Annotated in this window: 49 protein-coding genes and 1 other annotated feature (2 of these 50 cut by a window edge); of the genes, 46 read left to right on the top strand and 3 right to left on the bottom strand. The window is 45.3% G+C overall.

Annotated features, from left to right (window positions below; genetic code table 11):
• From ACIFSR_RS02945 to ACIFSR_RS02880, 14 genes are all read left to right on the top strand, one after another.
• Positions 1-535 carry the 3' end of a hypothetical protein gene (locus ACIFSR_RS02945; protein WP_430054843.1) on the top strand. The gene continues 1,829 nt to the left of window position 1, outside the view, so the window shows 535 of its 2,364 coding nt (coding positions 1,830-2,364); its start codon lies off the left edge, out of view; it ends in the stop codon at positions 533-535.
• A gap of 89 nt (positions 536-624) precedes the next feature.
• The gene (locus tag ACIFSR_RS02940) at positions 625-1,557 is read left to right on the top strand and encodes an ABC transporter ATP-binding protein (RefSeq protein ID WP_339209598.1); all 933 of its coding nucleotides are present in this window, start codon (positions 625-627) and stop codon (positions 1,555-1,557) included.
• Positions 1,554-2,459 carry an ABC transporter permease gene (locus ACIFSR_RS02935; protein ID WP_339209028.1) on the top strand — a complete coding sequence of 302 codons (906 nt, stop codon included), beginning with the start codon at positions 1,554-1,556 and terminating at the stop codon, positions 2,457-2,459. Before ACIFSR_RS02940 ends, ACIFSR_RS02935 begins: the two co-directional genes overlap by 4 nt.
• Before the next feature lie 230 nt (positions 2,460-2,689).
• Entirely contained in the window at positions 2,690-4,504 is a 1,815-nt protein-coding gene (locus tag ACIFSR_RS02930; protein ID WP_430054840.1) for a hypothetical protein, read from the top strand.
• Between the two features lie 15 nt (positions 4,505-4,519).
• Positions 4,520-5,509, top strand: a complete 990-nt coding sequence (locus ACIFSR_RS02925; RefSeq protein WP_430054838.1) for an AAA family ATPase — start codon at positions 4,520-4,522, stop codon at positions 5,507-5,509.
• Positions 5,506-6,516 (top strand): DUF58 domain-containing protein, encoded by a 1,011-nt coding sequence (locus ACIFSR_RS02920; RefSeq protein ID WP_430054837.1) that lies wholly within the window; start codon positions 5,506-5,508, stop codon positions 6,514-6,516. Before ACIFSR_RS02925 ends, ACIFSR_RS02920 begins: the two co-directional genes overlap by 4 nt.
• An 88-nt stretch (positions 6,517-6,604) precedes the next feature.
• Positions 6,605-8,593, top strand: coding sequence for a vWA domain-containing protein (locus ACIFSR_RS02915; RefSeq protein WP_430054835.1), 1,989 nt, complete (start codon positions 6,605-6,607; stop codon positions 8,591-8,593).
• Positions 8,577-11,540 carry a VWA domain-containing protein gene (locus tag ACIFSR_RS02910; RefSeq protein ID WP_430054834.1) on the top strand — a complete coding sequence of 988 codons (2,964 nt, stop codon included), beginning with the start codon at positions 8,577-8,579 and terminating at the stop codon, positions 11,538-11,540. Before ACIFSR_RS02915 ends, ACIFSR_RS02910 begins: the two co-directional genes overlap by 17 nt.
• 32 nt (positions 11,541-11,572) lie before the next feature.
• Positions 11,573-12,649, top strand: coding sequence for a CHAP domain-containing protein (locus ACIFSR_RS02905; RefSeq protein ID WP_430054832.1), 1,077 nt, complete (start codon positions 11,573-11,575; stop codon positions 12,647-12,649).
• A gap of 106 nt (positions 12,650-12,755) precedes the next feature.
• Positions 12,756-13,067 carry a rhodanese-like domain-containing protein gene (locus ACIFSR_RS02900; RefSeq protein WP_430054830.1) on the top strand — a complete coding sequence of 104 codons (312 nt, stop codon included), beginning with the start codon at positions 12,756-12,758 and terminating at the stop codon, positions 13,065-13,067.
• A gap of 164 nt (positions 13,068-13,231) precedes the next feature.
• Positions 13,232-14,167, top strand: a complete 936-nt coding sequence (locus ACIFSR_RS02895; protein ID WP_430054828.1) for an aminoglycoside phosphotransferase family protein — start codon at positions 13,232-13,234, stop codon at positions 14,165-14,167.
• A 188-nt stretch (positions 14,168-14,355) separates the two neighbouring features.
• The gene (map, locus tag ACIFSR_RS02890; RefSeq protein ID WP_430054827.1) at positions 14,356-15,102 is read left to right on the top strand and encodes a type I methionyl aminopeptidase; all 747 of its coding nucleotides are present in this window, start codon (positions 14,356-14,358) and stop codon (positions 15,100-15,102) included.
• A 452-nt stretch (positions 15,103-15,554) separates the two neighbouring features.
• Positions 15,555-15,959 carry a hypothetical protein gene (locus tag ACIFSR_RS02885; protein ID WP_339209045.1) on the top strand — a complete coding sequence of 135 codons (405 nt, stop codon included), beginning with the start codon at positions 15,555-15,557 and terminating at the stop codon, positions 15,957-15,959.
• Positions 15,960-16,261: 302 nt separating this feature from the next.
• Complete coding sequence (locus ACIFSR_RS02880) at positions 16,262-20,695, top strand: endo-1,4-beta-xylanase (RefSeq protein WP_430054824.1); 4,434 nt, start codon at positions 16,262-16,264, stop codon at positions 20,693-20,695.
• A gap of 119 nt (positions 20,696-20,814) precedes the next feature.
• Here the strand turns inward: ACIFSR_RS02880 and ACIFSR_RS02875 are convergent, their stop codons facing one another.
• On the bottom strand, positions 20,815-21,180 hold the full coding sequence (locus ACIFSR_RS02875) for a VOC family protein (protein ID WP_430054822.1): 366 nt from the start codon (positions 21,178-21,180) through the stop codon (positions 20,815-20,817).
• Between the two features lie 120 nt (positions 21,181-21,300).
• Here ACIFSR_RS02875 and ACIFSR_RS02870 point away from each other — a divergent pair, with 120 nt between their 5' ends.
• The 4 genes from ACIFSR_RS02870 (at position 21,301) to ACIFSR_RS02855 (ending at position 27,123) form a co-directional block, all read left to right on the top strand.
• Positions 21,301-21,837 (top strand): hypothetical protein, encoded by a 537-nt coding sequence (locus ACIFSR_RS02870; RefSeq protein ID WP_430054820.1) that lies wholly within the window; start codon positions 21,301-21,303, stop codon positions 21,835-21,837.
• A 76-nt stretch (positions 21,838-21,913) separates the two neighbouring features.
• Positions 21,914-22,150: a binding site (T-box leader), on the top strand.
• Positions 22,151-22,196: 46 nt separating this feature from the next.
• Complete coding sequence (locus ACIFSR_RS02865) at positions 22,197-24,068, top strand: arginine--tRNA ligase (RefSeq protein ID WP_430054817.1); 1,872 nt, start codon at positions 22,197-22,199, stop codon at positions 24,066-24,068.
• A 95-nt stretch (positions 24,069-24,163) separates the two neighbouring features.
• Complete coding sequence (locus tag ACIFSR_RS02860; RefSeq protein WP_430054814.1) at positions 24,164-26,440, top strand: heavy metal translocating P-type ATPase; 2,277 nt, start codon at positions 24,164-24,166, stop codon at positions 26,438-26,440.
• Positions 26,437-27,123 (top strand): sulfite exporter TauE/SafE family protein, encoded by a 687-nt coding sequence (locus tag ACIFSR_RS02855; protein ID WP_339209057.1) that lies wholly within the window; start codon positions 26,437-26,439, stop codon positions 27,121-27,123. The genes ACIFSR_RS02860 and ACIFSR_RS02855 overlap by 4 nt, the downstream gene beginning before the upstream one ends.
• A gap of 16 nt (positions 27,124-27,139) precedes the next feature.
• On the opposite strand, the gene ACIFSR_RS02850 is transcribed toward ACIFSR_RS02855, so the two are convergent.
• A complete protein-coding gene (locus tag ACIFSR_RS02850) occupies positions 27,140-27,583 on the bottom strand; it encodes a FixH family protein (RefSeq protein ID WP_430054811.1) in 444 nt (147 codons plus the stop codon).
• A 746-nt stretch (positions 27,584-28,329) separates the two neighbouring features.
• Between ACIFSR_RS02850 and ACIFSR_RS02845 the strand changes: the two genes are divergently transcribed.
• From ACIFSR_RS02845 to ACIFSR_RS02740, 22 genes are all read left to right on the top strand, one after another.
• Complete coding sequence (locus ACIFSR_RS02845; RefSeq protein ID WP_339209061.1) at positions 28,330-29,322, top strand: ABC transporter substrate-binding protein; 993 nt, start codon at positions 28,330-28,332, stop codon at positions 29,320-29,322.
• Positions 29,323-29,324: 2 nt separating this feature from the next.
• Positions 29,325-30,362, top strand: a complete 1,038-nt coding sequence (locus ACIFSR_RS02840; protein WP_430055118.1) for a FecCD family ABC transporter permease — start codon at positions 29,325-29,327, stop codon at positions 30,360-30,362.
• Positions 30,359-31,141 carry a heme ABC transporter ATP-binding protein gene (locus tag ACIFSR_RS02835; protein WP_430054808.1) on the top strand — a complete coding sequence of 261 codons (783 nt, stop codon included), beginning with the start codon at positions 30,359-30,361 and terminating at the stop codon, positions 31,139-31,141. The genes ACIFSR_RS02840 and ACIFSR_RS02835 overlap by 4 nt, the downstream gene beginning before the upstream one ends.
• Before the next feature lie 27 nt (positions 31,142-31,168).
• Positions 31,169-32,245 (top strand): nicotinate-nucleotide--dimethylbenzimidazole phosphoribosyltransferase, encoded by a 1,077-nt coding sequence (cobT, locus tag ACIFSR_RS02830; RefSeq protein ID WP_339209065.1) that lies wholly within the window; start codon positions 31,169-31,171, stop codon positions 32,243-32,245.
• A gap of 10 nt (positions 32,246-32,255) precedes the next feature.
• On the top strand, positions 32,256-32,846 hold the full coding sequence (gene cobU / locus ACIFSR_RS02825; protein WP_430054805.1) for a bifunctional adenosylcobinamide kinase/adenosylcobinamide-phosphate guanylyltransferase: 591 nt from the start codon (positions 32,256-32,258) through the stop codon (positions 32,844-32,846).
• Complete coding sequence (cbiB, locus tag ACIFSR_RS02820; RefSeq protein ID WP_430054802.1) at positions 32,843-33,823, top strand: adenosylcobinamide-phosphate synthase CbiB; 981 nt, start codon at positions 32,843-32,845, stop codon at positions 33,821-33,823. The genes cobU and cbiB overlap by 4 nt, the downstream gene beginning before the upstream one ends.
• On the top strand, positions 33,805-34,617 hold the full coding sequence (gene cobS / locus ACIFSR_RS02815) for an adenosylcobinamide-GDP ribazoletransferase (RefSeq protein ID WP_339209069.1): 813 nt from the start codon (positions 33,805-33,807) through the stop codon (positions 34,615-34,617). The genes cbiB and cobS overlap by 19 nt, the downstream gene beginning before the upstream one ends.
• Before the next feature lie 21 nt (positions 34,618-34,638).
• On the top strand, positions 34,639-35,739 hold the full coding sequence (gene cobD, locus ACIFSR_RS02810) for a threonine-phosphate decarboxylase CobD (protein WP_339209070.1): 1,101 nt from the start codon (positions 34,639-34,641) through the stop codon (positions 35,737-35,739).
• An 86-nt stretch (positions 35,740-35,825) separates the two neighbouring features.
• Positions 35,826-36,539 (top strand): adenosylcobinamide amidohydrolase, encoded by a 714-nt coding sequence (locus ACIFSR_RS02805; protein ID WP_339209071.1) that lies wholly within the window; start codon positions 35,826-35,828, stop codon positions 36,537-36,539.
• 44 nt (positions 36,540-36,583) lie between these two features.
• A complete protein-coding gene (locus tag ACIFSR_RS02800; protein WP_430054797.1) occupies positions 36,584-37,027 on the top strand; it encodes an N-acetyltransferase family protein in 444 nt (147 codons plus the stop codon).
• Between the two features lie 63 nt (positions 37,028-37,090).
• Positions 37,091-37,249 carry a hypothetical protein gene (locus ACIFSR_RS02795; RefSeq protein WP_430054793.1) on the top strand — a complete coding sequence of 53 codons (159 nt, stop codon included), beginning with the start codon at positions 37,091-37,093 and terminating at the stop codon, positions 37,247-37,249.
• 177 nt (positions 37,250-37,426) lie between these two features.
• Positions 37,427-38,377 (top strand): magnesium/cobalt transporter CorA, encoded by a 951-nt coding sequence (gene corA, locus ACIFSR_RS02790; RefSeq protein WP_430054790.1) that lies wholly within the window; start codon positions 37,427-37,429, stop codon positions 38,375-38,377.
• A gap of 22 nt (positions 38,378-38,399) precedes the next feature.
• Positions 38,400-39,224, top strand: a complete 825-nt coding sequence (locus ACIFSR_RS02785; protein ID WP_430054787.1) for a hypothetical protein — start codon at positions 38,400-38,402, stop codon at positions 39,222-39,224.
• A gap of 27 nt (positions 39,225-39,251) precedes the next feature.
• Entirely contained in the window at positions 39,252-41,792 is a 2,541-nt protein-coding gene (gene hrpB, locus ACIFSR_RS02780) for an ATP-dependent helicase HrpB (protein WP_430054784.1), read from the top strand.
• A 66-nt stretch (positions 41,793-41,858) separates the two neighbouring features.
• Entirely contained in the window at positions 41,859-42,149 is a 291-nt protein-coding gene (locus ACIFSR_RS02775) for a DUF1294 domain-containing protein (protein ID WP_339209079.1), read from the top strand.
• A gap of 79 nt (positions 42,150-42,228) precedes the next feature.
• Positions 42,229-44,310, top strand: coding sequence for a HelD family protein (locus tag ACIFSR_RS02770; protein WP_430054781.1), 2,082 nt, complete (start codon positions 42,229-42,231; stop codon positions 44,308-44,310).
• 50 nt (positions 44,311-44,360) lie between these two features.
• Positions 44,361-45,023, top strand: a complete 663-nt coding sequence (modB, locus tag ACIFSR_RS02765) for a molybdate ABC transporter permease subunit (RefSeq protein ID WP_339209082.1) — start codon at positions 44,361-44,363, stop codon at positions 45,021-45,023.
• Between the two features lie 64 nt (positions 45,024-45,087).
• Entirely contained in the window at positions 45,088-45,933 is an 846-nt protein-coding gene (locus tag ACIFSR_RS02760; RefSeq protein ID WP_430054778.1) for an EcsC family protein, read from the top strand.
• On the top strand, positions 45,933-47,027 hold the full coding sequence (locus tag ACIFSR_RS02755; protein WP_430054776.1) for a nitric oxide synthase oxygenase: 1,095 nt from the start codon (positions 45,933-45,935) through the stop codon (positions 47,025-47,027). The genes ACIFSR_RS02760 and ACIFSR_RS02755 overlap by 1 nt, the downstream gene beginning before the upstream one ends.
• 184 nt (positions 47,028-47,211) lie before the next feature.
• Positions 47,212-47,586, top strand: coding sequence for a VOC family protein (locus ACIFSR_RS02750; RefSeq protein WP_430054774.1), 375 nt, complete (start codon positions 47,212-47,214; stop codon positions 47,584-47,586).
• A 258-nt stretch (positions 47,587-47,844) separates the two neighbouring features.
• A complete protein-coding gene (locus tag ACIFSR_RS02745; protein ID WP_430054772.1) occupies positions 47,845-48,327 on the top strand; it encodes a hypothetical protein in 483 nt (160 codons plus the stop codon).
• Between the two features lie 129 nt (positions 48,328-48,456).
• Complete coding sequence (locus ACIFSR_RS02740; protein WP_430054769.1) at positions 48,457-48,951, top strand: shikimate kinase; 495 nt, start codon at positions 48,457-48,459, stop codon at positions 48,949-48,951.
• A gap of 129 nt (positions 48,952-49,080) precedes the next feature.
• Here ACIFSR_RS02740 and ACIFSR_RS02735 read toward each other — a convergent pair whose 3' ends face one another.
• Complete coding sequence (locus ACIFSR_RS02735) at positions 49,081-50,007, bottom strand: methyl-accepting chemotaxis protein (protein WP_430054766.1); 927 nt, start codon at positions 50,005-50,007, stop codon at positions 49,081-49,083.
• 250 nt (positions 50,008-50,257) lie between these two features.
• Between ACIFSR_RS02735 and ACIFSR_RS02730 the strand changes: the two genes are divergently transcribed.
• From ACIFSR_RS02730 to cysI, 6 genes are all read left to right on the top strand, one after another.
• Positions 50,258-51,406, top strand: a complete 1,149-nt coding sequence (locus ACIFSR_RS02730) for a DUF3900 domain-containing protein (RefSeq protein ID WP_430054763.1) — start codon at positions 50,258-50,260, stop codon at positions 51,404-51,406.
• 47 nt (positions 51,407-51,453) lie between these two features.
• Positions 51,454-51,813, top strand: coding sequence for a Lin0512 family protein (locus ACIFSR_RS02725; protein ID WP_076269289.1), 360 nt, complete (start codon positions 51,454-51,456; stop codon positions 51,811-51,813).
• A 30-nt stretch (positions 51,814-51,843) separates the two neighbouring features.
• The gene (locus ACIFSR_RS02720; protein ID WP_339209091.1) at positions 51,844-53,157 is read left to right on the top strand and encodes a hemolysin family protein; all 1,314 of its coding nucleotides are present in this window, start codon (positions 51,844-51,846) and stop codon (positions 53,155-53,157) included.
• A gap of 51 nt (positions 53,158-53,208) precedes the next feature.
• Positions 53,209-53,997, top strand: coding sequence for an undecaprenyl-diphosphate phosphatase (locus ACIFSR_RS02715; RefSeq protein WP_339209092.1), 789 nt, complete (start codon positions 53,209-53,211; stop codon positions 53,995-53,997).
• Between the two features lie 340 nt (positions 53,998-54,337).
• A complete protein-coding gene (locus tag ACIFSR_RS02710; protein ID WP_339209602.1) occupies positions 54,338-56,200 on the top strand; it encodes an assimilatory sulfite reductase (NADPH) flavoprotein subunit in 1,863 nt (620 codons plus the stop codon).
• Between the two features lie 52 nt (positions 56,201-56,252).
• Positions 56,253-57,671 carry the 5' portion of an assimilatory sulfite reductase (NADPH) hemoprotein subunit gene (gene cysI, locus ACIFSR_RS02705; RefSeq protein ID WP_430054760.1) on the top strand. It continues 306 nt past the right edge of the window, so 1,419 of the gene's 1,725 nt are visible here — the first part of the coding sequence; the start codon lies at positions 56,253-56,255; its stop codon lies beyond the right edge, outside the window.

The following is a 57,671-nucleotide window of genomic DNA, read 5'->3' as shown; positions in this document are numbered from 1 at the left end:
TGGGAATCGAAACAATGGCGGCATTGTCCCGCCGGAGCCTATAGTGGTTGGCTTTAGCACTGATCATGAGCAGAATTACAAGGTGAACGGCGAAACGATAAAGACAGATAACTTGAAGCTGTGGGTTCAAAAGGTCGATACATCTTTTATTGATGGGAATCGTGTCATCGTACCAGCAGGTCTTATTAATCCCATTATTACGGAAAATGCCACGAGTCAATTGCAGCACTATGGGAACGGTTCTTATTTTGTAGGCGATGGCGAGCTTATATTTGAATATATTTTGCCAAATGATCATGATGCTGTATACGATCATCTCGAAATCCTATACAACAACAGTACAACTGCTTCAAATCTCACATTAACTGTCTGGAACGAGAAAGAAGGAAATTGGACAGATCCAAGCAAAGCTGCAGCTGCGCCAAAAGAGTATTTGATTAACAATCAAATTGTTCGAATGAAGTTTTCTGCCATTGGTTCTGTGGACATGACTTTACCGCAGATTGCTTTAGAAGGAGAGATACAGAAAAAATGAGCAAAAATCACGAAATAGAGATCATTAATGTGGAAGTGCCTAAAACAGAACCTGCGGAACAACCATCAAATGATGCGCCTCTGGTTCCGATGATTGAAATCAAACAGCTTTCCAAAACATTCGGAACGTTTCAAGCGCTTAAATCGATAGATCTAACAATTCCGAAGGGAACGGTATTTGGTTTTGTTGGGCCCAATGGGGCAGGAAAATCAACGACGATGTCTATTCTTGCGACATTAATGATACCGACCTCAGGCATCGCAAAAGTAGACGGATTTGACGTGACCAAACATCCGCATGAGGTGCGTAAGCGAATTGGATATATGCCGGATTTTTTTGGTGTGTATGACCAATTCAAAACGTTAGAATATTTGCATTTCTATGGCGCCAGCTATGGTATACCGAAGGCGGAGCGGGAGCAGCTGATTCCGCAATTGCTGGAGCTGGTCAATTTGAGTGATAAAAAAGATGCTTACGTTGACTCGCTGTCTCGGGGGATGAAGCAGCGGCTTTGCTTGGCACGCTGCCTCGTTCATGATCCAGAGCTGCTTATTTTGGATGAGCCTGCTTCCGGTCTTGATCCTCGAGCACGGATTGAGATGAGAGAGATATTGCGAGAGCTGAAGTCAATGGGGAAAACGATCATCATTTCTTCACATATATTGCCTGAGCTCGCCGAAATGGTAGATGAAATCGGCGTCATTGAGCATGGTGAAATGATTGCGATCGGAAATGTCGCAGATATTCAAAATAGATTGCGTGTCAAACGTTTCCTGCATGTGAGATTAGTTGATCGGGAGTCAGAAGCGGAGCTGTTTTTGCGTGATCGCCCTTATGTTAACCGAATTTTTCGAGATGAACGTGGAATACAAATTCACTTTGGCGGACAGGATGCCGAGCAATCGCAGCTGCTTCATGATCTGGTTGCTGCAGGTTTTCAGCTGATCTCCTTCAGTGAAGCACAGACGAATCTTGAGGATGTGTTTTTGGAAATTACGAAAGGGGGAGACGGACTCGAATGAAGGAGCAATCCGCGGCAAGAGCAGGCCGAATGAGCTGGCGTCACCAGCTTATCAATCCCGTATTGAATAAAGAGTTCAAGCTTAGAATGAGGACGCCTCGCGCGATGTGGACGCTGTTCTTTTACTTATTTGCAATCGGCTTAATGGCTTTAAGCGCTATTTATTTAACTGAAGTAACTTCTGGACGAGGACAGTCCTATAATCCTGAGCAAAGCAAGATTTTATTTTATTTTATGAGCATGGCACAGCTTGGTTTGATTGCTTTCATGGCACCAGGCCTCACTTCTGGTGTTATTAGCGGCGAACGCGAGAAGCAGACCCTTAATTTGCTGCTCACGACGCAGCAAAGCTCAGCAACGATTGTGCTTAGCAAGCTTGTATCGTCACTAAGCTTTATGGTACTGATTGTGATCAGTACGATTCCTGTATACAGCATGATCTTTTTGTATGGCGGCATCTCGCCAGAACAGCTCTTTCTTGTTTTCTTGTTTTATTTATTTATTATGTTTGTACTCGGCTCCTTCGGCATATTATTCTCGACATTATTCAAGCGAACGATGATTTCTGTCATCGTAACGTATGGCGTTACGTTGTTTATGTTTGGCGGAACAGCATTATTATTTATTGTACTCGTAGGCGTGATGGAACAAATGCCGCAAACGACTACAAATGCTTATAGCTGGATCGGTCATATTATTGCCTTGAATCCTGCGGCTGCTTTGTACAGCATTTTAGATCCGCTCGTCTCAAATCAAGCCTTTTCTGTAAATTCGATTGGACAAAAAGGGAATAACGCGCCGCTTGCATTGTGGCAGGAGTTCATTATTATCTATACGCTTCTCTCCATCCTTGCTCTATGGCTGGGCATTCGTAGACTTCGTCCTCGCTTGAGACGGAAATAATGCTTGAAAAAGAAATTATGGTTACGAAAGAGAGAGCTGTGAAGCAAAAAATGCGTTAGAGTAAGGTTTTGCAATGAAAAAGATGCTTACGAAGTAAAGTTTGCTGCGCAAATGATGCTTACGAAGTAAAGTTTTGCTGCGTAAATGATGCTTACGAAGTAAAGTTTTGCTGCGCAAATGATGCTTACGAAGTAAAGTTTTGCTGCGCAAAACTTATAGGAGGGCCAGTTATGCAAAAGAAGTCGTTGGTTGAACTGCTCCAGCCTGTTAGACGCAGGTTGACAATGTTTACAGTGAGCCGTTATGCGCTGATAGGTTTACTTGGAAGCAGTGCTGCCGGCCTTTTGCTGCTTGGTGCGAGCAGGCTGTGGCCTATTTTGCATGTTCGACTGCTTGTGTTCATCATTGCTAGTTTAGGTTTCGTTGTTGGTGTGGGTATTGGATTATGGAAGCGTGCTTCCTTAAGGGAAGCAGCTAGAATGATGGATAAACAAGTAACCGAGGATGCGATATCGACTGCTCTTGATGGGTTAATGCGTGAAGAAGATCAGGCTCATCCGATCATTATCATGCAGCGGGAAGTGGCAACAGAGGCTGCAGATAAATATGTGAGCGGATTGCATTCTTCGCTGCCGTGGCCAGAATGGCGAAGCTGGCGTTTGCTGATCTATAGCGCAGCTGCTGTATGGATCGTTTTGGCGATACTGCTATTCCTGCCAAATTCACTTGACGAACGAGCGGAAGCGCTCGCAGTGGCAAAGGAAAGGCTTGTGGCGCTGGAGCAAGAAACGGAGAAGCTTACTGATCTCGCGGAGGCAGCAGAGCTGCCAGAGGATCAGAAGCAGGAGCTGCTTAAACCTCTAAAGGAGCTGCGCAGCAAGCTCGATTCGCTGGGCAGCGATGGAACTGAGGCGCTAGAGCAGCTGGAGGCTGCGATTAACAAGCTGGAATTAGCAGCTGAAGCGGCGCAGAAAACGGCGAAGCGGTTGGAAGCTGCGGCAAATGCGATGAGCAATGAACCAAGCCTGCGGCAGCTCGGTCAAGCTTTGCAGGACCGAGACGCCGCAGGCATGCAGCAAGCGATCGACGCTATGCGATGGCAGCTGCACCAACTGTCGCCAGCGCAGCGTGAAGCGCTGGCGAGTGCACTTGAGCGGCTGGCAGCAGAGCAGCCGCAAGAGCAGGGCGCCGCACAGCTTGCTGCGGCGCTTGAACAGGCGGCGCAGCAGGCGCGCGCCGCAGGTGATGCCGGGGCGGACGGCGGAGCCGCCCCGGATGGCGAGAGCGCCGGCGATGCACTCGCGGCGCTTGAGAAAGCGCTCGCCCGCGAATTATCGCAGGGCGAGCTGGAGCAGTTGGCCCGAGGTATGGCGGGCCAGCTCGGGCAAAGCGGGCAGCAGCTGGCACAGCAGCTTGCTGCGGAAGGCGCCGCGGGTATTGCGCCCGGCACTGGCTCTAGCTCTAGCTCTGGCACTAGCTCTAGCACTGGCACTAGCTCTAGCACTGGCACTAGCTCCAGCACTGGCTCTGGTTCAAACTCTGGCACTGGCACTGCCACTGGCACTGGCTCTGGTTCAAACTCTGGCACTAGCTCCAGCGCTGGCTCTAGCTCTGGCTCTAGCTCTGGCTCTAGCTCCGGGTCTGGCACTGGCTCTAGCTCTAGCTCTAGCTCTAGCTCTAGCTCTAGCTCTAGCTCTAGCTCTGGCTCTGGCTCAGGTTCTGGATCTGGCTCTGGATCTGGTTCTGGCACTGGCTCCGGCACTGGACCAGGAGCTGGCACAGGAGTCAGCGGCAGAAATTTGATCACAACGCCTCGTACGATGCAAGGCTCCGGGAATGTGCAGCAGGATGGTGGTCCATCAACAGGGGGACAGACCGTAAATGGCGGTCAATCCCCGATGATCGATGGAACGACACGTCCTTATGAGGATGTCTATAACGAATATGCAGCAGAAGCGAAGCAATCGCTAGGACGCTCACAGCTGCCTGATAGTATGCAGGAGAAGGTTAAGCAATATTTTGATCAAATTCAACCGAACCGATAATGGAGATGATCCGATATGATTGAATCCAAAGCACAGTTAGATGAGGCTGCCGCGAGGATTGCTGCATTGAAAGAAGAGATTGGCCGTGTCATCGTTGGTCAACATGCCGTTGTGGAGCAGCTGCTCTGGTGTTTGCTTGCTGGGGGTCATGCCCTTCTTGAAGGAATACCAGGCCTTGGCAAAACGATGCTGATCCGCACTGTTGCGGATTGCATCTCTTTGCAGTTTTCTCGTATCCAATTTACACCTGATTTGATGCCTTCGGATATTACGGGTACAACTTTAATAGATTTTGGTACCCAAGGCGCAGCCGCACATCGGTTTCAAGCAGGGCCGATTTTTGGAAATTTAGTGCTCGCTGATGAGATCAATCGGGCGACGCCTAAAACACAAAGCGCATTGCTGGAGGCTATGCAAGAGGGTACAGTAACAGCAGGCGGGGAGACGCATCAGCTGCCAAAACCTTTTTTTGTGCTGGCTACCCAAAATCCGATAGAACAAGAGGGAACCTATCCGCTGCCAGAAGCACAGCTTGATCGTTTTTTGCTCAAAATTGGAGTGGATTTTCCAAGCCGCGAGGAGCTTAAACAAATCGTGCTTCGCACAACTTCAATTACTCAGCCCAAAGTATCGGTTGTTCTTTCCGCGGCTGAATTAATGGATCTGCAGATGTCCGCTAGACAGGTTTTAGTCGCCGATGAGGTGCTTGATTTAGCGGTTAAGGTTGTTATGATGTCGCATGCTGGCGAGCCTGACGCACCTGAAGAGGTTAAACGATACGTTAGATTCGGAGCGGGGCCGCGTGCTGTTCAAGCCATTATCGCTGTAAGTAAAGTTAGAGCATTATCAGCTGGAAGGCTTCATATTTCTTGGAATGACATTCGGCAAACGGCTTTGCCGGTGCTTCGGCATCGACTCGTGCTTAGCTATGAGGCACAAGCGATAGGCATGTCAAGCGACCAGATGTCCAAAGCCATTTTAACGGCTGTGGAGGCCGCGCGATGAGCGTGAGCAAAGAATCAGCAAACTCATTACAGAATGCCTATTCTCCATCTGCCGGACTTTCGAATCAGGAAGCTTTGAAGCTATTATTTCCTAATCTATCTTTTCTTACGGAGCTTGAACGAATGCGTATTCGTGCAGGTAACCGCATCAAAGGTTTGCTGGCAGGCAAAAGGCGCTCCAGCTCACTTGGCGGATCGCAAGAATTTGCTGATTATCGGCCTTATTCATCCGGTGATGATATTCGCCGAATAGATTGGAATGTTTACGGCCGAACAGGCAAAGCGTTTATTCGGCAATATTGGGATGAACAAGAGCTGCAGGTTAGCCTCTACATCGATGTATCACAATCCATGGCTTTTGGACATTCAGATACAAACAAGCTTCAATATGCATTAAGACTAGCTGCATGTTTAGGGCATATCGCGCTTTGCGGTGATGATCGAATATCGGTGCGTTTGTTTCGTGATACGATCATTAGAGAGCTGCAGCCGCTGCACGGGCGTGTTTCTTCATCAAAGCTTTTTCATTTTTTAGCAGATGCCATGCAGCAGCTTGAGAGGGATAGCGATTCTTCTTCCCCAGCCGCAATAAAAAAATTCGTTAACATGGCAGCACCATTCCAGACGGCGGCTGCATTGCCGAGACGTTCCGGTTCCGCGTGGGTACTTACAGATGCAATGTTTGAACAGGGAATCGAAGAAACGCTCATTTCGTTAACAGCAGCAGGTCAACAGGTCGTGCTGGTACATCTATTGTCGCCTGAAGAGTTGAGCCCCGATTTGAGCGGAGAACTCAAGTTAATTGACTGCGAGTTGGGGACGGGAAAGGAAGTAGCGATAGGTCAAAAGCTGCTTCATGAATACCGCAGTGCGGTTGCAGGCTTTCAAAATGAACTGAAGAGCATATGCGCAGCACGCGGCGCCTCTTATATTTTCGTGGATACTGGTGTTTCATTAGAGGAAACAGTTAGACACACTTTTTTATCCTCTCATGTACTTAACAGCTAGTTCCAAATTTATCGCTTTATAAGGTTTTTGCATAAGTACTTTCCTAGATCTCTTTAAAGCATGATTAGAATGGATTGGAGGGTATTGGATGCAGTTTTTGTCCGTGGCATCGGCTTGGTTTGCATTTGCGTTGCCAGCTATCGCTGCCATGTATATCCTAAAGAGAACCTATAAGAACCAGCGTATCGCTAGTCACCTGCTATGGAGACGGGTATTGCAGGAGCAGGAAGCGAATCGGCCATGGCAAAAGCTCCGCAGCCGCTGGCTTCTCATTTTGCAGCTGCTTGTTGCTCTAATACTCGTTTTCGCTTTAATGGAGCCCATAGTCTTGAGGCAGGCAGCACCATCTGGTCATGCTATCCTCCTCATTGATCGTTCTGCAAGCATGTCGGCAAAAACAGGAGATATCAATCTTAGTGCGAAGACAAGCCTTGAATCAGCAATAGAAGCAGCAGAGATCTGGCTTGACAAACAATCGATTGCTCGATTGATTACGATTGTTGCCACAGGCGCACAGCCTGAAGTGTTGACGAATCGCCAAAGAAACAAAGAGCAGATGAAACGACAACTGCAAGCGATAACTCCTTTTTATGGAAAAACAGATCATACCGCAGCCCTTTCGTTAGCAGATTCTTTGTTGCAAGAGGATTCACATGGAGAAGTCGTAATTTTTACAGATGGCCAGTGGTCAGATGCTGCAGAAGCCAACAAGCTTAACCTGCATGCAAAAGTTGAGCGTGTAATCGTAGGACAAGCGAGCTCTGACAGCAATGTATCGCTTTTATATTTTGGCATCAAAGCAGATTCGAACGATAGCGGTAAAAGTGTGGGTATGATTACGATTCAAAATGACAGTAAGCGGGAGCAGACAGTAAAGCTTGATGTATTCGCTGCAAATGATGAGAGTGACGTGAAAAAGCAGATTTTAGCTGCAAATCGAACCGTTATTGTTCCAGCAGGCGATTGGGAAAGCGTGGAGATCGTTGATCTTCCTCCAGCCCTTTATTACAAGGCCAGAATTGAACAACGTATGGATGCTGTTGTCATTGATAACACGGCATTTCAATTTCCGACAATTCCAAGTGCTAGGCAAGCACTTCTCATTTCGGAAGGAAATTTGTTTCTGGAGAAAGCACTTCAGCTGGCAGGCGTACAAACGGTAAAAATAAGTCCAGACAGCGTCGTTCCAACAGGTGAGCAGGTTGATAAGCTGGATTGGATTATTTTAGATGGGATGAATGAACGGCTGCTGGCCGACTCTGAATGGTCCATGCTGCTTAAATCAAAGCCGCTATGGATGATCGATCATCCCGATCAATCGGATGAAAAAGCAAGCATTCCATCGAACACGAGAGTAGAGAAGAAGGAGCATCCCCTTACGACTTATATCACATTTGCTGATACGCATATCGGTCGACTGGAGAAGCCTGCTGCATCTGAACTTTTATGGGGAGAGCCGGTACTTAGCTATGGCGGAATACCGGCAATTTATGCAGGCAAGGAGAATGGCAAGGCGAAGCTGCGCTTTACTTTTAATTTTCAAGATACAGATTTGCCGCTCCGGCCAGAGTTTCCGATTCTTATCCTTCAAGCTGCACAGTGGATGAGCGGTGGTTCTCACCTTGAGCTTGGTTCTGTTATTGCAGATCAGTTAATGGAAATTTCTCTACATACGAATACGGTCAAAGCGGCATGGGAAGCGGTTGAGCTTACAGGAGGAGACTCCCAAGCTGAGCGTGCGCTGCTTCGTCAGTCAGCAGAGCTTGATTTGGATTCAGCTGGATTATATATCGCACCTTCCATTCCAGGGTTATACCGCCTCGTAGAAAGCGACAAAGATCAAACCGCTGTAAGCAGCCGGTTGCTCGCTGTCACGGTTGATCATGAGGAGCTTCAGAATAATGGAGCCGTTGAAGGGGTGTTTTTGCCAAACGCAACCTCTGAGCTCGCTCCAGCTACCGGCATAGATCGTTCAACAGAAGAACAGCAGATATCGTTGCAATTGTATGTTGCGATTTTATTGCTCTTCATTATGGCAGCTGAATGGGAGGTGTATCGCCGTGGGCTTTCAGGCTGAGTTCCCGCTCGCGTTTCTATTGCTGCTTCCTTGGCTTTTATATATCGTTTGGATGTTCAAAATGACCCTTCGACTTCGCGGCCGCAGAAAAATAATGTCTATTGTCACACGCTCGATTATACTATTGCTCCTGATTGCAATTGCAGCTCAAGTCCAGCCATTTATTGAGCGAGAGCAGCGCAGCCTCGTATTTGTCGCTGACAGGTCAGAGAGCATGCGAGCCGATAAACGAATAGGCAAGTGGATAAATGAGGCGTGGACTGCTAAAGAAGAAGCTGATCGGGGAGGAATCATTTCTTCTGGGTTGAATGCGGCAGTTGAACGGACGGTTACGAATGAGGAATTAGCAGGGGATACCGAGTTTAATTTCCAAGCGAATGTCAATCGGAACTATACCGATCTGTCACAAGGGCTTCAGTTAGCAGGAGCTATGCTGCAAAAAGAAGGCGGAGGACATATTGTTCTGCTCTCTGATGGTGCAGAAAATACAGGTGATGTGCTTCGACAAGCACGTATGCTCAAAAATGCAGGTATTTCAGTCGATGTTGTCGATATCAACACTTCGGTTGTAACGGACACCTCGATTGAAGAACTAAATGTACCGGCAGCTCTTAAGCAAGGGGAGACCTTTACCTTTGAGATTGCCATTAACAGTACAATTGCGGGTCAGGCACAGCTTCGTCTCTATGCAGATGATGCTGAGCTCTCAGTTTCGGATATCCAGCTTGAAAGAGGCGAAAATCGTTATTCGCTGCAAAGCGTTGCGCTGGACCCCGGCTTTCACCGTTTTAGAGCTGAAATATTTACGGCAGGCGATGAACAGCCGGCAAATAATACTGCACATGCCTTTAGCCGGGTAAGCGGTCCACCAAACGTATTAATTGTGGAAGGCGTTCCTGATTCCTCAGCTAACATAGAAGCTGCACTGCAAGCTTCCGTCATCCGTTACGAGACGATCATGCCCGAGCAATTGTCGGTTGAGCTAGCACAATATGCAGCATATGACAGCATTATTTTGAATAATGTATCCGCTGCGCGAATAGCTGAGAAGCCTATGGAATGGATTGCAAAAGCGGTTAGCGATTATGGGGTAGGCTTGATGATGGTCGGAGGCGACGAAAGCTTTGGGCTTGGCGGTTATTTCAAAACGCCAGTTGAGCGTGCGTTACCCGTATATATGGACCTGCAAGGAAGAAAACAAATTCCATCGCTAGGACTTGTACTCGTCATTGATCGATCTGGAAGCATGTCGGATGGCAAGCTTGATCTAGCGAAAGAAGCTGCCATGCGAACGATTGAGCTGCTGCGAGATACCGATACAGTAGGAGTAGTTGCGTTTGATTCTTCGCCTTGGTGGGTTGTAAAGCCGACGAAGCTTACAGATCGCCAAGCTGTCCTTGATCAAATCCAAAGCATTCAGCCTGAAGGAGGCACCGAAATATTTTCAGCGCTGAATGAAGGTTATGAAGGTTTAAATAAGCTTGACGCACAGCGCAAGCACATGATTTTGCTGACGGATGGTCAATCTTCAACGAATGCCAACTACAATACGATTACAGATGCAATGAATGAGAAAAATATGACGCTGTCGACAGTTGCTGTAGGAGAAGGCGCTGATCAGAGACTGCTTGAGCAGCTAGCGAAAAATGCCAAAGGGCGGTATTACTTTACGAAAGACGAAAGCACGCTTCCCGCTATTTTTAGCCGAGAGACCGTGATGATGTCTAGAACGTACGTCGTGGAGCAAACCTTCACCCCAAGTATCGGTCAAGCAGGAGAGTGGTCTTCCCTTTGGCGCAATGGTTTGCCTGTAATCCATGCCTATATAGCAACTACGCCAAAAGAAACAGCTGAGATTGCATTATGGACACCCGAAGGCGATCCACTCCTCGCTCGCTGGTCTTATGGTTCTGGAAGGACGGTTGCATGGACTAGTGATTTAAGCGGAAAATGGTCAAGCCAATGGGTGCAATGGGCTGAGCTTCCTAAAGTTTTCGTTGATTGGGTAAAATGGACGTTTCCCCAGTTTGAGCGTGCACCCTATTCCATTACTGCACAAGTGAATGGTACTGAAGCAAAGGTAACCGTTCATTCACAGGCGGAGGGAGCAGGGGCTGACAGCAAGCTTTCTGCAGCTATTCTGAATCAAGAGGGAGTAAGCGAACGGAAGCGATTAATGCCAGTGGCACCAGGTGAATTTGAAACGAAGCTAACGGTTACTGAACCCGGTGTTTATTTGGCGCAGATTGGTCAAGGGGATAGTCACTCGTCTATTCAAAATGGGAATACGGCAGGATTTGTGATCCCTTATTCGCCAGAATATCGAATCGCAAATCAGGATGGTTTAAAGCTGCTTGAACAGGTGGCCGCCACAACTAGTGGAAGAATTTTAGATCCAATAGACCCAAAGCAAGCCTTCCAATTTGAACCTATTCTTACACGGCAAGTTTATAACTGGACACATGGCCTTCTCGTGGCAGCACTGGTGCTATGGCTGCTTGATATCGCCATTCGCAGATTGTCTATTTCATGGAATCGTGTGTTTCAGCCGCTTATCCAAACATTTAGTAGAAAAACGAAGTTATCAATCCAGCGAGATAACGAAAGAGCTTTAAGTGCCCATTCGTCAAGCTCTGTGAGTCGCTTAAAGGAAAGAAAGTCAGAAGCAGTCCGTTTTTATAGCGGAGATAACCATCCACGAGATCGTGAAGAAAAAGGCCAATCAGGAGATGCTTCAGGCAATCGGGACGATGAGAAAAAAGTGAACGTTTCTATTGCAAGGAACACGAGCTTACAAGTGCCAACCAAAGAGGTGGAGCGCGCGCAAGAAAATGATCCTAACGTTGCAAGAGAACTAGATTCGAATCGAGTGAATTTGCAAGGCAAAACAGAGAACGGAGCTACAATCAATCGTCTGCTTGCAGCGAAAAACAGAAAGAAGCGTTAGTATACTGCTATCCATGCGGAGGAGGTGTCTATTTGAACACGATAAAAAAAGAACATCGAATGGAAAGCATTCGTTTTTTTGTACAAGAATTGATTTCATCGATCAATAATGAGGCGAAAAAACAAGAAGCGTCTATTCATCTTTTCGGCGTTGCTAGCTTGGCCTCCATGTTGGCAATGAAAAGAGGACAGGATGCCGAGCTCGCTTCAATCGCAGCATTGCTTCACCGATATTATGATTACAAAACCGGTATTAGTGGGTTTTCTGGTCTTAACAGCGCAGAATCCGTACGACCTTTTATTCGGGATTTGGATCTGTTTACGAAGGAAGAGCAAAATACAATTCTTAGAGCGATCTTTTATTATGAAGACAGAAGCAGAAGCCAAGGGCCTTATGAAGAAATTTTAAAGGACGCATATTTATTGCAATTGTATCTTCACCAGCCAAATCATTGTTTTGATCAGGACGGGAAAAGTAGACTTGAAAAGGTATTAAATGAGCTTATGATTCCCGCCAAGTCTGTAGGAGCGTTAATAAACTGTGATATTGGCGGGACGGATGAGCGTTCAACAACGCGGGAGCTGCTTGCTGACATCGCAGAGTCGCTTGCGAGTAAAGATATTATTGGCGTGCCTGGCGATGAACGGTATAGAGAGATATGCCGATATTGGCCGGACTCTGATATCCATAAAGTGTTGAAAAATAGCTGGTGCGCTGCATTTGTTTATTATTGCTGCAAATTAGCCGGTTTTCGTCTCCCCATTCGTTACCCGAATGGTGTTTGTCGTTTCGCGGGTGTAGCTGCTTGGCTGGAATGGGCACAGCTGCCTGAAACCGGATTTTTTTATAAGGATGGGCAGGATGGATTTACACCTCAGCGAGGCGATATTGTCATTTACGATAAGCTGCTCTCTGATGAGCCTCATGATCATATTGGCATTATTTTGAGTTGCGAGGATACTCAAATCCTCGTAGCCGAAGGTAATCGAGACAATCAGAACTACTCAGATGTTTTTCACAGGGAAAGACAACGCTTTATACTGGGTTATATACGGATAAGCAATGACTACCAATATGAATGGAGCGGCGAGTATGTTCCAATTATTTAATGTTATTAACAATTAACTAGGTTAATCAAGATAGACATGAGCTGGCCGTAGCGTTACAATGCTTGTAAATGAAAATATAAATGCAACGCTTGAAGGGATGGGTAACATGTACTCAGAGATTACGACAGCCGAGTTAGAGAGCCAGTTGAAGGAAGGTAAAACCTTAAATCTAGTTGATGTTCGTGAAACAGAGGAGTGGCAAGAAGGACATATTAAAGAAGCACGCAGCATTCCGCTATCGGCGCTCCAAGAGCGGATTGATGAGTTTCAGCAAGGGGAAGAAGAGATCCTTATTATTTGCCGCAGCGGTGGCCGCAGCGGGAAAGCTTGTGATTATCTCGAATCTCAAGGTTTTAAAGTAGTAAACGTAGCTGGCGGCATGCTTCAATGGCAAGGCGAAGTAGCTACTGGAGAATAATAGGTTTCAAAAAAAGCCCATTGCGGGCTTTTTTTATTTGCATAATCGAATGCAGGAATAGATCACTTGAGGAATAAGTATCAAATGAATATATCTATTGTTTCTCTTGCTGCGATTAATGAAATCAAGCTATATTTAATCCAAATTATTGGGGGGACTTGATTATGTCGCATACGAAACCGAGCTTATCGATTCAAGAAGTGAATACGGTGCTGCAGCGCCACTTTGGAAGTGAAGTAAGCCATATTATGGCTAATGAGGGCGGTAATTTCAGCAGCGTTTTTTTCTTCGAATGGGCAAATGAACCGTATGTAATTCGCTTAAATTCATCCAAGGAATCATTTCTGCAGGAAGAGACGATTTCAAATCTGCTTTCTTCACAGGAGTTGCCTTATCCGAAAGTTTGTGGTATCGGTGAAGAGCGGCATTTCTCCTATTGTATTTCAGAGCGAAAGCTTGGAATCGTACTGGCGGATTTGCAGGCTGAGCAAAAAATGGCCGTTGTGCCGGATCTGGTTCATGTCATTTCCAAGATGAATCAGGTTCAATTAGGACAAACAACAGGATATGGCCCGGTCATCGACGGGAAAAATGGTCAATATGCGGATTGGGAGTCATTTGTAGCAGCGTCTTTTGCAGAGAATCAGGAGGGAACCTTTTGGGAAAACTGGCATGAGCTGTTTCAGACGACCTGTTTAGAGCGTGATGTTTTTGAAGAGATATATTCGAGGCTGTTGGCATTTTGCAGCTATAACGCAGCGCATAGACATTTTGTTCATAATGATTGTCATGAGTGGAATATTATTTCTGATGGCAGCAGCATTACCGGAATTATAGATGCTGGGTTCATCTACGGCGACTTTATGATCGATATAGCGACGATAGAAGAAGCAATACCTGGGATAGATTTGGGCGAAGCATTCCGTGTTCATTATGAGCATATAGGCAAACCAATCGAAAACTTTAAAGAACGGCTTATTGGAGCTCGATACTTTAAAGGTCTGGACGGTCTTCGTTTTTTTGCGAAAATGGGCTGGGATCATGCATATATCGAGCTTCGCGATAAGCTGCTATCTCTCCCAAAAAGGGTAAAACCTTAAAATGCCTCTCTACACACGCAGAGACATTTGCACATATAATGAGAACACGCAACTGACAACATGCTGACGGTTTTTGTGCAGTTTGGATATATTTTTTTGACCATTTGAGGTATCCTTAGAATCACACTGTTTTTTAGAAAAATACTTCAGGCATCATTGTCCATGAAGTAAAGGATTGGGTGATTGAAATGATTGTTATCAAGACGAGTGAAGAAATAGCAAAGATGAAAAAAGCTGGTGAAATTTTAGCTGCTTGCCACCGGGAACTGCGAACATTTATTCAAGCCGGCAAAACGACGTTGGAGATTGATAAATTTGTCGAAGCTTTTTTGCAAAAAAATGGAGCTACTCCCGAACAAAAAGGATATCACGGCTACCCTTTTGCAACATGCGCCTCGGTTAATGATGTAATATGCCACGGTTTTCCAAGTGAGCGGGCATTAGTCGATGGTGATATCGTAACCATTGATATGGTGGTTAACTTAGAAGGTTGGTTAGCGGATTCCGCTTGGTCTTATGCAGTCGGAAATATATCGGAAACATCGCAAAAGCTGCTTAATGTGACAAAGGAATCCCTTTATAAAGGGATAGAGCAGGCTGTAGTCGGAAACAGAATCGGAGACATATCTCACGCGATTCAAGTTTTTGCGGAAGCACAAGGTTTCTCGGTTGTAAGAGATTTTATAGGTCACGGTATTGGTCAGAAAATGCATGAGGAGCCTCAAGTGCCTCATTATGGCCCGCCGAATCGCGGAACACGTTTAAAGGCCGGGATGGTTTTGACAATTGAGCCTATGCTTAATACTGGGAAGTACCACAGCAAAATCGATGAAGACGGATGGACGGCTAGAACGATCGATGGCGGTTTATCTGCGCAATACGAGCACACGCTTGCTATTACAGAAAATGGTCCGATTATTTTAACCGAGCAATAGATGTAATAAATGAACAGACTATAGCAAATTAATATGGCCTAATGGCCACAACTATAAATTTCATTGTACTTGGCCTGCGTGCCTGTTTGTTCCTAGTGGAACAACAGGCCACAGGCTATTTTATTTTGTAGAACAAAATTCTAAGTTTAGAAACTGTCCCCAAAAGTGCGTGAGCGAGTAGACTTTATGGATGTAGAAAGAACCTTACAAGTCACAGTGAAAGTAGATACGAAGGTTCTTTTTTCTAAGATAAGATTATGTAAAACTTGGTTATGGATTCCGAAGTTAACTTTTTGGAAGACCCTTCTTTTGAAACATTTTTTTAATGACATGTTACTTTTTTAATAGAAAGAGTGTCTTATTACATATCAGGCAGAAGTGAGGATTCATACATATTTAGGAAAAACGCATCGATAATCAGATCAACACCTTGAAGAGAGGGAGGAGCCATAATGAGCAAGAAAATAGGATATATGTTTTTGGGCGTTTTCTCTTTGCTGCTTGTCATTTTTTTATTCAACTGGCTTAGAACAAATACTGACAATTTCGGAATGCTGCAGAGCTTCTCTGTGACGATTAATAATCAATCGGATTATGATATCGTTTCGGTTGAAACTGGAATTATCTCAAGCTCTGAAAAGCATAGCTATGCAAAAATAATTAAAGCTGGCGACACGGTTCGAATAAAACCGCAATTGAAATTAACAGGTGAAGGCGCCGTATACTTGAAATATACGGATGACAGGGGAATGACGAAGGAGACTGTCGCCTGCGGTTATACCGAATCACTTTCAGGGAGCGCGAAGTTAATCATTGATAATAATGGAGTTGCAGAAAATGAACAAAAATGCATGTAAAGCTTGTTGAACTCGCTAATGTGCAGGTTCCGTATTATGCAATTTTCAACTAAAAGTAATGATAATAATGGTTAAACCCTTTTCTCATTTTTGAGATAAGGGTCTTTTTTGTGCGAAATAATTGTCGACTGCGTTAGGTGGTACTCATCCCTTGTAAACTGTAAACCTCTAGTTAAAGTAATAAATATAACAAATATTTTTAGGGTACAATCTATATTTCTTCAGGTATTTTATCCCTTTCTGTTTTGATAAGATTTTTTTGTAAGCGTTATCAGTCTATATTTATGACAAGGGGGATGGAAATGCGAAGGAAGTTAAGTATGCTATTGGCGTTCATTTTGCTCTTCGGTATGCTGACGCCGATAGGAAGATTCGAGAACACAGCTCAAGCTGCAGCAACAACAGTGCTTCAAAATGGGTTTGAGGATGGAAATGCTGGCAGCTGGCAGCCGTTTAATTGCAGCGGAGGCACTGCGCAGGCAGCCGTTTCTTCAGAGCAGGCCGCAACGGGATCAAAATCGTTAAAGTTATCTGGGCGTGGGAGTGTTAGCTGCAGCCCGAGCATTGAGCTCAATGCTTTGCTTCAAGAGGGACATAGTTACGATATTTCGTTTAAAGTAAAGCTTGGAGCGGGTACTGATCAAGCACATGTTACGATGAGAATGACTGATCAAACGAATGACTTTGATTGGATCGTGGGCAACCAAAACATTGATGATCAAAGCTGGACAACCTTCTCCAAAACATCGTATACGAGGCCTACTGGCTCAAAAGCTATGACGATGTATTTGGAGACAGTTTCGTCGACTGCTGACGTGTTTATTGATGATCTCTTGATTGTAGATCATACGCCAACTGATAATCCCGGCAGTGGTGGAGGAACTCCGATTGGGCCATTGGAATTCGGCTATAACTTCGATGATGGTACAATCGAAGGCTGGAAACCAAGAGGAGATGGCGTAGCCGTAACGGTATCGCAAGAACAGCAAAAGTCAGGCCAATACAGCTTGAAAACGACAGGCCGTACGTTGGACTGGAACGGGCCGACCGTTAGTGTAGTCGACAAAATGACGAAAAATGCAAAATATGAGGTTACAGCTTTCGTCAAGCTTACTGAAGTGCCTTCGGCTTCCAGAACGATAAAGTTATCGGCTGAACTGGATGCGAGTGGATCCAAGAGCTGGGTAAGCATTGCTTCAGCAGCAGTAGCTTCGACAGATTGGGTACAGCTCAAGGGGACATTTAGTTTCAATTCAAATTTAACAGATTTAAGCTTCTATGTTGAAAGTTCGGGAGTAAGTGACGCTTATTATATCGACGATATTAAGGTCTTAATGACGGAACTGCCGCCTAAGACATCCCTACCTGTTCAGACAGATCTAGCGAAGCTGAAGGATGTTTATCAAAATTATTTCAAAGTAGGGGCAGCGCTAGAGCCGATTCAGCTTGAAGGGAAAAGCAGAGAACTTCTAGATATGCATTTCAGTTCAGTCGTTGCTGAGAATGCAATGAAGCCTGGTTCAATTAATTCAACAAAGGGAACTTACAATTTCGAGAGTGCAGACAGGCTTGCCAAATACGCAAGAGACAACAAAGTGAACATGCGATTCCACACACTTGTGTGGCATGAACAAGCAGCAAACTGGATGTTTAACGATGATAATGGCACCGTATTGAGTCCAACTCCAGAAAACAAAGAGCTTGTTCTCAGTCGGCTAAAAGATTTTTTAAGCGTTGTGGTGCCAAGATATGCAGACGTCGCAACGGATTGGGATGTCGTGAATGAGGTCATTGATGAAGGCAGACCGAATGGTATGCGTAATAGTTTATGGTATCAATTAACAGGCGAGGATTTCATTAAAGTTGCCTTTACTGAAACGCGTAGATTGCTCGATGAGTTGTATGCGCAAGACCCGATAAAATATGCAAAGGCTAAGGATTCCAAGCTAGTTATTAATGATTACGGAACAAATAATCCGCAAAAAGCAAACTTTTTATTAAACCTTGCAAAGAGATTAAAAGCAGAAGGTGTGCCTATTGATTCGGTTGGCCACCAAACTCATATTAACATTAGCGGACCGTCAATTCAGCAAATTTCTAATTCAATTAAGATGTTCGGTGAGGCCGGATTCGACAACCAATTAACTGAATTTGATGTCTCGGTTTATTCGAACAACACGGATGCCTACCAAGAAGTGCCTCAAGATTTGCTTGCCAAACAAGGCTACCGTTTTAAAGAGCTATTCGAAGAATTGAAGAAATTGGATGATCTGGGCAGGACAGCTGAAAATCCAGAAGGCTGGATAAGCAATGTTACCTTCTGGGGTATCGCTGACGACCATACATGGCTCCACAATCGTCCGGTCACTCGTCAAGACGCGCCATTTGCTTTCGATAAAAACTTCCAAGCGAAACCTGCTTATTGGGGAATGGTTGATCCAACGAAGCTGGTAGCGGTGAAGAAAACGGCAAATGCTGCAAATGGAAGTCCAAACCCAAGCAACATCAATGATATTTTCTGGAGTACAATTCCAGCTATTTCATTGGAGAAGAGCGGCGTATTAGAAGCTGCGATGAAAGTGCTGTGGGATGAAAATAATATCTATGTAAAGGCAATCGTGACTGATCCATCGAAATTTGTTGGTGATAAGGTCGATTTGTTCGTGAAGAGCGGAAATGAAATTAAAAAGGTATCGGTTGAAAGAGGGGCAGCTAACGCTGTAGAAACGAATAAAGGTTACACGATTACTGCTGCTATTCCGTTAAGCGGAAGCACATTGGACAGCAAAGTATCTTATGATATTCGCGTCACAGATTCTGGTTCAGATGACGGTACTGAGCATGGCAAGAATGGCAGTATCATTTCGTGGAGCGATCTTGGAAACAATCAAGATCAGAATAGCAGCGGTTATGGCGAGTTGACGCTTATCTCAGGAACAAAAGTATCAACTGCAAAATATGGCACGCCTATTCTCGACGGTGAAATGGATGCAATGTGGGCGAGCGCGAGCAAGCTTGCTACCCAAGTTAAAGTAGAAGGCGGCGAAGGCTCTAAAGCTGAATTTTATACGATGTGGGACGATAAGCATCTTTATGTTTATGCTTTGGTAACCGACAAAAAATTATCGGATGCGAGTCCAAACCCATGGGAACATGATTCCATTGAAGTTTTCGTAGATCAAAACAATGGAAAAACTAGCGCTTATGAGGGTGATGATGGCCAGTATCGAATTAATTACAAAAATCTGCATACGGTTGGCGGTCATGCCTCTCATGACAACTACACTTCGGTGACGAAGACAGTTTATGGGGCTGATAATATTGCTACCGGTTACATTGTAGAGGCTGCAATCAACTTGGATTTGATCACTCCAAGCAACGAGACGATCATTGGTTTTGATCTACAGGTCAACAATGATGATAACGGTACGGGTAAAAGAGATAGTGTATGGATGTGGAACGATCCTACAGGAAAGTCTTATGAGAACACCTCACGATTAGGTGTGCTTGTATTAGCTGGCAAGCCTGATGGCGGAGGAGACCCAGGTCCTGGCGGCAACGGCAACACAGGCAGCATTCCTGCTAATAAGCCAGGAGAAATTAATGCTACTATTGATGCGAACGGCAATGCTAAGGCATCTATCAGTGCTGCCGATGTGAAAGCTGCTATTGCAGATGCTAAAGCTGGTTTATTGAAATTCCAGGCTAAAGCTGTAGATAAGGCGAAGCAGGTCGCTTTCAATATTTCTGTTGAGCAAGTTCAAGCTGCGAAAACGGCAGGTATTAAAACCATCGAATTCAACGCTGGCCTTGCTACTGTTCAATTGCCGATTTCATTATTAGATGCCACTGAATCGACAGGAAATATTGAACTCATTGTTAATAAAATCGCAGCCGATACACTGTCTAGCGAGGTTCGTGAACAGATTGGAACGAATGCGGTTTATGATTTCAGCTTAATCATTGGCGGCAAGATGATAAGCCAGTTTGGTAATGGTCTATCTGTAAATGTATCTGTGCCTTACGAGTTGAAGAATGGCGAAAATGCAAATCAAATCGTCATACTGTATATTTCTGAGGACGGGAAGCTTGAAGTACTTGCGAATAGCAGATACGATGCTGTTACAGGTATAGCCAAGTTTAATACGACTCATTTTAGTAAATTTGCAGCCCTTTCAATCGATGTAAGCTTTAAAGATATATCTTCCGTTTCATGGGCGAAAGACAGTATTATCGGGCTTGCAGCTCGTGGCATCGTTACAGGTGCATCTTCACAAGCTTTCGAGCCTAATCGTTCAGTGACGAGAGCAGAGTTTATCCATATGCTTATTCAAACGCTAAACCTGAAGCAAACAGGAGCGATCAGCACATTCCATGATGTGAAGGAAGGCGCTTGGTATTATAATTCAGTTGCTTCAGCTCAGCAATTAGGCATTGTTACAGGGTTGTCAGATGGGACATTTGGCATTAATGATAAAATTAACCGTCAGGATATGGCAGCAATGGCATACAGAGCGTTGCAAAAAGCAGGCATAACGTTAGAACAAGTGAACGATAAAGTCGAGTTCAATGATGCAGCAGCAATTGCTGAATATGCCAAAGAGGCTGTAGCCATGCTGCAAGCAGCAGGTACAATTAATGGCATGGGCAATGGTAGCTTTGCACCAAATCAAACGGCAAGCCGTGCACAAGCAGCTGTTATTTTATATCAGTTGCTGCAAAAATCTACGAAATAACTTCTATGAATTTCTAATAGAAATGAGTTAAAAAAGAGCCGATAAGATGTTTGTTGGGATATGAGTGCTGGACCCATTAGAGGTTGGCCCATATACAACTCTTCTTAACGGCTTTTGGTTTATTTTCCAACTAGAACGAAAACGTTGCCATCAGGGGCTTCGAAGACAGCGACATGTCGAGACTCCGTAGCAAAGGGTGTTCTAATCCATTGAATTTCTTCATTTTTGCTTAACTCGTTGTGTGCTTCACGGACATCTTCAACCAGAATTTCAACTTCAGTAAATTTGTTGTCAGGATGATTGCTAAGAACAAGTTCAGAGCTGTCCTTCATTGGAAATTTTAGACCGATGATTTTCCAAACAAACCCATCCTCTAATGCTCGTTCTATTTTCCAGCTTTCAGTTAGACCCATCGCAGTGTAAAAGGCAAGAGATTTCTCAATTTCGATCGTGTGAATGCAAACGCATTCTAGTTTCTTAAACATCAGGTCCAACTCCTTTTTCATAAATAAGAACATACGTTCTACAAACAATTCTACTATTTTCCATATTGAAAAGCAACAATAAGTAGTATTATACTTTTTATGGAGTGGGGGAATGTAGGCATGCTTGAATTCTTATATCACTACTATGATGAATCTACGGGTCCATTCCGCAATTTATCAGACTTAAATCCAGAGGAAGCAGCTAGTGTTTTAAACGAAATCATTGTTCAAAATAAAGGCTTCGCCAGCAAACGGTCCGCGGATTATCTGGAAATTCGACGGAGTCTCGAATTAAAAGCAAGAGATTTATATATAGATAAAGGCGGCATGCCCATTCGGAAGTTTCCCCATTATATGACTCTCGGGGAATGTCCATGGCTCTTAGAATGGTATCCAGCAGGTAAAGTACTGCAAGTTCCAATGTCGAATTTCAAGCCAAATACGATTAGTTTTACTTATGGAGATTTGTTTCCGACGATGAGGCTCCAAGACGGAAAGCCTTATCGAGGTCAGGTCTATACTATGAACGAGATCTTTGAAGTAGTAAGAGAATTTGGATTGCCACAAGAATGGAATGCCAAGGGAGAAAGAGGACCAGAAAGATACATCGAAGTGCAAGTGTGGGATGATGAACCGTTGAACAAATGGAAGTTATAGTTCGAAAAATGCAGCGAGACTTGACACCGAGATACACTTCCTGTATAAATACTTCTAAGCATATGAGTTGGAAATAACAACATTAGCGATTGGGACAGTAGTCTAGGACCGATAGTTGCAGCGAGCCGGGTTAGTGGAAGCCGGTACGGATGTCTTAGATGAAGCGGGCCCATGAAATGGTTTGCCGAAACGAACGAAGTTGCTTAGTAGGCAAATCCGGTCATTGACCGTTACGAAAATGAGGGGTCAAGCTGCTTATTAGGCTTGGCACTTAGAGTGGTACCACGGGATCTTTATGGCTCTCGTCTCTTATTTTAGAGACGGGGGCCTTTTTTATTTTGATAATAGGAGGAATTACAATGATTCATAAGCTGATTATTGGAGCAATTGAAGAAATAACGCAAGGCATGCTGGAAGAGGGACGTACAGAGCGACCTGGAAATTTCAAAATTGCGGTCGAGCATCCCGTTAACTTAGCGCATGGCGATTATAGCAGCAATATTGCAATGCAGCTGGCAAGGCTTTTAAAACGTGCGCCTTCATTGATTGCAGACGACTTCAAACAAAAATTAATCAAGCATCCAAGTCTTTCCTCATCCATAAAAAAGATTGAAATTGCTTCACCCGGGTTTCTTAATTTCTATGTGAATTGGCCTTGGTGGGCAGTCAATGCAGATCAGCTATCTTCGCAGAAAACGACAGTTAACAAAAAAGTGCTTGTTGAGCATACATCTATCAATCCAAATAAATCAGCGCATATTGGTCATTTGCGTAATTCCTGCGTAGGCGATACGATTGCGCGAATGCTCAAAAGGACGGGTCATCAGGTTGAGGTGCATAACTACATTGATGATCTAGGCAACCAATTGGCGGATACGGTGGTAGGCATTCTTCAGACAAAGTCGGTGCTGCCTTATGAGCGTTTTGGGGATTTTTGCTGGGATACGTATTCAAGCATTAATCGGGCTTATAAAGAGCAGCCAGAATTGCTTGAACAACGTACCAAGGTTCTTGCAGAGCTGGAAGAAGGGCATTCGAATGTAGCATGGATGGGCTTGTTGGTCGCAGAAAGAATTGTACGAGAGCATGTCGAGGAAATGAAGCAGTTTGGCATCACTTATGATGTTCTAGTATGGGAAAGCAATATTGTGCGTGAAGGCTTCTGGGCTCGCGCGTTTGAACTGCTGCAATCAACGGGAATATTCCGCAAGGAAACAGAAGGGAAGCTGAAGGGCTGTTATGTGCTGAAGCATTCTGATGAAAAAGGAGAACCAGAGGAACAATCGGATTTCCACGCAGATAAAGTGCTCGTTCGCTCAAACGGTATTTTGACTTATACGGCCAAAGATATTGCTTACCATCTGTGGAAGTTTGGATTGCTCGATAACGATTTCCGTTACCAGAAGTTTTCTGATGGTCTGTGGTCAACGCATACAAGCGGTGCAAGGAAAAAAATCGGTCATGCGGATATGGTCATAAACGTAATTGATCAGCGCCAAGAGTATCCTCAAGCTATGGTTAAACAAGCATTGCTCGCTTTGGGTTTTCAGGAGCAAGCAGAACAGTTGAAACATGTCAGTTATGGTGTTGTTGCATTAAGCCCAAATACGGCAAGTGGTTTAGGTATCGATACGTCAGACGGCAAGCATGCGTATGCGATGTCAGGCAGGCAAGGAATCGGCATAAAAATAGCGGATTTCTTAGTAAGAATGGAACAAATCATAGACGCAAAAAGATCCCGTAAAGGCGGCTTGGCAAGTCGTACGATAGCAGCAGCATCGATTCGTTATTACTTGCTTCGTTTTCATTTGCAAACAGAGGTTGTGTTTGATCTTGATCAAGCAACCGAAATATCCGGCAATACAGGTGTTTATCTGATGTATACGTATGCTCGCTCCAGCAGTATTTTGAAGAGAGCAGGCGACACGGAGTTTAACCCACAAGCTCTAGCTGAGATTAGCGATCTTGAGATTCAAGAGCATTCATTACTGAGACAATTAGCTTATTGGCCTGAAACGCTGGAAGCTGCCGCTTTGGAGCTGTCTCCTAATCAGCTTTGTACGTATGTATATGATCTTTCCGCGTTGTTTAACCATTTCTACGCTACATGTCCTATTTTGAAGGCTGAAGGCTCAGCGAAAAGCTTGCGTATTTGGCTCACCGAGCGTTATAAGCAAACGATGCAGGATGCACTTCACATACTGGGACTTCCAGCGCCAAATAGAATGTAAACAGATGTTCCAATCATGCAATTGGCTTGCCCGTCATATAGTTTAACGCAGAGGTACAGGCATTAACAGCGATGAACGAAGGGCGGGTGCTGCAAATGGAGCAGGTACATGATAATCAGGTAGAGGATAGCGGCCTTACGATAGATTTTGCGGTTCAGGGCATGAGCTGCTCAGCTTGTGCGGCAAGAATAGAGAAAGCAGTCAGCAAAATGGATGGTGTTCAAATGGCTGCCGTCAGCTTTCCGCTTCGCACCGCTTGGGTGCAGTTTAAGCCTGAGCGGCTCGGAGCGAAACAAATTGCTGATCGTGTCAAGCAATTAGGTTTTGAAGCGATGCTTAATGAGACAGCTAAAGAAGGCTTGCACAAGGAGCATCGTATATTGAAGCTGCGACTCATAGCTTCAGCGGTACTTACGGTACCGTTATTAACTGGAATGATGCAGCATCTGCCGTTTTTAAGGCCGATGCTTGATTATTTGCCTGCTTGGCTTACTATCCCTTGGTTGCAGCTCATACTAGCCACGATTATTCAATTTGCAATAGGCTTGCCTTTTTACTTCGGTGCTTATCATGCGGTACGCGAGCGAAGCGCCAATATGGATGTGCTTGTTGTCATTGGAACGACAGCCGCCTATTTGTACAGCCATTATGTCGTATTTCAAAACGGCTTGTTTCGGTCGATCTCAGAGGTGGCTGCTCATGCACCGCCATTGTATTTTGAAACTTCTGCTGTCGTAATCACAGCTGTCCTGCTGGGTAAATACATTGAAGTTTCCGCCTCGCTGCGTGCGCAGCGCGGATCAGACGGCTTCGGCAAACTGCAAAGTCAGACGGCGGCGGTTGAACGGGCAGGTGAAGTGATACATATTCAGACCGAATTTGTTAGAGCGGGCGATATTGTCATCGTAAAGGCAGGAGAAACGATTCCGGTCGATGGCATTGTATGCGGCGGTCACTCCGCAACCAACGAATCATTGCTAACAGGCGAGAGTCTGCCGATTGCAAAGCGGGAAGGAGATCAAGTGTGGGCGGGAACTTGGAATGAAAGCTCGCAGCTTCGCATTCGTACGAAGGCAGCTGGCCATGATACGATGCTTAACCGCATACAGGAGCTTGTTCGTCAAGCACAACGGTCAAAATCAGCCATTCAGCGAAATGTAGATGCGGCTGCAAGCTGGTTTGTTCCTGTTATGCTTCTCTTCGCCGTAGCAACGGTTTTCATGTGGGGATTATTTCTTGAGCCGGGGAATTGGAGCCGAGCATTCATCTGCGGCATTGCTGTTTTATTAGCAGCCTGTCCATGCGCGCTTGGTCTAGCCGCACCGATCTCACTTGTCATTGCAGCCAGCAGACTTGCGAAACAAGGCATTATTACGAAGGAAGCGGGCGCGCTTGAACGTTTGGCAAGTATTCAAACGATCATTTTTGATAAAACAGGAACATTAACGGAAGGCAAGCCTCATATAAGTGCTTCACTAGCTATTAAAGGAAGCCGAAATGCTTTGCTGAGATTGGCGGCAGCCGCTGAAGCGGACTCCACACATCCGCTTTCAAGAGCAATTGAGAAGGAGGCGGTCAGACTAGGGCTTATTATTCCAGCTTCCAGTCATCATGTCTTCACACCAGGCGGAGGCGTTGAAGCGATAATTGAGGAGCAGCGCTTCGCTATCGGAAACGCTCGGTTTGCAGCAGAACGCCAATGGGCTTTGAGCGTCGATATCATTGCATTCGCAAGGCAGCGTGAGGATTTGGGTGAAACCGTGCTATATGCAGCAATAGACGATGAGATTGCTGGTGCAATCGCATTTAGCGATAAGATAAAGGAAAACGCGAGAGAGACAGTGAAAGAGCTTAAAAATTTAGGGGTTTCCGCTGTTCTAGCGACTGGAGATCACAGGGCGCCGGCAATTGCTGCTGCAAAAGCGGTTGGGATTTCAAGCATACATGCTTCCATGCTTCCCGAAGGCAAATTGGCGCTGGTGGAGCAGTTAAAGCGTCGCGGCAAACGAGTCGCAATGGCAGGGGATGGATGGAATGACGCACCAGCATTAGCCGCAGCCGATGTTGGCTTAGCAATGGGTGAAGGAACAGATGCAGCGCTTAGCGCAGGCCATATGACGCTGCTTTTCTCTCGTCTGCACGCCATTCCAGAAGCGATTCGAATTAGCAGATTAACGATTCGAAATGTGCGTCAAAATCTAACCTTTGCTTTCCTATACAATGTTATCGTCATCCCTTTTGCTGCTTTTGGTTTGCTTGAGCCTTGGATGGCTGGAACGGCGATGGCGCTTAGCTCTGTTTCTGTTGTAAGCAATGCGCTTCGGCTTTCTGGTCAGCTGCAAAGCAAGAGCCGGGTTGGTGCAAGCAGATGACACTGACTTGGCAGCTGATTGGATTCATTATTTTAACAGGCTTATTCAGCGCACCTCATTGTATCGGTATGTGCGGGGGGATTGTATCAACCGTCTCATTAAATTCCTCAGCGCCAGTCAAAAAATCAATGCTTCTATATAATACAGGCCGCATTCTCTCTTATTCCTTATTAGGGGCTGTAATGGGAACGGTAGGTTCTTTTGTGGATGTTGCAGGTAAATTTGCAGGGGTTCAAGGATTGGCATCCATTATTGGCGGCTGTTTCTTGCTGCTCTGGCTTTGGCGGAGATTTCAGCTGCCGCTCATGAACCGATTGTCTAGCTTTCTGCACAAAAGATTAGTAGGCGGTGCTTCTCGCTCTGCTAAGCAGGAAACGTTCCATTTGCTCGCAACTGGAATAGCCTTCGGATTTTTGCCATGCGGCTTAACTTATGCGATGCAAATGACGGCAGCCTCCACTGGCTCAGGACTTGAAGGAGCGGCTGTCATGGCCTTGTTTGGGCTATCGACTTTCCCTGCTTTAGCTGTGGCTGCTTCGATCGCTGCTTTTGCCAATAAGAAATGGCGGCGATTTATGCGTAAAGCAAGTGTAGTCACGGCGATTGCTGTGGGTGTCATCTCGATTTTGCGCGGGCTTACGGTGAATGGTGTCATTCCTTCGATTAATCCATGGCTTTGGTAATTTGCTAATTAGTTAGCTAATGAACCGCTCGCAGTAATCTGTCGATGGTATACGTTTGGTCAACCGTCTTGAGTTTTAGAGTCGCTTTCCATGTGCCAGCCATCAGCGGTACGCCTTCGCCCGTATATGTTCCAGGATCAGCTTCCGTCATTTTAAACTCGTAATCACCGCAAACCATATCCATCATCTCAAGCTTGACTGATAGTTCAGCTCCTTGTAATGGGGCGCCCGAGAGATCAGTAAGCTCGATTTTAAATAAATTGTTGTGTAGCACCTTCGCTGGATAACCATCGATGGACCATTTAGCTTCGCCTTTGTCGAAGAGATGTTCCGTCATGGGCGGCGATAATTCTTCGCCTTTACGGAGCCATGTGAAAATTAAAACAACGACAATTGCCAAAACCAATAAAATGATAGTGAATTTTAGCAGATTATAATTTGGTTTGTGTTCTGCTTTCATATTTAGGAAAGAACCTCCTTTATGAGTTGTATATTCTTCTGTTAGATTCATAAAAAGAACGCGTGTTAGAACGGATGTATTATCTGCTGTCTGCTATTTGTTTGAGGAACGAATGTTTAGAAAAATAAAAGTATAGCAAGGGCGGAGAAGTCACGAATTGTGGTAATGGAAATCAGATACGCTATTGTGCTCACTTTCGCTTTTTTGGCAACCGTAACGGACACAGAAGCTCTAACTCTCATTAGGCTTCACAAGTTATTTTTTAGCTCACTTTTTTCCAAACATCTGATTCTATGTCCGTTAGCATCAAATATGGGCCCGATTCTTGAATATAGCGAATTGTATGTCCGTTAGCTTCAAAAATGAGCCCGATTCTTGAAAATTACATCTTGCTGCTCAGTTCAGGCCAAGGCTAAACGCACTCATCATGGTTAAAAAAACGCGCGCTAAGAAATAGACCCATTACGTTACCTATGCGGCAAATGAGTGAAGCAGAACGTCGATAATTAGGATGAGTATGGCATGGATGACATTAGACAAATAGAACAAGACGTTGTATAGTAACAACGGATCATTTTATAGATGATGGACGGGGATAGATGCACCATATCTTCACCTGCATGATCCGATTTTGTTGGAGAAGCTGTTCGCTTAGCCTAATTAGAAAAAGCGTATACTAGCATTTCTGACTCAAGGTCGGGGATGCTATTTTTAATACGATATATGACGCAGGAGGAGTAAGGAAAATGAAAAGGTTACATAAAAGTACAATGAAAACGCTAGTAGGTTTGCTGCTCGTGATGATGCTCGTATTCACAGGAGCATGCGGTGCAAATAAGGACACGGTTAACGAGCCGGGAAAAACAACGAACAATGCTGGTCAGACTGCAACTAACGAGCCATCCAAGGCGAATGAATCGACCGTTTATCCACTAACATTAAAGGACGATACAGGTACGGAGATTACATTTGAGCAAGAGCCAACTAAAATTGTCTCGCTTGCTCCTAGTGAAACTGAAGCTATTTATGCAATCGGCTCAGGTGACCGTGTGGTAGGTGTTGATGAGTCAAGCAACTATCCTGAGGAGGCGGCAAGCAAGGCAAAGGTTGGCGATATGACGACAAATATTGAAGCTGTTGCAGCTCTCAATCCGGATCTCGTGCTGGCGTCTTCTTCAATGAATGGAGAGGCAATCACGAAGCTCAGAGAACTGAAAATTCCGGTCTATGCGACAGACCCTCTCACGTATGATGCAGTTATTGCCAAAATCGAAAATTTAGGTCATATTATGAATAAACAATCCGAAGCGGCTGAGGTTGCAGGCCACATGCTTTCAGTGAAGCAACAAGTTTCGGATGCAGTTAAGAATGCAGTGAAAAAGAAAGTGTATTTAGAATTTTCCCCAGGCTGGACCGTTGGATCTGGCACATTCCTTGACGAATTGCTGGCACTGGCTGGCGGCGAGAATGTTGCAGGAGCTGCTCCAGGTTGGTATGAGGTGAGTGCAGAGTCGATTGTTACTCAGAATCCCGAGCTTATTATATACCCTGCATTGAAGGAGGAGCCGAATCCGATTGTTGTTGGCATTGAGAGCCGTCCAGGCTGGAATGTCATTGATGCGGTGAAAAATAAGCAAATGCATGCAGTAACGGAGGACCCACTTGTTCGTGTAGGGCCGAGACTTGCAGATGGTTTGCTGGAGCTTGCGAAAGTGATTCACCCGGATCTCGTAAAATAATGATGACCTATAAATTAGTTTGGTATGGAGGAGCAGCTATGCTCCTTCTTGCTGTTTCTATCGTTGTAAGTTTGTCGATTGGCTCGGCTGGTATTTCCATTCGAGATGTTTGGGGCATTTTGCTTCACCAGCTGCCGTGGTTTGCCGATAACACAGTCCCTTATACACCTGCCGAAATAGCGATCGTCACGCAAGTACGTCTATCGCGTATTTTGCTTGCCGTCCTCGTTGGTGCTTGTCTCGCACTAGCTGGCACGGGTTTTCAAGGGGTTCTTCGAAATCCGCTGGCTGATCCTTATACACTAGGAGTGTCTTCGGGGAGCTCAGTTGGTGCATCATTCATTATTTTATTTGGCTTGCAGTCAGCGATTGGCATGTGGACGATACCGCTAGTTGCTTTTGCTACAGGAACCTTGACGCTGCTTGGTGTTTTTTGGCTGTCTCGCAACAAGGGTGTTATACATATTGAAACGCTTATTTTATCAGGGGTTATCATCCAGTCCTTTTTAGGCGCTTTTGTATCATTCATGGTGTCCGTCTCAGAGGGCGTTGTGAATCAAATTTTGTTCTGGTTAATGGGATCGCTTGCGATGAGAAGCTGGGAACATGTATATATGCTTATTCCTTTTCTCGCGGTAGGCTTTCCACTACTGCTTGCATATGGGCAATCTCTCAATTTATTTGTACTGGGGGAACGCCATGCAGCGCATCTTGGCATCCGTGTCGAGAGAACGAAGCTGATCGTCTTAATCAGCTCGACCTTGCTGACGGCAGCAGCAGTCTCTGTTTCTGGTGTAATTGGTTTTGTTGGACTCGTGGTTCCACATCTCATTCGTTTGCTCGTTGGCCCCGACTATCGATTAATTACCCCTTTATCGGCTATCGGTGGAGGCATATTTATTTTATGGGCTGATACGCTTGCGCGCATGGCGCTGACGCCTAAGGAAATTCCGCTTGGCGTTGTTACGGCTCTGCTTGGTGCGCCATTTTTTGCGTATTTGCTGCATCGGCGAAAGCTGAAGCAAGGAGGGGCGTTATGATTGAGGTGCGCAGCATCGTTCAGACGGTGCAAGGGAGGACTGTGCTCAATAAGCTTTCCTGCTCATTTCAAAAAGGGCGGATGTACGGTGTTATTGGACCTAATGGTGTTGGCAAATCAACGCTGCTGCATGTATTGTCAGGCGTTGAACAGCCGGTGCAAGGTGAAGTTTTATTCGAGGGGCAGAGCATCACGGCATATCCAAGAAAGCAAATCGCACAAAGGATGGCGGTTTTGCAGCAAAGCGGTTTGCCTCAGGTAGGATTCTCTGTGCGTGAGGTTGTTAGCATGGGAAGATACCCTTTTCAAAACTGGCTTGGCAGCGATAAACATGATTCAGAGGAAATTATTGATAAAGCGATATTGACCATGGGACTCGAAGAGCTATCGCATCGCAAAATGGATCAACTAAGCGGCGGCGAACGTCAACGTGTTGCTTTGGCAAAGGTTATGGCGCAGGAGCCCTCTATTATATTATTGGACGAGCCGACGACTTATTTGGACATTGGTTACCAAATTCAGCTTTTGGATACGGTACGTGCTTGGCAGCGTGAACGTGAACTGACCGTTATTGCTGTCCTGCATGATCTTAATTTGGCTTCGCTTTATTGCGATGAGCTTGTCGTTCTTCATGAAGGCAAAGTTGCAGCAGCTGGAACACCCAGGGCGGTCATAACTGCAGGTCTTATCAAGCAGGTTTATCAGGCGGATACAACTGTGATCGTCCATCCTGTTACGGGTGCTCCGCAAATATTGCTCCAACCGAATATGAAAATATAAAATATTAAAAAAACGTTTGAAGGAGTTATGAAATTGAAACATGCATTGGAAACTCAGCTTGCAGAGACGATCAAACAAATCAAACCATTTAATGAAGAGGCAGCAGAATTAGCTGTGAAGCATTCTGATTCTTTGACGAAACCGCCAGGCAGCCTCGGCAAGCTAGAGACAATCGCCAGGCAGCTTGCAGGCATTTCAGGCGAGCTGTGGCCAGATTTGTCACGTAAAGCCGTTATTGTCATGGCGGGTGATCATGGAGTATGTGATGAAGGAGTTAGTGCGTTTCCACAAGCGGTGACACCACAAATGGTGCTCAACTTCCTCAGCGGAGGGGCAGCTGTCAATGTGCTGGCAAGACAAGCTGGCGCAGATGTTGTTTGTGTGGATATTGGTGTAAATGCGGATTTGGAGCATGAGATGCTAGTGAGCCGTAAAGTGGTGCGGGGGACGGCTAATATGGCCAAGGAGCCCGCGATGACACGTGAAGAAGCCGTCCAAGCTATTATTGTTGGGATTGAAGTGGTTAATGAGCAGGTGCAACGCGGCTGCCGTTTATTTGCAACAGGTGAAATGGGTATTGGCAATACGACAGCCAGTGCGGCGTTAACGACCGTATTGACGGGCCTATCTCCTGAGGAATCAGTCGGCCGAGGAACTGGCATAAATGATGAAAGCTGGGCAAATAAAGTACGGGTAGTCAAACGCGCAATTGCTGTCAACGAATTGGACCGCGCTAGTGTCGATCCAATCGATGTGCTGGCTAAGGTTGGCGGTGCAGAAATCGCAGGGCTTGTTGGCGTTATTATCGGAGCTGCAGCAAACGGCTGCCCAGTCGTCATCGACGGTTATATTTCATCTGCTGCGGCGCTTGTCGCATCGCGGATAGCGGAGCAGACGCTTCCCTTTATGATTGCTTCCCACCTCTCTCAAGAGCAAGGCCATTTGAAGCTGCTTGAATCAATAGGCTTGCTTCCTATGATGCAGCTGGAGATGCGGCTTGGCGAAGGTACAGGTGCTGTATTATGTTTTCATTTTATAGACGCTGCGCTCCATCTCATGAATGAAATGGCAACATTTGAGAGTGCAGGCGTATCCAAAGGTTAGGTGAGCGTGAATGGCAATTCTAGTAACGGGCGGAGCAAGAAGCGGGAAGAGCGGATTTGCCGAGCAATATGCGATGAGGGTTGCAGCCCGTGGATTTTATATTGCGACCTGTCAGCCGTATGATACGGAGATGCGCGACCGAATAGGAAAACATCGCAAGGATCGTGAAGATGCAGGCTTCCGCTGGCAGACCATCGAAGATCCGCATGAAGCAGCAAATGTGCTTTACAGATTGAAGGAGCAAATTGATAAAGAAATTTCAAACGGACAGCAGCCTGCTGTCGTATTGCTTGATTGCTTAACGTTATGGCTGACGAATTGGCTTATGCGAATAGAACAAGAATCGTATGAAGATACGAGGCTGAAAATGGAGCAGCAGAAACTTCTCGAAGCTATTAACAACTATCCATATCCATTAATCATTGTAACCAATGAGGTAGGAGATGGCATTGTTCCGGCATATCCTCTAGGCAGGCTTTTTCGAGACGAGGCGGGGAGGTTCAACCAACAGATTGCTGCGATATGCGAGCGGGTTTTTCTCGTCACCGCAGGCATTCCAGTTGAATTGAAATCGCAAGCGTTTAACTGGGATCAATTATGATGATTTATTCTATAAAGGAGCTCCTGCTCCTCGCAGCGGCAGCCATTGCAATAGATTGGATCGTTGGTGATCCGAAATGGCCAACTCATCCCGTCATCTGGATAGGCAGGCTCATTCGACTGCTGGAACGTTTGCTTGCTCCTGAACGATTGAAGGAACATCCGGCTGCTGTAAGAGGTTTAGGTGTAGTGTTGACCGTTGTCACACTCGTTGTGAGCTGCGGCGCAATGTGGTTCATTATTTGGGCGGCAGATGCTATACATACTTGGCTAGGCTATGCGGTGAGCGCATGGTTTATTTCCACAACACTAGCGGTGAAGGGCTTAAAGGAAGCAGCCATGCTCGTTTATCATCCATTAATGGAAGGCAGATTAGATGAAGCACGTAAATATGTTGGTTATATCGTAGGCCGAGATACTGCAAATCTGGATGAGCGGGAGGCGTCGCGCGCTGCAATTGAGACGGTTGCTGAAAATACGGTAGATGCACTCGTGTCACCGTTGTTGTTCGCTTTAATTGGAGGCGCACCGCTTGCAATGCTCTACCGTGCAATGAATACGCTGGATTCCATGGTCGGATATCGCAATGAAAAATATAAGTATTTTGGCTGGTGCTCGGCACGGACGGATGATGTGTTAAATTATATCCCTGCAAGAATAACTGGCGTTTTGCTTACGCTGTCTTCGCTGTTTGATCAGAGAATGAAGGCGAAGCAGGCGTGGCTTGCCATTCGCACGTTTGCTCATCTTCATCCTAGTCCAAATAGCGGCATACCGGAATCAGCGGTTGCAGGGGCGCTAGGCATTGAGCTTGGCGGTATGAATTCGTATTTTGGCGTAGTCAGTGAACGAGCAAGGATGGGATGGCCAACTCGCCAACTGGAACCAAACGATATTGTACTAAGCGTGCGGTTACTGTACAGCGTTAGTTTTATATTATTTGCGGGGGTGATCGGCGTATGGTTCGTCGTGAATTAAAGCTGCATTTCCAAGCACTTATTGCTGCTTTTCAATTTCTAACTCGTTTTCCAGTTCCCATCACGGTTCCTTTCCAAGGATCTGTTCTCTCGCGAAGTGTCGTCTATTTCCCTGTAGCTGGTGCGTTTATCGGTATCTGTCTCCTTGCATGTACGTGGCTGCTAGCATTATTTGTCCCTGCTTGGCCAAGTGCTGTACTGATTCTTGCGATATGGACTGCATTAAGCGGGGGCCTGCATTTGGACGGTTGGATGGATACAGCAGACGGCGTGCTGAGTCACCGCTCTCGCGAGCGTATGCTAGAGATTATGAAGGATAGCCGAGTAGGAGCGATGGGCGTCATTGCCGCAGTTTTGCTCCTTCTTCTCAAGGCGTCGTTATTAGCAGAACTGCTGAAAGGTGACCATTTTGAGCAATATGGACCATTGCTTGTCATCGCGCCGATTTGGAGCCGTGCTTGGATGAGCGCGGCTATTGCAGTGTGGCCGAATGCCCGTCAGGGTGAAGGGATAGCTGTTTTATTTAATGAGGTCAAATGGCCGCAGGCGACTTCTTCTTTTGTGATGGCAGCCATTCTTTCTGTCCTTACTTTTTGGATCGCCGGCACCGGTACAAACGTAGCATTAATAATGCTGCTTATTATCGTCATCTTAACGATTTGCTGCGGTGGTTTTATAGCAGCATGGTTAAATCGGAAGCTTGGCGGATTAACTGGGGATACATATGGTGCGATGAACGAAGCGATTGAAGCGTTATTGCTGCTTGCGGCGGTCATCTGGTTATACGCGCAATAGAAAAGGAGTTGTTTTTGTTAAATGTTAGAAAGATATGGTCATGGCGGCGATTTGCGGACCGCGGAAGAAGCGTTCGATATACCTGCGCATAAATTTGTTGATTTTAGCTCGAACATGAATCCGCTAGGAGCGCCATTAAGCGTTAAACAAGCGCTTCTTACCTATGCAGATATGATAGAGCAATATCCTGATCCAGCCGTTCGCGGCCTAAGAAAGAAGCTTGCTGAACTACATAATATTGATGCTCAATCCATCGTAGTAGGTAATGGAGCGGCAGAACTAATCGATCTAATCGTCCGTACGCTGCAACCAAAGTTAACGACGCTTGCCATTCCGTGCTTTGATGAATATGGCGATGCCATTCGGAAAATCGGCGGAGCTGTGTATGAAATTAAATTATCATCTCAAATGCAATTTAAGCTTAGCTTGGATTCCGAGCATTTATGCGAAGCGGCCGCCACAGGATCATTAGTTATGCTCGGTTCGCCAAACAATCCAACGGGTCAGCTCGTAGATCCAGAGCTTATACGTGCACTCTTAAGTAAAGGAGCCTATGTTGTAGTTGACGAGGCGTTTATGGATTTTGTACCTGATGAAGCACGGTACAGCCTTATTCAAGAAGCAACTAAGCATGAACGGTTGTTCGTCATCCGCTCAATGACAAAATTTTATGCGATACCCGGCATTCGACTTGGATATATCGTTGGCATGCCTAGAACGATAAGCGGCTTGCGACGCTTGCAAATACCATGGAGCGTTAATTCTTTAGCGCAGCTGATTGGCGAAGCGGTGCTGGATGAGAAGGATTATGCAGAGCGTACACTTGCTTGGTTAGAGCAGGAAAGACCTTGGCTCATGTCTGAGCTTGAGGCGATCGGCTTTGAAGTTAACCCAAGTGCAGCCAATTATTTGCTCATTCGGATTCCGAGCGATGCGGGACTCAGTGCCAGCATGCTTCAGCTCGAGATGGGCAAGCAGGGGGTGCTTATTCGCGATGCATCAAGATTTGCAGGGCTTGATCATACGTATATCCGGGTTGCCATTAAACTTCGGCAGCAAAATGAACAGCTGATCGCTGCTTTTAAGCATTGCTTGAAATGGAATGAAAACCAAGGCGGATAAGGAAATTTGAACGAATTGCAAAGTTCCTATCCATTCCAAATTAAACTCATGCATAAGCTTCTATGACAGCCAAAGGAGGGAAAAGAGTGACACAGCCCTTTCGCAAAAATCAGCATTATTATCAATCACAGCTGTGGTGCGGCGTAAGCTTGCAGCTCCTTGAGGACCGCATTGAAGCAAGCAGCAATGTTCCTTTGTATGCGCTAAGCAGCGCGATTCATCCGGGCGGCTTTTCTTATACCAATCGTATTGTGAATTGGAAAGTTCCGCTTACTTATCAATGTGAAGATCCTGTTCTCGACATCATTAATCAATGTACGGAATGGGGCTGCGAACCAGAAGCTACTGTAGGATTATTAACAGCAGCGAAGCTGACACATGCATCCATCACTGAAATGGAAGGCGATCGGTTTAAGCTTATCTGCTGTACGACGGTAGGCACACGAAATGCAGCAAGATCTGGTATGCCGCGAAGTACCTTCTCTGCTTATTCTCCAGGAACGATCAATATTGTTATTTTAATCGATGGTCAAATGACTGAATCAGCTATGGTGAATGCGGTCATCACAGCAACTGAAGCGAAAACAGCAGCATTACAGCATTTAGGCATCGTTGAGATGAAAACAGGACAATCAGCTACGGGGACGACAACGGATGCCATTGTCGTAGCGGTTAGTCAAGCAGCAAGCTGGAATGCGGTTCATGCGTATGCTGGTGCAGCTACGACAATTGGGTGCGCGATTGGAGAAGCGGTCTATGAGACTGTACTAGAAGCAACACGAACGCAGCATGATGACTAAGGATTAACGACCTTCGCCATAAATTCTATAAGGAGGTATGCAAATTGGAATTTTGGATACGAAAAGCGACGATCGATGATCTTAAGCTTCTCTCTCAAATGAACAAAGAGCTTATCGAGGATGAAGGCAGCCGTAATCCAATGACTCTCGCGCAGCTTGAAGACAGATTCCTCGGATGGCTGTCAAGCGACTGGGAGATTGCATTGTTTGAGAAGGCTTCTGCTATTTTAGGATATGCGGTTTACCAAATCAGGGAAGATGATTTTTATCCAGAGGAGTCAAATGTTTATCTCAGACAGTACTACATCGCTCGACAGCAACGGAGCCATGGTTATGGTAGCGCAGTATTCAAACAATTAGTCCGCGTCTCATTTCCAAGCGGTGCCAAAGTGACGATTGATGTGTTGGCCTCCAATCCGCGCGGGCAGCAATTTTGGACGAATTGTGGTTTTGAACCCTATTATACGAACATGCAGCTTAAACAATGAAACAGCGTACTGCTTTTACTTTTGCCGACTACCGACTACGCCATGCCGGGAGACAAGATGACAATGGGGATGCTAATTGAAATTGTCTTTGAGTTTATTGCCGATTTATTTATAGCGGACGGAAACGGGAAATGGGAGAAGCTCAAACAGACAAAGTACGAGAGAAAGCTGCGAAAATGGGCAAAAGAATACGAATGGTTTGAGCATTTATCCGCAATCTAGACTTAAACCTGGAAGCAAGGCGCCAATTAGAGGGAATGCTCATTGATAAATATAAAAGAAGCAGCGGAACAAAATAGCGGAGTTACATTACAGCGATTGTGAAATCGTGTAAAATGATAAAGTTGAACAATCGGTCATAAGATCGATCGTGTGCCGCTTAGAACGGAGGAACATCCTTTGATTAAAATAGTAGGTTATACAAAACAAAAGCAATGGTTAACTGATTTAACGATAGAAGATCTAAACTCGCCTGAGCTTGACTGGTATTGGGTCGACTTTAGTAACCCGAAGGAAGAGGAGTGCAGACTGCTCGATACCTTTTTTCATTTTCATCCGCTCGCTATCGAGGATTGCTACCATTTGCTTCAGCGGCCGAAAGTAGATCATTACGACGATATTCATTTTTTTGTGCTGCACGAAATTGAGCGTAAGACGTTGACCGTAAATGAAATCAATATGTTCATCGGTCCATCATTTATTGTTACGTTTCATTATGAGCGATCACCAGAGATTGAGGAAGCTCAAACTAAGCTATTATCGAGCACGAAGATCGGCGACAAAGGCCAGCTATATGCGGCATATCTCGTAATAGACAAGCTGGTTGATCAATATTTTCCTGCGGTTCATGAGCTGGAAGACCAGCTTCTTGACATGGAAATCGGAAGCGGCGACGAACAAAGTCAAACGGCGATGAGCGATATATTCAACATACGTTCTAGGCTGCTGCGTTTGCGCAAAACGATTGTCCCCATGCGTGATTTATTGTATCGTATAACGAATTCCGATCGCATTGACGGGCTGAAGCCTTATATGGCCTTTTATCATGATATTTATGATCATTTGCTCAAATTGACTGAAATGATGGATTCAAGTCGAGAGATGACGGCAGATCTTCGCGACAGCTTCATTTCCTTTAACTCCAATCGGATGAACTCCATTATGAAAACTCTTACCGTTATCACGACGATCTTCATGCCGCTCACTTTTTTGGCTGGTATTTATGGCATGAACTTTCGTAATATGCCTGAACTGGAGTGGACGTGGGGTTATTTTGCTGTCATAACGATTATGCTCGTCATCGGCCTTGGCATGTATGCTTGGTTCCGAAGCAAAGGTTGGTTTAAATGAATGTTAAGGAGCTTGGAGAGCAATGGAGATGAAAGAACCTGCTCGGATGAGCAAAAAGCGGCTGTTCACCATAGTCGGCATTATGGCAGGCATTATGCTTGTACTCGTCGTGATGCTTTATTTAATGATTATTTCACTCGGAAATCGCAATGCGGTTAATCTCTCAAAGTCTGAGCAAGCATTGCATTACTCCTATTTTTCAAAGACTTCAACTAGTGGGGTAAAGCTGCACGTACTGCAAACAAAGCCAGCCTATGTCACGCTTGAAACGATCAATACAAATGTTACCCTTACTGGGAAGGTCGGCATTAACGGCGGATTTTTTTACGGCAACCAGCTATTAAGCATCGGAGTCGTAAATAGCATTCCGGTTAATAAGGAAATTGGCAATTTCGGAACGGGAAGTGAAAACGTGAAATATGCGCGTGGCACACTCGTTTGGGATGGCGCTTCTGATTCATTAAGCGTTCAGGTTGCAAGCCAAGCGTCCGAGATAAAAGTGAAGGATCACACACGTTTCTGGGCACAAGGCGGTATAAGCATGAGCTTAGGCGATGATGCACATTGGATCGAGCAGTCGGTTAAGGAGAATGCGCCGTTCCCAGATGACAATCGCTTGCGATCGGCAGCGGTGTACGATCAAGCAGGGACGTTATTCTTAATTGTTAGTGAAACGAAGAACTCGCTTGCCGTATTAAGAGAAGCAATTATATCAAGCATTGGCGATGGAAAGCTGGTTGACGGCATATTTCTAGATGGTGACGGGTCGTCCCAGCTTTTTGGCAGCAAGGCATCGTTGCCTGGAGATAATAGACCGGTTGTACAAATGATTCGGATCGTAAAATGAGTTGAGATAAGATAAGGAGCAATCAGCATGAATCAACAGCAATTGCCGATTGATCAGGTATTGCCGGAACTGCTATTGGCTCTGCAAAGCGGTGTAAATGTGGTGCTGATCGCAGAGCCGGGGGCCGGAAAGACAACACGAGTTCCGCTTGCGCTGCTTGATCAGCCATGGCTGGGAAGCAAAAAAATAATAATGCTTGAGCCGCGAAGACTCGCCGCACGTTCAGCCGCACAGTTTATGGCAAAATCGCTTGGCGAGCAGGCTGGTGAAACGATCGGTTACCGGGTGAGATTAGATTCTCGGGTTAGTTCGCAAACACGCATTGAAGTGGTGACGGAAGGTGTATTAACGCGCATGCTGCAGGAGGACCCCGCACTCGAGCAGGTTGGGGCGATCTTGTTTGATGAATTCCATGAACGGCACTTGCATGGCGATCTTGGCTTAACGCTTTGCTTGCAGTCACAGCAATTGCTGAGAGATGATTTGCGCCTCGTTATTATGTCAGCAACGCTTGACGCAGAGCCGATAGCCGAGCTGCTTGAGGGTGCACCAATTATTAGCAGTGAAGGCCGGGTTTTCCCTGTTGAGACACAGTACATGAAAGCAAAGCTTACGGGACCTATAGAGCCCCACATGGCACGAACGATTATGGAAGCGCTCCGTTCGTTTGATGGAGATGTATTAGCGTTTTTGCCTGGTGTTGCAGAGATACGCCGCACAGCCCGATGGTTAATGGAGAGCGGAGTATCTTCATTTGCTCGAGTAGAGGAGCTGCATGGCAGCTTGCCGCTCGAGAAACAAGATACGGCTGTAGCGCCATGCGCTGATGGCGAACGCAAGGTTGTGCTTGCGACTTCCATTGCAGAATCAAGTCTGACCGTTGAAGGAGTTAAGGTTGTGGTAGACAGCGGCTTAATGCGAGTTCCTCGGTTTTCTCCAAGAACAGGCATGACTCGGCTGGAAACATTGCCTGTTTCGATCGCTTCCGCGGATCAGCGTCGAGGGAGAGCAGGAAGGTTGGCTAAAGGCGTTTGTTATCGGTTATGGACAGAGCAAGAGCATGTTTATTTGCCGAAACAGAGTTCACCCGAGCTGCTTGAGGCAGATCTTGCTTCCCTTGCCCTTGAGCTAGCCATTTGGGGAATAAAAGATCCGCTGGAGCTTAATTGGTTGACGCCGCCGCCTGCAGCTGCTTATGAGCAAGCGGTTGCTTTGCTGAAAGAGCTAAACGCAATAGATGGTGACAGTAAACCAACAGCCGAGGGAGTGAAGATGGCACAGTTTGGTTTGCATCCGCGGCTCGGTGCCATGATTTTGCAGGCTTCAGAGCTAGGTTCTGCGAGACTCGCATGTGATGCAGCAGCTTTGCTAAGCGAACGTGATTTACTTCCACAGGAGCGCAATGTAGATGTGCAGCTACGGTTGGATTTGTTATATCAGCTATCCGGAAAAGATGGCAAACTGCTTATAGGCGGCAGCTCCGAGCATCCTAGCAGTGGCGCAGTACGCCGAATTGTCGCGCAAGCGGATCAATGGGAGCGGAAATTGTCAGCGCAAACCGCTGCCGAGACAGCTTCTGAGAAAACAGCTCAGCACAAGTCGCCTATTCCGATTGGCATTTTGCTGGCATTTGCGTATCCGGACCGAATCGCTCAAAGGCGCAGCGATGGCCGATACTTATTAGCTAATGGCAGAGGCGCTGTACTGCCTGAACTTCAGCCGCTATCGCGATCAGCTTATCTTGCTGCTTGCGAGCTCGATGATACAGGCTCCGAAAGCCGGATACGGTTAGCGGCTGAACTTCATCTAAGCGATATCGAGCATTATCTAAGTGGCTATATAACAGCTGAAGAGGTCGTAGAGTGGGATGCAGCTGCACAAGCTGTTCGTGCAAGGAAACGATTGCGGCTTGGCAGTATTGTGATGAAAGAAACCATTCTTCAGAAACCGGATGAACAACTTGTTGCGGATGCTTTGATTACTGCGATTCAGGAAACTGGATTTGTAATGCTGCCAATGAGCAAGCAAGCGCAGCAGTTGAAAGCAAGGATGAAGCTGATGGCGCTTGCTGGCGATGATTGGCCTGATGCTTCCGATGAAGCGCTTCTCGGCACGCTCAAAGAGTGGCTGAAGCCGCATCTATTTGGGATGAAGAGCCGTGCTGATTTACAGAAGCTCTCCATGCTTCAACTGCTTGAAGGCAAGCTTAGCTGGAAGCAAAAACAAGAGCTTGATGAGCAGGTTCCTACCCATATCGTTGTACCTAGCGGTTCTCGCATACCGATAGACTACAGTGATCCGGAGTCGCCAGTGCTCGCTGTAAGGTTACAGGAGCTATTCGGTCTAACAGATACACCACGACTAGCAAGGGGCAGATTGCCGATTACACTGCATCTTTTATCTCCGTCGCAGCGACCGGTTCAAGTCACACGTGATTTAAGCAGCTTTTGGGAAAATACGTATTTCGAAGTAAAGAAGGATTTGAAAGGACGTTATCCGAAGCATTATTGGCCGGATGATCCTTACACAGCGATGCCGACGAATCGAGCGAAGCCGAGAAACACATAAAGGACTCAGCTGTTTCTGCCTAAGCACGAGAAATCTCCCTATTCTGAGAGGATGTGTGCCAAAGCAATGATCATTTATTTAGTCATACTATATTTGCTGTTTATAAATATTTACACATTTGCACTTATGGGCTTTGATAAGAAAAGCGCTAAGAAGCAGCGCAGGCGTGTTCCCGAAAAACGATTGTTTTTGCTGAGTGCCATTGGCGGTGCAGGCGGAACATGGCTTGCGATGAAAAAATGGCGTCATAAAACAAAACATCGCTCGTTTACGGTAGGAATTCCTTTTCTGTTTGTACTAAATATATTACTCATTCTAGGAGCTGCCAAGCTTATTGGAATGACTGTAAACTCTTGATTGCTTTGAGAAGCCTTCCTATGGTATATTGGGGCTTCTCTTTTTTTCTAGCACACCACAAACTTAGGAGGTAACTGACATGACCGTTCAAAGTGCCTATCAAGAAGAGCAGGATCGATTAACCGAGTCGCTGAATGATATTGTAAATCAGCTTCAAGAAATTGGTCCACGCTATAAAGGCGATGATTTCACAGAGCAAATGCTCGATTTACAGCAAGAGGAACGTAGACTTAGACTTGAAATATCGAAGCGTGAGCCTTATTTTGGCCGCATTGATTTTCAAGAGTTGCCAGTGGGCGAAACAAAGCCCTTATATATTGGAAAAGCCGGCGTGGCAAAGCAAGGCAGCAATGAGCTGCTTGTCATCGATTGGCGTGCGCCAGCAGCAAGCTTGTTTTATTCCTTCACAGGCGGAGAAGCGCCAGCTTCTTATCAATCGCCTGACGGAGAAATTGAAGGATATGTCCATTTAAAGCGAAATTTCATGATCCGCCAGGGAGAAATCATTCGTCTGGTTGATAGTTATGTACGCGGCCAAGAAGAAGGCTCGGTAACGGATGAATTCCTTTTGTATCGCTTAGGAGAGAACAAGGATAATAAGCTGCGTGATATCGTTTCTACGATTCAAGGCGAGCAAGACCGTATTATTCGTGCGGATCGTAACAAAGCGTTGTTTATACAGGGCGTCGCGGGAAGCGGTAAAACGACCGTTGCGCTGCATAGACTTGCTTTCTTGCTTTATCAGTACGCCGATCGGATGCGAGCGGAGCGTATGATCATTTTTGCGCCGAACCGAATGTTCCTAGACTACATATCCGGTGTATTGCCAGAGCTAGGCGTGGGTGATATTCAGCAAACGACGTTCAGTGACTGGTCTCTTGAGCTCCTTGAGAAAACAGTATCTGTCAGCGATCCGTCTGATACGATGGCTTATTGGTTCGAAGAACGCAGAACCGCTTCAGAAGTGGAGAATGCATCGGGGCGCTTTAAAGGGAATCTCGATTTTAAAGCAATTATAGATGAGCGAATCGCTAACTTTGAGCAACGAATTGTGCCAACGACATCTTTTATGCCAATTGACGGGCTTGAGCTGTCGCCAGAGCAAATTCGCGAGTGGTATGATACCGATTATGGCGAAGAGACGCTCATGAAGAAACGAGATCGACTTGTTAGTCGGATTCGTCGCTGGATGGAGTCCGAGCTTAAGATGAAGCGGATTGTTGATAAAAAAATAAGAGCGAAGGCGCTCACTAAGTTTAATAGCTACACCAAAAAAATTCCGGCATATACCTCTTTACAGCTATATGCTTCGTTATTCAGCGGCAAACAGCTTGAGAGCTCTATTCCTAAGGTTATCGCAGCTGCAACTGCCGAACGATTAAAGAAAGAAATGGCTGCTGCGGAGGATTTGGCACCACTCGCCTATATCCAGCTTCAGCTATTTGGATTGCCGAAGCAGTTTTTCGATCATATCGTTATAGATGAAGCACAGGATTATTCTCCGTTTCAGCTGGAAGTACTGCGGCTGTGTCAAAGAACAGCATCGATGACCGTGCTAGGCGATTTGCAGCAAGGTATTCATGCCTACGCAGGCGTACAAAGTTGGACAGAGCTTACCGCTTTGTTTAATGAAGAGCAAATTGACTTTTATGAGCTCAACCGAAGCTATCGTTCAACAATGGAAATTATCGAATTTGCCAACAAAATTTTAGGAAGCATGATCGGCGAAGTCAAACCTGCGGTGCCTGTTTTCCGAAGCGGAGATGCCGTTCTTGCCGTGCCAGTTGAAAATGATAATTGGTTAGCTTCCATTGATGGTACAATCCGTGAATGGCAATCGAAGGCAGAGTATGAGACGATTTCTGTCATTGGCCGTACAGCGATTGAATGCGAAGAGATTTATAACTTCTTGATTAAGCAAGGTTTGGACGCTTCGTTAGTGCAGAGCAAGCAGCCTGCATATGGCGGCGGCCTGTCTGTAGTACCTGTCTATTTGTCTAAAGGATTGGAATTCGATGCCGTTCTTGTAGCAGATGCGAGCGAGGAAGCTTATTCTGAGCTTGATGCGAAGCTATTGTACGTCGGATGCACGCGCGCCTTGCATAAGCTTAAGCTGTTTTATCGCGGAAGACTCACATCACTGCTGGGCGACGAAGCTTAATTTCGATATAATAGGCAGCAACATAACGTCTATCCGGAGGCTACTTATTTATGAACTGGGACGAATGGCTGCCGCCAGTATGGCTCTCTTTAAGAGTATCTATTATTGCTAGCATTATCGTTGCCATTATAGGAATGCTCGTAGCACGCTTCATGTCACGGCATTCTTTTAAAGGCAAAAGTATCATAGAAACCTTCTTCATGCTTCCGCTTGTCCTCCCCCCAACCGTCGTTGGATTCATTCTTCTCATTACGCTTGGAAGAGGGAGCTGGATTGGTAAAGCGTACGAGTGGTTATTTACTCAACCTATCGTTTTCTCATGGATCGCCGCGGTTATCGCGGCGGTCATTGTTGCGTTTCCGCTCGTTTATCAGACGATGAAGGTTGGTTTTCTTTCTGTCGATCGCCATCTTGAGGATGCTGCACGTTCAGCAGGAGCCGGTGAGCTGCAGGTGCTGAGATATATCACGCTGCCGCTTGCTAAACGATCACTGACTACGGCATACCTGCTAGGATTTGCTAGAGGCCTTGGCGAGTTTGGCGCAACCTTGATGATTGCAGGAAATATACCAGGTCGCACGCAGACAGTACCTACTGCTATATACATTGCTGTTGAGACAGGTGAAATGGGAATGGCTTGGGCTTGGACGATAGCCATCATTTCGTTCTCTTTTGTCATGCTGCTGTTTACGGGGCGCAAATTGGAACAATAATGTGAAGGACGAATCCGAATCTAGTTTTCTGCGTATTACTTGCGGAGAAGGAGCGTGCCCGAAGATGCCTACTGTCAAGGATTCACCTGAAAATTTGAAATCTGCTTTGCTTGAAATAGAGAAATGGGAAAAAGAACAGAAGGATTTATGGTTTTGGGAAAAGCTTGGGCGTTTGCCATTTATGCTGCTCGACAAAATTACTCCAAAGTTTATACAGGAAAAACTTGGACTTGCAGTGGATGAGATCGGAAGCTATATTCAAAATGGCGGGAAATATTTGATTTCGGAGCGTTCGGTTATTGATAAACTGCATCAAAATGCTGCTCAGAACGATGTGTTTCTTGGAGCCGATCATGAAGTGACGACCATTAACGATGCGGCTGATATGCCGTTGTCTATTTTAAACTTAACTGCTGAGCAATTGGCCTCCAGTCGTTCGAAAATGGCCACGCTTCAAGGGGCAACGACAGGAATTGGCGGCATTTTTACATTAGCGATCGATATTCCAGCCATACTCGGCTTATCGCTGAAGATCATTCAAGAAATTGCGATTTGCTACGGATTTGATCCAAAAAGCAAGGAAGAACGTGTATTTGCAGTTAAAGTAATGCAATTTGCTTCTTCAGATATTGTAGGGAAAAAAGCGATACTTGATGAGCTCAGTGCTTATGAGGAAGTGAACCGTAGCAATCAAATGCTGTCGCAGCTGCAGGGCTGGAGTGAAGTGGTTGCTGTTTATCGGGACAATTTTGGCTGGAAGAAGCTATTTCAAATGATACCTGTGGCAGGCATGTTATTCGGAGCGTTCATCAATCGGGGCATGCTGAACGATGTTGCAGAAGCAGCAACCATGCTGTATCGAAAACGCAGAGTATTGATAAAGCTGGGGGAAAATGAGGCGAAAGCATAATGACGACGAGCAGCATGAGAAAGAACATAGCCGAGCAAGCGATTGCTTTCCTAGGTGAAGCGTATTATGAGCTTGGAAAAACCGAAGAAGAAGCGAAGCGGCGAATTGAAGAAGTGCTGAAGCAATTAGAGGATACTGGTTATTATACACATACGTATGAAGAGCTAAGGCATGGTGCAAAGATGGCGTGGCGGAACAATAACCGCTGTATCGGTCGATTGTTTTGGCAGACGCTGGAAGTATTCGACGCACGCGATATAGTGGATGAGCTAGATGCCGCAAAACGAATCTTCCAACATATGAGCTATGCAACAAATGGAGGCAGGATTAGGCCAGCTATTACGATTTTTCCTGCCAGCCACTCCCAAAATAACATAAGAATTTGGAATCATCAGCTCGTACGCTATGCAGGTTACCGCGAGGGGGAAGTTATTATTGGCGATCCTGACTCCGCAGCCTTTACAGCTGTTTGTGAGAAGCTTGGCTGGAGTGGTGAAGGTACTCGATTTGACGTGCTTCCGCTAGTCATTTCGCTTTCAGGGAAATCGCCTAAATGGTATGAGCTGCCTAAAGAGAACGTGCTTGAGGTTGCTTTGACTCATCCTGAAAATCAGGAGTTCGAGCAGCTCGCATTGCAGTGGTACGCCGTTCCTTTTATATCCGATATGGAGCTTGAAATTGGTGGAATCATGTATAAGGCTGCTCCTTTTAATGGATGGTACATGGGTACAGAAATCGGAGCGAGAAACCTATCAGACACCAGTCGCTATAATCAGCTACCGAGTGTTGCAAAACTTTTTCAATTTGATATGTCAACGAATACTTCGTTATGGAAGGACCGTGCTTTAACGGAGCTAAATGTAGCTGTACTGCATTCATTCAAAAAGCAGGGCGTCAGCATTGTTGACCATCATACAGCATCGGAGCAGTTTCTACGTTTTGAGAAGCAAGAGCAGGAGCAGGGGAGAGCAGTGACCGGTCGTTGGTCATGGCTAATTCCGCCTATGTCACCCGCTACAACAGGCATATGGCATCGCAGCTTTGATGATACGGAACGAACGCCTGCATATCGAGTGCAAGCTGTTCCATATTAAACAAATAATGTGTTAAATGTAGTAAGATAAATAGAGGAATGTTAGTCCATGAATTGGGCTAATCTCCTCTATTTTTTTATTTTAAGCATGTGAGGTTGAATTTTGAGATGAACTGGCTTTTACAGAGAAAATTATGAATGCCTAATTGTTTTAATAGGAGACTAAAAAAATAGGGAGGCTCTTTATGGGTGAATTTATTAGTCATGTACAGATTCCAGTGAAAAACTTGGAAGAAGCAGCTTCATGGTATATTACCAATCTCGATTGTACGTTACATGCTAATTTCGGTGAATTTGCTATTATAGGCTTTAAGGAAGATAAAACGCATATCTTTTTGTGGCAGTCTTCAGATAAGGAAACATCAACGTTTACAGTTAACGGGGAACCGTTTCCGAGCATCGGTTTTCAGGTAGAGGATATGGATGAGCTTTGCAGAAAGCTATTTGAAGCTGGCGTTAAGGTACACGGTGACCCACAAGCACCGTCAGGAGAAGAAGGAAGAAGGTTTTTGAAATTTTTTGATCCTGATGGCAATATGTTGGTCGCACATACCATATAGGAATGTTAATTTTGGTAAACTGTAATCAACTGATAGACTTTTATTAGCTGACGTTAAATGATATTTGAATCATATATTTGGATGAGCAGGCGCTAATCAGCCTGCTCTTTTTATTGGCTATAACGATTTCTACTAAAAGCTTTCATCTAGCGTTTCTTAGCAGGAGATCCTCAAAAATTACGCAACATAAAATTATGAATATACGTCGAAGTAGATGTATGTACTTTTAATTTGAATGTTAGAGAGGCAGGGGTTCTTGTGCAAAAGTTTGTCTGCTTGGTATTGTTTATTGCGGTTTGTATATCTGGTTGTTCCACAAAGTCTGATTCCGCAGCATCAGACCGAACTACCGAAAATACTGTAGTTGAAGAAAATCTGCCATTGGCACAATTGCCAGTGAATGAAATAAAGGAAATTGTTATCATAGAACCTGATGGCATAGATTTAGAGCCAATGACTAAACCATTAGCGACTCTTAGCGAGAAAAACGAATTTCAAGCAATCTCAGATGCAATAAAAGATGCGGTTAGAGCTACAGGGGAGGTTGTTGCTATCGGACCGAACTATGACATTGTCGTAAAATATTCATCTTCAGAGCAACGTTTTCGATATTGGAATAGCAAACCTCTAAAAATGATTACAGATCTTGAAGTACAAAAGTCATATTTCATAAGTGAAGAAGCGATCAATCAAATTGATGAGTTAATCAACAAGCGGATGACAAACGGTGTAAAGGATTAGGTTAACAATGATCTGAACAAATAACTGAACGAGGCAGCCGTTAGGATGACAGCTTTCCCGTGCTACTTTGAGGTTTAGTTCGATTTATTTTAAAGGGAAGATGGAGGCATTACAAAGGTGAGGAAAAATATGAATATCGTACTAATCGGTATGTCAGGAGCAGGTAAAAGCACTTTAGGTGTGCTGCTTGCAAAAGCTTTAGGAATGGATTTCATCGATACAGATCTCGTTATTCAACAACAAGAAGGTAGGTTGCTGCAAGAAATAATTGATCATGATGGTATCGACAAATTTATGGAAATCGAAGAGAAAATAGTTTCTGAATTGAAACTCAAAAACTGTGTTATTTCTACAGGTGGAAGTGTTATCTATTCAAATAAAGCTATGAAAGCCTTGAAACAGTTTGGGCATACCGTTTATTTGCATGTCCCATATGAAGAGATTCAAAGGCGACTCATAAACATAACAACTAGAGGGATTGTAATGAAGAAAGGAAATAGCCTGAAGGACGTTTATGAGGAAAGAGTGCCGCTATACATGAAGTATAGTGATAAAACTTTTGATTGCTCAAATAAGGATATCGAACATTGTGTTAGTGAAATTATAGAGAGCATGAAGAAATAAAGGAGCGAAATAGCGCACCTAATGTTTAACATGTATTACATAATTACTCGTGTAAGGGGAGTAGAAACAGCTTGAGGCCGTACGGGAGAATAATATTCATCTCATTTCGGGCCATGCTGAAGATGATTGCTATATCGTATTTTTAAGCTCTTTCGCCTGCATATCCAGCTGTCGCGCCGCTTCCCCGATGCTCATGAATTCATCGACAGCCCGTTGAATGCGCAGCTGGCTTTCCGCAACAACCTCTTGTGAGAGTTTGGTGCCGTTTACGACCTCTTGAACATGGTTTACGATATCTTCTACATACCCATTAACTTCTTTGGTTGCTTCCTGGACTTGACCAGCCAGCTTGCGCACCTCTATCGCGACCACATTGAAGCCCCGGCCATGCTCACCGGCATGTGCAGCTTCGATTGCCGCATTTAAAGACAAAATATTCGTTTGCGACGCAATATCGCGGATGGTACGAACGATTTTACGAATGAAGCTTGTTTGTTGTTCCAGAAGGTGAAGGACAGTCATATTATCGCTTGCACCTACAGCCACTTTTTCAATTGCTGCTTCCACTTCTTGGCTGTGTGATATCCCTTCTTGGGCACGGCTGAGCAGCTCCTCGGACATTTTTAGCAAATTTTCTGTCATCTGAGAAGTAGCCTGTTCGCGGGCATTAATATCGGTTGCCATTTTTAAAATCGCAATAACACGACCTTCTTCATCTCTGACCGGCATGTAAGTGGCCTCCAGCCAGATTGCATTTCCGGTTTTTGTAATCCGCAAAATTTTATTCTGAAAGGGTAGTCCATTGCGCAAGTCTTCCCAGAGTTTGGCATACTCAGTGCTATTCACAAATTGTGGCGAACAAAATTGCTTATGCAGCATGCCTGGCATCTCTGAGGAGTGATAACCCATAGCTTGCGCAAAATTTTCGTTTGCCCATAAAACCTTCCCTTGAATATCGAATTCAATCATGGCGAGCGACTGCTCAATAGCTGTAAGAACAGCTCGCTTGTCCAATACCTGGGTAGTCATATGTAGCACGGCGTTCGATTCTGTCATGTAGAGATTCTCCTTCATTCGTTCGAATGCTTATAGTAAGCAAAAATAGCCTCCACAACATTCTACAAACATTATACAAGTTGTGCAAGATATTATTATCAAGGGTTTGAAACGCACTTGGAACATGTTTGAAATTCTATCATTTTCAGTTGAGAGATTAATGTGATTGGTTCTCTCATCTGATGTCGCGAAGAGGCGAGATATGCTATTCTAAGTAGATGACATCAGCTTGTTTGGAGGAATTATAAACGTGGATTTTAATATGCATTATTTATCCTTTTTCGTTATTCATACCGATGGTGAAGAGAGTGCCACATCATCAGGAAAACGGTTTAAACATTATCAGACTCTAGAAGAGGACACGTATGAAGATAGTGAAATTCAAAGGTTTTTGGATGATGAATTTAAACGGATCGTCAAAAGAAAAGTAGAGCGCAATCCTAACTCAGCAGGCGCGCCAACGAAGATTGGACGATTTATGGTTGAGCCCGGTTATGAACTCGGCAGCAATCAGAACTACAATTTATTTCAGCGGCTGCGTGACGCGGATTCCAAGGAGCGCTTTATCGGCATTGCCGACGAGCTCGTTCGAATCTACATGGATACGAGTGCAGTAAGGGGAGGCGCATTTATTATTGCGTTATCCAAGCTTAATACATATTTCGATGAGCCGTTTTTATTTTTGCTGAAATGTGATTTTGAGCCTAAGATTGCTCGTATTTCGGATGAAAAAAGCTTAATCTCCCAGGTGGAGATGGCGATATCTGCTCGCAGCATCAAATCGATTCAGTATCCGCATATGCCGGAGGAGGGCATGCTAGAGCATTGGGAGCTAAAAATTCATCAGGCGTCGCACGCTCGATATTTTGAAGATTTCTTAAAATATGTTTCTTATGAGAAGCCTTTACCTGAGGTCATGGGTGAGCAAGTGGTGGAGATGGTTCATCAATATATTGCGGATAAGTGGCAAGAGGATGAAAGCTCGGAGCGCCGCGAGGAAGAAAATGCGGTTGAGGTGTGGGCGGCAAGTGAGAAGCGCGACCTTCAGGAGTGGTGGACGCCGGAGCAGGTAGAAGTTGCAGCAGCGGCATTAGTTGAGCAGAAGCCGGATTTACCTTTTACATTTAAACTAGGCGACGTTACAGTAAAAGGACTGCTTGCTGACTTTGGCGACAGCATCCATTTTGCCAAGCATAACGGACGTTACGTCGTCGTAATTGAAGGGGATTCCTTCCAATTCGATAAAGGCATGTCGCCGGTTGAGCTCGTACAGCCGCTTGATCTGGTTGATGTTATGCCTCGTATCGGAAGCAAGAAGCCTACTGAGGATGCGGATTCCGGATATAGCTACACCCCTGCTGGAGAAGGCACAGGCAATAACGATGATGTTCCATGGTAAGTCATCTAGTACGTATGAAATTTCACTTTGAAGGAGAGGATATTTAAGTGGACAACTTATTTTTTATAGAAATAGGCATGGGATGCGATCTACACGGTCAAAATATTACAAAGGCATCGGTGCGCGCGGTACAAAACGCGATTCATCATAACTCGATGCCCGGACTGCGATCCGTACTGCCAGGAGGAACGCTTGATAACATGAAGGTGCGGGTAAGGCTTGCACTTCCTTGTGATCATGAGCTTCTTGACGTTGAGCAGGTAAAAGCAGTGCTGCCGTATGGACAAGTGACTGTAGAAGTCATACACGGCGGCATGCTGACGACTAGCGGTGTAGTACTGCCGGACAAAGATGATAAAAACGATTTGATTTACATCGTTAATGCATCGGTTGAGGTGGGCTACTAGTAGCATCTCCATTGCAAAAGGGAGAAGACGATGGTTTTAAAGCTTGCACTATTCGTATTATTGCTTGTATTTACAGCTTTTTTTGTCGCGACTGAATTTGCAATTATTCGTATGCGATCAAGCCGCGTCAATCAGATGGTAGCAGAGGGCATGAAAAATGCTAGAGCGGTTGAGCAGGTAACGAGCAAGCTGGACGGTTATTTATCTGCCTGCCAGCTCGGCATTACGATTACAGCGCTTGGCCTCGGATGGTTGGGAGAACCAACGATTGAGCTTATATTGCACCCTTTATTTGATCGGATACATATCGAGGGCGAGCTAAGCTCGGTGCTTTCGTTTGTCATTTCCTTCATCATTGTAACGTACTTGCATGTCGTGCTAGGAGAACTTGCTCCCAAAACGTTAGCCATCATTAAATCGGAAGAAGTCAGTCAGTTTACAGCTCCGATTATCATCGTTTTTTATAAGGTGATGTATCCGTTTATTTGGCTTCTCAACGGATCTGCGAACTCCTTGGTAAGATTGCTGGGCTTAAAGCCAGCGAATGAGCATGAGGCTCATTCCGAAGAAGAAATTCGCATCATTTTGTCGGAAAGCTATGAGAGCGGAAAAATTAATAAAAGTGAGTATGGCTATGTCAACCGGATTTTTGCGTTTGATGAGCGGCTTGCAAGAGAAATTATGGTTCCTCGGACGGATATGGCCTGTTTGTATGTAGAACATACTCGCGAGGAGAACCTCGAAATTATAATAAGAGAACAATACACCCGTTTCCCTGTAGCCAAAGGAAGCAAAGACAATATCATTGGGATCTTAAATACAAAGCAATTTTTTCTCCGCTATGAAACAAACCGAGATATCGACGTAACATCTCTGCTTCAGCCCGTTATGTCGGTTCCTGAAGTCATGCCGATCAATAAGCTGCTCCGCAAAATGCAGCAGGAACGCGTTCAAATTGCAATTCTGTTGGACGAGTATGGTGGAACGGCGGGGCTCATCACTATCGAAGACATCATAGAAGAAATTGTAGGGGAAATCCGTGATGAGTTCGATGAGGATGAAGTGAAAGAAATCGAATATATTGAGCAGCAGCGTTATTTGGTTAACGGCAAGGCACTGATTAGTGATTGGAATGAGATTGCTGGAACTGATCTTGAAAGTGAAGAAGTAGATTCTGTAGGCGGTTGGCTCTTTAATCAGAAGCCCGAGCTTCCTATCGGAGAGCCGTGGACCTATGGGAATATGACCTTTATTATTCGTGAACGTGACGACAATCGAATCCGGAAAATCGAAATTCATACCGATTTGATCGAAAATGAAATGGGAACCTACGGACATGCATAGGCTTGTATAGAGTGAGTAATTTTCAGTCTATTTCTAGGAGGAGATTGGGCGTTGGGCGATTTAATTAATGCGATTATTATGGGTATCGTGGAGGGCCTTACTGAGTTTTTACCAGTTTCATCAACGGGTCACTTGATTTTAACAGCGGAGCTGTTGAATTTCACAGGTGATCGAGCGAAAACCTTTGAGGTGGTCATTCAATTTGGCGCAGTGCTGGCTGTGCTTGTGTTATACCGAAATCGGTTTGCGAGTTTACTTAATTTCAAGGTAGGCAAAAATTCGGGTTTGAATGCTCTTCACATCATTATTGCAATGGCACCGGCGGGAGCTTGTGCTGTTTTGCTTCATTCGTTTATAAAAGGCGAGTTGTTCGTTGCTGAGAAGGTGCTGATTGGTCTTGTAGCGGGCGGAATACTGATGATTATCGCCGACCGTGTACGAAAGAAGCCAACTGCAGAGGAGCTTGATGACATTACCTACAAGCAGGCCTTTGCTGTTGGATGTTTTCAGATACTCGCATTATGGCCGGGCTTCTCGCGTTCAGGCTCGACGATATCTGGCGGCATGCTGTTTGGTGTGAGCCAGAAGGCTGCGGCCGAATTTACTTTTTTAGTATCCGTTCCGATTATGGCTGGAGCGAGCGGAATAGACCTACTTAAAAGCCGAGAGTTTCTCACGATGTCGGATTTGCCTCTGTTTCTAGTTGGACTAATAGCTGCATTTATTGTAGGGATGATTGCGGTCGTAACGTTCATAAACATGATGAAAAAAATTAGGCTTTCATGGTTTGCCTATTATCGTTTTGCGCTCGCAGCACTTTTTTATTTTATTATTTTATAAATGGAGAAAACACTGATTTTCGACAAAATTATCGAGAATGATTTTCAACTACATATAATGTAGCAAAAATTCGCTTGGATCAACTATCATTAATTTATATCCAATCGATCATTTTTTCTAATAAATCCAAGATAATCAGGGCAAATTGCCCTGATTTCTTTGTTTTGTGGATGAATAACGATCTTTTTCCATAAAATTGTAATTTAGGAGCGTGAAATCATCGTTGATGGATTTGTCTGATTATGTTAGGTTAATAATTATTGAAGCACTTTTGAAGCACTAATTTTAAGTTAACTATGAAAACTAATGATGATTTTATGTTTATGAGAGGTGGATATTGTTGCAACTTCAGGTAACGAACAGTCCTTTTAATCAAGAGCAAGTTGACCTTCTGAATCGCCTTGTACCATCACTAACGGAGTCTCAGCAAATTTGGCTGACAGGTTATTTGTTTGCTCGTCAAGCATCAGCAGGTCCGTTAACGATTAGTGCGGATGTGCAGGCTGTCTCCGAGGGAGCAGCAGTTGCAGAAGTTATTTCAGCTATCAGTCAACCAGCGGTTTCCCGTGAGGTAACGGTATTGTTTGGCTCTCAAACCGGCAATTGCCAGCGGGTAGCTACCAGCTTATCGCGCAAGCTGGAAGAACAGGGTCTGCAAGTAACACTTGCGCCAATGAATAAGTTTAAGACGAACAATTTGAAAAAAGTCGAAAACCTGTTTTTGGTTGTCAGTACTCATGGTGAAGGGGAACCGCCGGATAATGCGAAGAGCTTCCACGAGTTCCTTTACAGCAAGCGAGCTCCACAGCTAGAAAATGTAAGCTTTTCTGTCTTGTCGCTTGGCGATACGTCGTATGAATTTTTCTGTCAAACGGGTAAAGACTTTGATCAACGTCTTGAAGAGCTTGGCGCAAAACGTATTGTTCCTCGTGTAGATTGTGACCTCGATTACGATGAGGCTGTTGCTGGCTGGTCAGCAGAGGTTATCAGCTCATTAAATGATCGTTTGAATGCTGCCTCGGGAACGACTGCAGCTATAGCGCAAACTAGCAGCGAAACAACACCAGAACAATCCGCCTATTCGCGAAACAACCCTTTTAAGGCTGAAGTTCTTGCGAATATTAACTTGAATGGCCGTGGCTCTGATCGGGAAACTCGTCATTTGGAGCTGTCGCTTGAAGGCTCTAATTTACAATATGAACCAGGGGATAGCCTTGGTATTTATCCGGAAAATCATCCAGAGCTCGTGGATGCGATTATTAAGCAAATGAATTGGAACGCTGAAGAAGTTGTTCCGATCAATAAGAGCGGTGAGCAAGGCTCATTGCGTGAAGCTCTACTTAAGTATTATGAAATTACAGCCCTAACGAAACCGCTGATCACGCAAGCAGCCGAACTGACTTCGAACTCAGCACTTCGTGAACTGCTGGCTCAAGGGCAAGAACAAGCGCTTAGAAGCTATATCAACGGTCGGGATCTGCTTGATTTATTGCAGGATTTTGAGCCTTGGCAAGGAAGCGCAAAACAATTTGTTGCTATCTTGCGTAAGCTGCCAGCAAGACTTTATTCCATTGCGAGCAGTTTTAAAGCGAATGAGGATGAGGTTCATCTTACCGTGAGAGCTGTTCGTTATGAGTCTCATGGTCGTGAGCGTTATGGGGTATGCTCCGTACATTGTGCAGAGCGTGTACAACCAGGCGACAGTCTGCCGATCTATATCCAACAAAATCCGAATTTCAAGCTGCCTGCGGATACGAATACTCCAATTATTATGATTGGTCCAGGTACTGGTGTTGCTCCATTCCGTGCATTCCTTGAAGAGCGCGAGGAAATTGGCGCAGAAGGAAAATCATGGCTGTTTTATGGAGATCGCCACTTTGTTACGGATTTCCTATATCAGACCGATTGGCAAAGAATGCTTAAAGACGGCGTTTTGACCAAACTTGATGTGGCTTTCTCCCGCGATACGGAAGAGAAGGTATATGTACAGCATCGTTTGCTGCAGAAGAGCCGTGAACTATTCGAATGGCTTCAAGCCGGCGCTTATGTTTATATTTGCGGTGATGAGAAACATATGGCACATGATGTGCATACGGCTCTATTAACTGTCATTGAGCAAGAGGGCGGATTAAGCGCTGAGCAAGCGGCAGCTTATTTGAATGATATGCAGGATCAACAACGCTACCAACGTGATGTTTATTAATAAATAGATAACAACAAGAGTACTTGAATGATTGCGAGAGGAGACAGCAACAATGGCGAAAGAGCAGTTGGTAAAACCTATCGGTGGACCGCCAAGTGAAGTTGAGCATATCAAAAGCGAAAGCAACTATTTGCGCGGCGCATTAGTAGAAACGATGAGCAATCCGATTACAGGCGGTTTGCCTGAGGATGACAATCGGTTGTTGAAGTTTCATGGAAGTTATATGCAGGATGACAGGGATTTGCGCAACGAACGTGAAAAGCAGAAGCTTGAGCCTGCATTTCAATTCATGATCCGGGTGGTACTGCCAAGCGGTGTAGCAACCTCTGATCAATGGCTTGCCATGGATGAATTAGCTCACAAGTACGGAAACGGGACTTTGCGTCTCACGACACGTCAAACGTTCCAAATGCATGGCATTTTGAAATGGAATTTGAAGCCTACGCTTCAAAAAATCAATAGCGAGCTGATGACTACACTTGCTGCCTGCGGTGACGTCAATCGGAACGTTATGTGCAGTCCAAATCCTTTTCAATCGAACCATCATGAGGAAGTAAGCTACTGGGCACGTCAAGTGAATGATCATTTGGCGCCGCGTACTCGCGCTTATCATGAAATTTGGTTGGATGGAGAAAAGGTAATCGATGGTAACGAGGATGGAGCGGAAGTAGAGCCGATCTACGGACCTGTATATTTGCCGCGTAAGTTCAAGATTGGATTTGCGATTCCGCCTTTTAATGATGTAGATGTATTCTCTCAAGACATCGGCTACATTGCAATCGTAGAAGATGGCAAGCTGAAGGGCTTTAACATTTCCGTTGGCGGCGGTATGGGGATGACACACGGCGATACAACGACTTATCCGCAGCTTGGTAAAGTGATTGGCTTCTGTCCGCCGGAGCGAATTGTCGAGTTAGCAGAGAAAACCGTTATGATTCAACGTGATTATGGCAACCGTTCGGTTCGCAAAAACGCTCGGTTTAAATATACGATTGACCGTCATGGGATTGAATGGTTCAAAACCGAGCTGCAAAACCGTCTTGGCTGGCATCTTGAAGAGGTACGCCCTTATCAATTCCAAAATAACGGAGACCGTTATGGCTGGTTGAAGGGAAGCAACGGTAAATGGAATTTGACGTTGTTTATCCAGAGCGGACGTATTGAGGATCAAGAAGGCAACCCGCAAATGACTGGTTTACGCGAAATCGCCAAAATTCATACAGGCGACTTCCGCATTACTCCGAATCAGAATCTTATTATCGGTAATGTCAGCAGCCAGAAGAAACGTAAAATTACGGAGCTAGCAGAGCAATACGGACTTACGGACGGTACGCAGCACTCTGCGCTGCGCCGAAGCTCATTATCTTGTGTTTCGTTGCCGACTTGCGGTCTTGCTATGGCGGAAGCAGAACGTTACCTTCCAACACTGATCGATAAGCTGGAGCCGATTATTAATGAAGCAGGACTGCGT

The organism is Paenibacillus sp. NRS-1760, from assembly GCF_050467785.1.
In the GTDB taxonomy this organism is placed as follows: Bacteria; Bacillota; Bacilli; order Paenibacillales; family Paenibacillaceae; genus Pristimantibacillus.
Note: the sequence above shows the minus strand (reverse complement) of the source record. Positions and strands in the feature narration are given on the sequence as shown.

Excerpts from the sequence above, each read along its gene's own strand:
- ACIFSR_RS02940 (WP_339209598.1), top strand. The coding sequence starts at position 625 with ATGATTGAAATCAAACAGCTTTCCAAAACATTCGGAACGTTTCAAGCG.
- ACIFSR_RS02935 (WP_339209028.1), top strand. The coding sequence starts at position 1,554 with ATGAAGGAGCAATCCGCGGCAAGAGCAGGCCGAATGAGCTGGCGTCAC.
- ACIFSR_RS02930 (WP_430054840.1), top strand. The coding sequence starts at position 2,690 with ATGCAAAAGAAGTCGTTGGTTGAACTGCTCCAGCCTGTTAGACGCAGG.
- ACIFSR_RS02925 (WP_430054838.1), top strand. The coding sequence starts at position 4,520 with ATGATTGAATCCAAAGCACAGTTAGATGAGGCTGCCGCGAGGATTGCT.
- ACIFSR_RS02920 (WP_430054837.1), top strand. The coding sequence starts at position 5,506 with ATGAGCGTGAGCAAAGAATCAGCAAACTCATTACAGAATGCCTATTCT.
- ACIFSR_RS02915 (WP_430054835.1), top strand. The coding sequence starts at position 6,605 with ATGCAGTTTTTGTCCGTGGCATCGGCTTGGTTTGCATTTGCGTTGCCA.
- ACIFSR_RS02900 (WP_430054830.1), top strand. The coding sequence starts at position 12,756 with ATGTACTCAGAGATTACGACAGCCGAGTTAGAGAGCCAGTTGAAGGAA.
- ACIFSR_RS02895 (WP_430054828.1), top strand. The coding sequence starts at position 13,232 with ATGTCGCATACGAAACCGAGCTTATCGATTCAAGAAGTGAATACGGTG.
- map (WP_430054827.1), top strand. The coding sequence starts at position 14,356 with ATGATTGTTATCAAGACGAGTGAAGAAATAGCAAAGATGAAAAAAGCT.
- ACIFSR_RS02885 (WP_339209045.1), top strand. The coding sequence starts at position 15,555 with ATGAGCAAGAAAATAGGATATATGTTTTTGGGCGTTTTCTCTTTGCTG.
- ACIFSR_RS02880 (WP_430054824.1), top strand. The coding sequence starts at position 16,262 with ATGCGAAGGAAGTTAAGTATGCTATTGGCGTTCATTTTGCTCTTCGGT.
- ACIFSR_RS02875 (WP_430054822.1), bottom strand. The coding sequence starts at position 21,180 with ATGTTTAAGAAACTAGAATGCGTTTGCATTCACACGATCGAAATTGAG.
- ACIFSR_RS02870 (WP_430054820.1), top strand. The coding sequence starts at position 21,301 with ATGCTTGAATTCTTATATCACTACTATGATGAATCTACGGGTCCATTC.
- ACIFSR_RS02865 (WP_430054817.1), top strand. The coding sequence starts at position 22,197 with ATGATTCATAAGCTGATTATTGGAGCAATTGAAGAAATAACGCAAGGC.
- ACIFSR_RS02860 (WP_430054814.1), top strand. The coding sequence starts at position 24,164 with ATGGAGCAGGTACATGATAATCAGGTAGAGGATAGCGGCCTTACGATA.
- ACIFSR_RS02855 (WP_339209057.1), top strand. The coding sequence starts at position 26,437 with ATGACACTGACTTGGCAGCTGATTGGATTCATTATTTTAACAGGCTTA.
- ACIFSR_RS02850 (WP_430054811.1), bottom strand. The coding sequence starts at position 27,583 with ATGAAAGCAGAACACAAACCAAATTATAATCTGCTAAAATTCACTATC.
- ACIFSR_RS02845 (WP_339209061.1), top strand. The coding sequence starts at position 28,330 with ATGAAAAGGTTACATAAAAGTACAATGAAAACGCTAGTAGGTTTGCTG.
- ACIFSR_RS02840 (WP_430055118.1), top strand. The coding sequence starts at position 29,325 with ATGACCTATAAATTAGTTTGGTATGGAGGAGCAGCTATGCTCCTTCTT.
- ACIFSR_RS02835 (WP_430054808.1), top strand. The coding sequence starts at position 30,359 with ATGATTGAGGTGCGCAGCATCGTTCAGACGGTGCAAGGGAGGACTGTG.
- cobT (WP_339209065.1), top strand. The coding sequence starts at position 31,169 with ATGAAATTGAAACATGCATTGGAAACTCAGCTTGCAGAGACGATCAAA.
- cobU (WP_430054805.1), top strand. The coding sequence starts at position 32,256 with ATGGCAATTCTAGTAACGGGCGGAGCAAGAAGCGGGAAGAGCGGATTT.
- cbiB (WP_430054802.1), top strand. The coding sequence starts at position 32,843 with ATGATGATTTATTCTATAAAGGAGCTCCTGCTCCTCGCAGCGGCAGCC.
- cobS (WP_339209069.1), top strand. The coding sequence starts at position 33,805 with ATGGTTCGTCGTGAATTAAAGCTGCATTTCCAAGCACTTATTGCTGCT.
- cobD (WP_339209070.1), top strand. The coding sequence starts at position 34,639 with ATGTTAGAAAGATATGGTCATGGCGGCGATTTGCGGACCGCGGAAGAA.
- ACIFSR_RS02795 (WP_430054793.1), top strand. The coding sequence starts at position 37,091 with ATGGGGATGCTAATTGAAATTGTCTTTGAGTTTATTGCCGATTTATTT.
- ACIFSR_RS02785 (WP_430054787.1), top strand. The coding sequence starts at position 38,400 with ATGGAGATGAAAGAACCTGCTCGGATGAGCAAAAAGCGGCTGTTCACC.
- hrpB (WP_430054784.1), top strand. The coding sequence starts at position 39,252 with ATGAATCAACAGCAATTGCCGATTGATCAGGTATTGCCGGAACTGCTA.
- ACIFSR_RS02775 (WP_339209079.1), top strand. The coding sequence starts at position 41,859 with ATGATCATTTATTTAGTCATACTATATTTGCTGTTTATAAATATTTAC.
- ACIFSR_RS02770 (WP_430054781.1), top strand. The coding sequence starts at position 42,229 with ATGACCGTTCAAAGTGCCTATCAAGAAGAGCAGGATCGATTAACCGAG.
- modB (WP_339209082.1), top strand. The coding sequence starts at position 44,361 with ATGAACTGGGACGAATGGCTGCCGCCAGTATGGCTCTCTTTAAGAGTA.
- ACIFSR_RS02760 (WP_430054778.1), top strand. The coding sequence starts at position 45,088 with ATGCCTACTGTCAAGGATTCACCTGAAAATTTGAAATCTGCTTTGCTT.
- ACIFSR_RS02755 (WP_430054776.1), top strand. The coding sequence starts at position 45,933 with ATGACGACGAGCAGCATGAGAAAGAACATAGCCGAGCAAGCGATTGCT.
- ACIFSR_RS02750 (WP_430054774.1), top strand. The coding sequence starts at position 47,212 with ATGGGTGAATTTATTAGTCATGTACAGATTCCAGTGAAAAACTTGGAA.
- ACIFSR_RS02740 (WP_430054769.1), top strand. The coding sequence starts at position 48,457 with ATGAATATCGTACTAATCGGTATGTCAGGAGCAGGTAAAAGCACTTTA.
- ACIFSR_RS02735 (WP_430054766.1), bottom strand. The coding sequence starts at position 50,007 with ATGACAGAATCGAACGCCGTGCTACATATGACTACCCAGGTATTGGAC.
- ACIFSR_RS02720 (WP_339209091.1), top strand. The coding sequence starts at position 51,844 with ATGGTTTTAAAGCTTGCACTATTCGTATTATTGCTTGTATTTACAGCT.